Below are 57,671 nucleotides of genomic sequence, written 5' to 3' on the forward strand. Positions count from 1 at the left end.
GCCATGCGCACCGACCGGCGGGTGGACGCGGGCATCGACATGGACGGCACCATGCAGTACGCGGAGAACGACTTCGTACGGGTCGCGGAGACCGGGCTCGACCGCCCGTTCATGCTGATGGGGGCCGCCACTGGCGGCTCCCCGCAGACGCACCTGACGACCCCGTCCTGGACGTCGTTCTGGAACCGCTCGACCGGGTGGAAGCGCGACCTGAACGTTCCCGCCGCGAGCCACTACTCCTACACCGACGTCCAGGCGATCCTCCCGGCGCTGGACGGGGAGCTCGACATCCCCGCCCGGGACCGCGCCGACCTCGTCGGGACGGTCGACCCCGAACGGATGACGGCGTCGGTGCGGGCCTACGTCACCGCGTTCTTCGACCGGGCGCTGCTCGGACGGCACCGCCCGGTCCTCGACCGCCCGTCGCCCCGCCACCCCGACGTGCGGTTCATCCGCTGACCAGGCCGTGCACGCCCTCGCCGTCGGGCAGGATGAGCTGGCGGCGGGGGTAGGGCATCTCGATGCCCTCCTTGGCGAAGCGGCGGTGCAGCCGCTTGACGAACTCGTGCTTCAGGCGGAACTGGTCGCCGAACTCGTCGGTCCGCAGGATCACGGTGAAGCCGATCGAGGAGTCGCCGAAGGTGTGGAAGCGCACCAGCGTCTCGCTGTCCTTCACCCCGCCCTGCACCTCGTTCATGACCTCCTGGCCGACCTCGACGACCACGCTCTCGACGTGCTCCAGGTCGCTCTCGTAGGCCACGCGCGCCTGGATCAGCAGCGACATGTCCTCGGCGGGGCGGTGGTAGTTGGTGAGGATCGTGTCGGAGAACCGCTGGTTCGGGATGACCTCGATGTTGTCCGACAGCGTCCGGATGGAGGTGTTGCGCCAGTTGATGTCGACGACGTACCCCTCCTGGCCGCTGCTCAGCTTGATGTAGTCGCCGGGCTCGATCGTCTTGGACGCCAGGACGTGCACGCCCGCGAAGAGGTTGGCCAGCGTGTCCTGGAGGGCGAGGGCGACCGCGAGACCGCCGACGCCGAGGGCGCCGAGCAGCGGCGAGATCGAGATCCCGAGGCTCTGCAGCATCACCAGGACGCCGACGCCGATCACGAGGACCCGGGTGATGTTCGCGAAGATCGTCACATTGCCGGCGACGCCCTGCCGGACCATCGCGATCGAGGTGACCGATCCCGCGATCAGGCGGGCCATGGCCAGCGAGACGATGAGGATGGCGGCGGCCGTGAGCGCCTTGGCGATCACGGCGAGCGTGCCGTCCGGCAGCTGCAGCGCCCGGGCCGCGCCCCACAGGCCGAGCAGCACCGAGACGGGCACCGCCAGGTCCTTGATCAGGCGGGCGGCCAGGTCGTCCCACGCCCAGCGCGTGTCGCCCGCCCGCCGGAACAGCCGGCCGGTGAGCAGCCGCAGGACCACCGCGATCCCGACCGCGGCCACCAGCACGGCGACGGCTCCCACCACCCGATGCCAGCTCAGATCGCCAAGGTCAGCCATGACGCTGAAGATTCCTCCTCTGTCCGGGAAGGCACGGCGCCGCCCGTTGAAATATCCCTTTTGCGTGTTACGAGCCCTGATCGTAGTGAAGACCGGAGGCACTGCGAGGCACATCACGGCACATCTGGCTCCGGGGCCCGGGGACCTGCCGGTTACGATCGATCGAGTGGTGAGCGTGGGAATGATGCGCCGGCTCGGGGTCACGGCGCTGGGATTGCGGAACGGCCCCCACCGGGTGACGGTCGAGCGCGACCTGGAGGTTCCGGCCGCCGACGGCGTGACACTGCTGGCCGACCGGTACTCGCCCGCCGGCGTCGAGAAGGCGCCGACGGTGCTGGTCCGCTCGCCCTACGGGCGGCGCGGGCCGTTCGGCCTCATGTGCGGGCAGGGCTTCGCCTCGCACGGGTTCCAGGCCGTGGTGCAGAGCGTGCGCGGCGGCTTCGGGTCCGGCGGCGTCTTCGAGGCGCTGGACGAGCGGGAGGACGGCCTCGCCACCATCGAGTGGCTGACCTCGCAGCCGTGGTTCGGCGGCACGTTCGCCATGCACGGCCCGAGCTACCTCGGCTACGTCCAGTGGGCCGTCGCCGCCGAGGCCGGGCCCGAGCTGAAGGCGCTGTCGATGCAGGTCACGGCGTCCACCTTCCGGGACGCCGTCAACGTCGGCGGCACCTTCGCCCTGGAGTCGGCGCTCATCTGGGTCGACCTGACCGCGCGGATGAAGAACTCCCTGTCGGGCATCACGACCGGCATCATGTCGCCGCGCCGCGCCCGCCGCGCCACCCTGTCGGGACGCCCGCTGGCCGAACTCGACCGGCTCGCGACCGGCGAGCAGCAGCGCTTCTTCCAGGACCTGCTCGTCAACGGCCCCGACACGCCGTTCTGGGACAAGCGCGACTTCAGCACCACCGTGTCACAGGTCACCGCGCCGGTGAACATGACGGGCGGGTGGTACGACATCTTCCTGCCCTGGCAGATGAAGGACTACGCGGCGCTGCGCGCCGCCGGCCGGCGCCCCTACCTGACGATCGGGCCCTGGTTCCACGCCGACCAGCGCATGATGCGCGGCTCGGTCGCCGACGCGATCGCGTGGTTCCGCGCCCACCTGCTGGACGACCCGTCCGGCCTGCGCTCGCAGCCCGTCCGGATCTTCGTCACCGGCGCGGAGGAGTGGCGCGAGTTCCCCGACTGGCCCGTCCCCGGCATGTGCGAGGAGCGCTGGCACCTGCACCCGGCGGGCGCCCTGTCCCCCGACGAGCCGCCGGACTCCGATCCCGACCGCTACCGCTACGACCCGAACCACCCGACGCCGTTCCTCGGCGGCCCGACCCTGCTCGGCGAGACGCACCCCTCCACCGACCAGAAGCGCCTGGAGCGCCGCCGGGACGTGCTGACCTTCACCTCGGGCGTCCTGGACGAGGACATGGAGGTCATCGGCCCGGTGACCGCCGACCTGCACGTCCGCTCGAACCGCGAGCACACCGACTTCGTCGTGCGGCTCTGCGACGTCACCCCCGAGGGCGAGTCCCTCAACCTGTGCGAGGGCATGCGCCGCCTCGTCCCCGGCGCCCCCGAGCCCGGGCCCGACGGGGTCCGCCGCGTCGCCGTCGAGCTCTGGCCGGTCGGCCACCGCTTCCGCCGCGGGCACCGCGTCCGCGTACAGGTGGCCAGCGGCGCCTACCCCCGCGTCGCCCGCAACCCCGGCACCGGCGCCCCGATCGGCACCGCCACCGAGATGCTCACCGCCGACCAGGAGATCTTCCACGCCCCCGGGCACCCGTCCTCGATCACCCTGCCGATCGTCCGCTGACCGGCGGGGCGGCGGGGCGGCGGGGTCAGCCGCGGCGGGCCCGGAGGGCCTCCAGGGCCCTGTCGGCGTGGACGTTCATGCGGACCTCGCTCTTGACGACCGCGAGGACGCGGCGGTCGGTGTCGATGACGAAGGTCTGGCGCCGGGTCGGCATGAGGGCCACGGAGCGCTTGACACCGAAGCGCGCCCGGACCTCGCCGGACGGGTCGGACAGCAGCGGGTAGCCGAGCGAGTGCTTGTCGGCGAACTCCTTCTGCTTGCCGACCGGGTCCGCGCTGACGCCCACCGGGCGGGCTCCCGCCTCCGCGAGCTCGGCGACCACGTCGCGGAAGTGGCAGGCCTCGGCGGTGCAGCCGGGGGTCATGGCCGCCGGGTAGAAGAACAGGACCACCGGGCCCTCGGCCAGCAGGCCGCTCAGGGTGCGCGGTTCGCCCGTCTCGTCCGGGAGTTCGAAGTCGTCGACGACGTCACCGGGTCTCATGGGGCGAACCTAGCCGAGGCCAGGACCGGGGCCCCGCGCGGTGCGTCATCCGTATCCGTCGCAGAAGTTTCGCCGCAGGTGAGCGCCGTGCGGCCGGCCCCGGGGGCAGGTATTCCGATTCGTCAGGTTTGACGGGGAGGGGGGAGGGATAGGAAACTGACCGAGCAGGTGTCTACGACGCAGATACCTCCGAGCTTCCCCTGTGTAGTCCCGGAGGATCCGTCATGCATCGCCCGCTTCACATCGCTCTGGTGTCCGCCTCCGACCTTGACGGCGAGCACCTGCAGTCAGTCCACGTCCGGGATCTCGCCCGCTCCCTCACCCGACCGCTGGTCGCCGACGGTGAGCCGAACCAGGTGACGGTCTACACGCGCCGCCAGGACCGCTCCGCCCGCAGCCGGGTCCGGCTCGCGCCGGGCGCCGCCGTGGTGAACCTGGACGCCGGGCCCGCCCGTCCGCTGTCGGACGACGAGCTGCTCCAGCACCTGCGCGACTTCGCCGACGGCCTGCGCCGCCGCTGGTCCGGATCGGCGCGCCCCGACATCGTGCACGCGCACGGCTGGATCGGCGGCCTGGCCGCCTGCGCCGTCGCCCGCGAGCTCGGCATCCCCTTCGTGCAGAGCTACCACGGCGTGGCCGCCGTCGAGCGGCAGGCCGGACGCCAGGTCCACCCGCACCGCGACCGCCTGGAGAAGGCCATCGGGCGCGACGCCGACCTGGTGCTGGCCGGGCACGCCGAGGAGGCCACCGCGGTCGTGCGGACGGGCGTCCCGCGGCCCTCGGTCGCGGTCGTCCCCTACGGCGTGGACTCCGAGCACTTCTCCCAGGTCGGCCCGGCGATGCCGCACGGCGACCGGGCCCGCCTGGTGATCGTCAGCGAGGACCTCGGCACCGACGTCGAGACCGCGCTGCGCGCCCTGGTGCACGTCCCCGACGCCGAGCTGGCCGTCGCCGGCGGCCCGGAGCGCGAGGAGCTGGAGCACGACTCGGCCGTCCACCGGCTGCGGCTGCTGGCCAAGGAGCTGCACGTCGCCGACCGGGTCATCTTCCTCGGGCGGCTGCCCCGCAAGTCCCTGCCGAAGCTGCTGCGGACCGCCAGCCTCGCGCTCTGCCTGGCCCCGCACCAGCCGTCCCCGACGGCGCCGCTGGAGGCCATGGCCTGCGGCGTCCCCGTGGTGGCGACCCCGGTCGGCGGCAACGCCGACGAGGTCCTGGACCACATCACCGGCATCCACGTCCCGGCGGGGCGGCCGGTCGTGATCGGGCGGGCGATCCGGCAGCTGCTGTCGGAGGACACCACGCTGCACGGCTACTCGATCGCCGCCGGCGACCGCGCCCGCTCCCGCTACTCCCTGGAGCGGATCGGCGCCGAGACGCTGCGCGCGTACCTGAAGGTGCTGCCCGTCCCCGAGCCCGAGCCGGCCGCGGAGGACGAGGCCGAGCAGGAGACCGGCAAGGCCCCCGCCCTCGTCGGCTGACGCGCACCCGGCCCGCGGGCCCCGGACCGTCCCGGTCCGGGGCCCGCTCACGTCCCCCCGGATGGGATACTCGACCGGGATGACCGGAAAGGACTGTTCGTGCTGATCGGCAGGGCGGCGGAGCTGGCGGAGCTGACCGCCGCACTGGACCGCGCCGCCGCGGGCGGCGCGGGCGTCGTGCTGGTCAGCGGGGACGCGGGGGTCGGCAAGACGCACCTGGTGTCCGCGCTCACCGCCGCCGCCGTCGACCGCGGCTGCGCCGTCCTCGTGGGGCAGTGCGCCGAGCTCGGCGAGAGCATGCCCTACCTGCCGCTCACCGACGCCCTGTGGGCCGCCGCGCACGCCGGGACGCCGGAGGCGGACGAGGTCCGCGCCGCGCTCGACGCCCGGCCCGCGCTCGCGCGCCTGCTGCCCGACGGCGAGGGCGGTCCCGCCGCGGGGTCCGAGCTCGGCCAGCAGCAGCTGTTCGGCGCCGTGCTCGGCCTGCTCGGGGAACTGGGCGACGAGCGGCCCGTCCTGCTCGTCCTGGAGGACCTGCACTGGGCCGACCGGTCGACGCGGCACCTGCTGACGTTCCTGAGCCGCGTCCTGCAGCGCGAGCGGGTCTGCCTCGTCGGGACGTACCGGTCCGACGACCTGCACCGGCGGCACCCGCTGCGGCCCGTGGTCGCCGAGCTGCTGCGGCTGCCGAACGTGACGGGCGTCGAGGTCCGCCCGTTCGGGCGCGGCGAGACCGCCCAGTACCTCGCCGAGCTGGCGCGCGGGTCCGCCCCGGTCACGGCGCGGACCGTCGAGCGGGTGCACCGCCGGTCGGAGGGCAACCCCTTCTACGCCGCCGAGCTGTACTCCTCCGGCCTGGACGTCGGGGACGACGGGGCGGCCGGGCTGCCGTCCGCGCTCGCCGACCTGCTGCTGTCGCGGATCGAGCGGCTGTCGGACGCGGGCCAGCGGGTGGTGCGGGTCGCGGCCGTGGCGGGGCGCCGCGTCGACGACGAGCTGGTGCGCGTCGTGGCGGGGCTGGACGAGGCGACGGTCGGCGAGGCGCTGCGCGAGGTGGTGTCGCACCAGCTGCTCGTCCCGTCCGGCGCCGGGTACACGTTCCGGCACGCGCTGCTGCGCGAGGCCGTCTACGCCGACCTGCTGCCCGGCGAGCGGACCCGGCTGCACGCCGACTTCGCCCGGCTCCTGTCGGGCCTCCCGGCCGGCACGCGCGGGTCGGCCGCCGAGCTGGCGCACCACAGCCTCGCCGCGCACGACCTCCCCGCCGCGTTCGCCGCGTCCGTCCGGGCGGGCCGGGAGGCCGACCGCCTCGCCGCGCCCGCCGAGGCCTACGAGCACTACGACCGGGCGCTGGAGCTGTGGGACGCCGTCCCCGATCCGGAGGCCGCCGCCGGAACGGACCGGATGCGCCTGTCGCTGGCGGCCGCCCAGGCGTCCGCGCGGGCCGGCGAGCTGCGCCGGGCGGTGCACCGCCTGCGCCGGGTGCTGGCCGCGGCCGACCCCGCCGACGTGCGGCTCGGCTGCCTGCTGCGCGAGCACCTGGCCGGCTACCTCGGCGACATCGACGAGGACGCCGAGTCGCAGACGGTGGCGCGGGAGGCGGTCGCGATGCTGCCCGCCGACCCGCCGACCGTCGAGCGCGCCGACGCGCTCGCCACCTACGCGCGGACGCTGATGTACCGGGACGCGGCCGGGGAGATGCCCGGGTACGCCGAGCGCGCGATCGAGACGGCGCGCGAGGCGGGCGCCACCGGCGCCGAGGCCAGCCTGCTGGTCACGCTCGGCCTGTACCGCGAGTCGCGGGAGGCCGACACGGGCGTGGCGGAGGTGTTCGCCCGCGCCCACGAGCTGGCCGCGGCGGCCGGCGACAGCTCCATGATCGCGATGCGGGCGGCGTTCCACCACGCCCGGACGAAGTTCGACCGCGGCGACCTCGCGGGCGCGGTGCGCGCCGCCGACGCGGGCGTGAAGTACGCCGTCGACAACGGGATCGTGTGGAGCACGTTCGGCACCGTGCTGCGCTCCCTGCGCTACCTCGTCCACTACACGTCGGGGAACTGGGCGGAGGCGGGCCGGCTGGCCGACCAGTTCGCCGTGCAGGTCGTCCGCACGCCCGAGGCGCAGGTGTCGGCGTACGCCCTGTTCCTGGAGGTCGCGCAGGGCGCCCCGACGGTCGAGGAGCGGCTGCGCTGGATCGCTCCACTGTGGGGGCAGGACGCGTTCGTCAACTACCTCGCCCGCGGGCTCGCCGCCGAGCACGCGCTGTGGCGCGGCGACCCGGACACGGCCGCCGAGCACATCGGCGACGTCGTCGACACCGTCTACGTCCAGACGGTCGGGGCCATCCGCATCGCGGCGACCGGGCTGTGGGCGGAGGCCGAGCGGGCGGCCCGCGCCCGCGCCGCCGGCGACGACGAGGCGCTGCGGGCGGCGCGGGAGACCGGCGACATGCTCCTGCGGATCGCGCGCAGCGTCGTCGCGGTCAACGTCGACGGGCAGCCGCGCGGCTGGCTCGGCTGGGAGGGGCAGGGCTGGCTGGCCCGCGCGGAGGCCGAGCGCCGCCGCCTCGACGGCGTCCACGACGTGGAGCTGTGGCGCAGGGCGGCCGAGCTGTTCACCTACGGCGACGCCGACGGCGGGTTCGTCTACGAGGTGGCGCGGTCGCGGTGGCGGCTGGCGGAGGCGCTGGCCGAGAACGGCGAGCGGGACGAGGCCGCCGTGCAGTGGCGGGCGGCCGTGCGGGCCGCCGAGCGGCTCGGCGCCGCGCCGCTGCTGGCCGCGCTGCGCGACCTCGGCGCCCGCGCCCGGCTCGGGACCGGCCGCGCGGGCGCGGAGCCGCGGACCGGGCCGTCCGGTCCGCTCGCCACCCTCACCGGGCGCGAGCGGGAAGTGCTGAAGCTCGTCGCCGAGGGCCGCAACAACCGGGAGATCGCGGCGGCGCTGTTCATCTCCCCCAAGACGGCGAGCGTGCACGTGTCGAACATCCTCGGCAAGCTGAACGTCTCCAGCCGCACCCAGGCCGCCGCCGTCGCCCACCGCGAGGGAATCTGATCTTGCGATGGCGGACCGGGCGCCGGTAATGTGCATTTCGTGACTGCCGGGTCGGCCATGGGCCACGAGCGAGTGAGGTTCCCGGCCTCCGAGTGAGGCCGGAGCGGGCCCGAGGCCCGCCTCTTCCACTCCCCCTTCCTCTTCACCTTCCGCGCGCGCAGCGCATCGTCCTTCATGCGCGCAGCGCGACGTCATCAGGCATGCCCGCGCTTCCGGCATGCCCTTTCATCACCTTTCCCAAGCCGCGGCCGCGCGTTCTTTCCGCGGCTTATTCGCCATGCCCGAAAACAGGAGACGAATGGATTTCAACAAGCAGGTCATCGAGGAGTTCCGCGCGAACGGCGGGCGGGTCGGCGGCCCGTTCGAGGGCGGGCGGCTGCTCCTGCTGACCACCACCGGAGCGCGCTCCGGCGCCCCGCACACGACGCCGCTCGGCTACCTGCCCGACGGTGTCGGGCGCGTCCTGGTCATCGCCTCGGCCGGGGGCTCGCCGAGGAACCCCGCCTGGTTCCACAACCTGGTGGCGAACCCGCGCGTCACGGTCGAGAGCGGCGTCTTCGCCTACGAGGCCGACGCGGTCGTCCTGGAGGGGGACGAGCGCGACCGCGCCTTCGCGCGGGCCGCCGAGGCCGATCCCGGCTGGGCCGCGTACGAGGAGAAGTCGGGGCGGACGCTGCCCGTCGTCGCGCTGGTCCAGGTCGCCGCCGGACCGCCCGCCGGACCGGAGTCGCCCAGCGCCATGCTGGTCGCGGTGCACGACGCGTTCCGCGGGGAGCTGGAGCTGATCCGGAAGGAGGTCGCCGCGTCCGGGGCCGCCGTGGGCGCCCAGCTGCGGGTCAACTGCCTGACGATGTGCCAGGGGCTCGGCCACCACCACATGGGCGAGGACCAGCGGTTGTTCCCCGTGCTGGAGCGGCGCCACCCCGAGCTCGGGCCGGTGCTGGCGGAGCTGAGGGACGAGCACGAGACGATCAGCGCGCTGGTGGAGGAGCTGCGCCGCGTCCTGGACGCCGGCGACTCCGCGTCGCTGCTCGCCGAGGTCGACCGGCTCACCGCCGCGCTGGAGGCGCACCTCGACCGCGAGGAGGAGCGGCTCGTCCCGCTCCTGGACGCCCTGGAGTTCTAGGGGGCGCGCCTAGAGGAGGCCGCGGCCGGGGATCAGCGGCAGGTCCAGGGCGGTGAGCAGGCCGGGGGGCGCCTCGACGACGGCGGGGACGGCGTTGACCAGGCGCATCGCGGTGGCCTTCAGGCCCGCGGTGTTGTGGTCGCCGTCGGTGCCGAGGAGCCTCAGGTCCACCGTGTAGTTCGGCTCGCCGCGGACCTCGACGCGGTAGCAGCCCGCGCCGGCGGGCTGGGGCCAGTCGGGGGCGAGGTCGTCGCGCAGCCGGGTGACGTGCTCCAGGACGACGACGGCCTCGCCGCCGCGCATGCCCCGCACCTCGAACCGCAGGGCGGCGGCCGTGCCCTTCTCGATGGTCCCGGCGGAGACGGCGAAGGTCTCGGGCGCGGGCAGGCGGGTGTGCCACTCGGCGATCCCGTCCAGCTCCACGCCGAGGCCGGCGGCGATCTGCCGGACGACGCTCCCCCACGCCATGGTGAGGACGCCGGGCTGCAGCAGCATCGGCACGTCGTCCATCGACCGGCCGAAGCCCATGATGCCGAAGAGGACCGTGGCCTGGTCGTAGGTGTTGTAGTTGAGGATCTCCATGCAGCGCACCTGCTCGATGCGCTCGCTGATGCCGGTGACGGCGAGTGGAAGCACGTCGTTGGCGAAGCCGGGGTCGATGCCGTTGACGAACAGGGACGCGCCGCCGGCCGCCGCCGCCTCGCGCACCGGGTCGGACATCCCGGGCGGGACGACGCCGTCCGGGAACTGCAGGAAGACGGGGCTGCTGGAGACGACGTTCACCCCGGCGCGCAGGATGCGACACAGGTCGTCGATCGCCTCCGTCAGCCGGACGTCGGCCATCGAGGTGTAGACGACGCAGTCGGGCCGCAGGGCCAGCAGCGCCTCGGCGTCGCCGGTGGCGGTGACGCCGAGGTCGCGGCCGAGGCCCGCGAGGTCGCCGGCGTCGCGGCCGACCTTGGCCGGGTTGGAGACCCACACCCCGGCGAGTTCGAGGTCGGGCCGGGCGTCGATGCCGGCGATCGCGTGCCGCCCGACGTTGCCGGTGCTCCACTGGACGACGCGGTAGGTCACAGGTCCTCCAGACCGAGGTCGAGGTTGGGGGCCTCGATGCCGCCGTCCACGCGCAGCACGCTGCCGGTGACGTAGGCGGAGGCGGGCGAGGCGAGGTAGAGGACGGCGGCGGCCACGTCCTCGGGCTCGCCGACGCGGCGCAGCGGCGTCCTGCGCTCCATCTCGGTGCGCAGCTCGTCGCTGGTCATGACGACGTCGAGCGCGGACGTCGCGACGGAGCCGACCGCGACGGCGTTGACGCGCACGCGCGGGGCCAGGTCGAACGCCGCGAGCCGGGTGTAGTGGGCGAGGGCCGCCTTGGCGCTGCCGTAGGCCAGGTAGCCGCGGCCCGCGATCCGTCCCATGGCCGAGGAGATGTTGACGACGCTGCCGCCGTCGGCCTTCAGCAGGTGCGGGACGGCCGCGCGGGTCAGCGCGTGCGCGGTGCCGACGTTGAACCGGAACGCCTTCTCCATGTGCCGGGGCGAGGTGTCCAGGAAGGCGGCGGGCATGGCGCCGCCCATGTTGTTCACCACGACGTCCAGGCGCCCGAACTCGCCCGCGGCGAGGTCGGCCAGCTCGGCGGCGGACTCGGGTTCCGCGAGGTCGGAGGGGACGACCAGGGCCCGCCGCCCGGCCGCCTCGATCCCGGCCGCGACCTCGTCGAGCTGCTCGCGCGTCCGCGAGGAGATCACCACGTCGGCGCCCGCCTGGGCGAGCGCGACCGCGGTGGCCGCCCCGATCCCCCGGCCCGCGCCGGTCACCACCGCCACCCTGCCGTCGATTCGGAACCGCTCCGAGATCACCGGCGTCACCTCCGGTCCGTCGCCTCACCGCCCGCACAGCCTACGCAGGAACTAGAACCTGTTTCAATACCGGCGCGGCGGGCGGCGGGTGACGGGCGCACAGCGGCGGACGGTACATCTTCACGGGTCATTCGTGATGTCCGCTACTGGTCCATTTCCGACATGACTGCAATTCTTTTCCCCGTGCGTTCCGGCAAACGGAGCACGAGGAAGGGGAGACCGGCGTGGACAAGGGGTACGAGCTTTACTGCCTCGCAGACGAGCTCTTCTACGATGCTCCGCCGGTGACCCGCAGCACCGACTTCGAGATCACGCGCCGGGAACTCCCCGAGGGGTGGGAAAAGGTCTTCGGCGACGAATGGGTCGTCTATGTGCCGCCGGTTCAGCGCGCTCCCGAACAGGGCTGGAAAGTGCATGTCTCCGGGTGTCCGGAAAGCGCCGGGGAGGCGCTCGCCGGAGCGTGGGAGTACTGCGTGGCCCGGGGAATCGAGTTCAAGCATCTGCGCGGCCCGGGAACGCTCCGCAGGCGCAACGCCAAGTACGCGCCGCGCGGGGCGAGCGGGAAGCTCGTCACGGTCTACCCCGCGGACGAGGACGAGCTGGCGGAGGTGCTCGCCGGGCTCGGCGCGCGGCTGGACGGCCTGCCCGGCCCGTACATCCTCAGCGACCTGCGCATCGGCGAGGGCCCGCTGCACGTCCGGTACGGCGGCTTCGCGGAGCGCCGGTGCCTGGACGAGCAGGGCCGGCTCGTGCCCGCGCTGCGCGACGGCTCCGGGGAGCTGGTGCCGGACCGGCGCGATCCCGTCTTCTCCGTCCCCGACTGGGTGAGCCTTCCCGCCTGCCTGGAATCGCATCTCAAGGCACGCGGCGCCACGACGACGACCGATCTGCCCTACCGGATCGACAAGGCCCTCCACTTCTCCAACGGGGGCGGCGTCTACGCGGCGACCGACACCCGCAGCGGCGCGAAAGTGGTGCTGAAGGAAGGCCGGCCCTACGCGGGTCTGGCCGCCGACGGCGCGGACGCGGTGACCCGGCTCCGGCGCGAGCGGGATGTGCTGGAAAAGCTCGACGGAATCGACGGCGTGCCCGCCGTTCTCGACTGGTTCACGCTCGGCGAGCACCATTTCCTGGTCCAGGAGTTCATCGAGGGGCGTACGCTCAACACGTTCTTCGCCGAACGGCACCCGATGCTCGATCCCGAGCCCGATCCCGCGAGGACCGCCGAGTACACGAAGTGGGCGCTGCGCGTCCACGAAGGGGTGGAACGCGTCATCGCCGCCATCCACGACCGCGGCGTGGTCTTCAACGACCTGCACATGTTCAACGTGATGGTGCGCCCGGACGACTCGGTCGCGCTGATCGACTTCGAGACGGCCGCGCCCGCGGCCGACGGCGGCCGGCAGACCCTCGCCAACCCCGCGTTCCTCGCCCCGCCCGACCGGCGCGGCGCCGACGTCGACCGCTACAGCCTCGCCTGCCTGCGGCTCGCCCTGTTCGTCCCGCTGACCACGCTGTTCGTGATCGACCGGGGCAAGGCCCGGCAGCTCGCCGACCTGATCGCCGAGAACTTCCCCGTCCCCCGGGCGTTCCTCGACGAGGCGGTCGCGCAGATCGCCCGGGACGCCGCGCCCGCCCCCGCGCCGGCGTTCACTCCGGACGCCGGCGGCTGGGAGCGCGCCAGGGACGCCCTCTCGCGGGCGATCCTCGCGAGCGCCACCCCCGAGCGGGCCGACCGGCTCTTCCCCGGCGACGTGGAGCAGTTCTCCGGGGCGTCGCTCGGCCTCGCGCACGGCGCCGCGGGCGTCCTGTACGCGCTGGACGTGACGGGCGCCGGCCGGTTCCCGGCCCACGAGGAGTGGCTGGCGGAGCGGGCGTCGAACCCGCGGCGCGGGACCGGGATCGGCCTGTACGACGGCCTGATGGGCGCCGCGTACGTGCTGTCTCGCCTCGGCCGCCAGGACGCCGCGCTCGCCGCCGTCCGGCACTGCCTGGGCGAACGGTGGGAGCGGCTCGGCGACGACCTCTACGGCGGCCTGCCGGGATTCGCGCTCGGCCTGGACCACCTCGCCCGCGCGACCGGCGACGTGTTCCTGCGCGAGGCGGCCCGCCGCTGCGTGGAGATCGTGGCCGAGCGGTCCGGCGGAGGGGGCGGCGGGCGTCCCGGCCTCATGTACGGCGGGGCCGGCGCGGCGCTGATGTTCGTCCGCGCCTACGAGCGCGACGGGAGCCCCGAGCTGCTCGACCTGGCCGCCTCGGCGCTGCGCCGCGACCTCGCCGCCTGCGTCACCGACCGCAACGGCGCCCTGCACGTCGACCAGGGCAGCCGGGTGCTGCCCTACCTCGGCCGCGGCAGCGTCGGCATCGGCCTCGTCCTGGACGAGTACCTGGCCCACCGCTCCGACGAGCGGTTCGAGGCGGCGCGCGACGCCGTCCGCGTGGCCGCGGCGTCCCAGTACTACGCGCAGCCGAGCCTGTTCAGCGGCCGTGCCGGGATGCTGCTCTACCTGGCCCGGCACGCCCGGTCGGGCCCCGGCGCGCGGGACGGGGCGCGCGTGGCGGGGCACGTCCGCGACCTCGCCTGGCACGCCCTGCCGTACGCGGGCGGGCTGGCGATGCCGGGCGAGCACATGTACCGGCTGTCGATGGACCTCGCGACCGGCACCGCGGGGGTACTGCTCGCGCTCGGCGCGGCCCTCCACGACCCGGCTCCAGGACTGCCGTTCCTCGGGACGGCGCACAGACCCTCCGTGGGGACCCCCACGGCGGCCACCTCTATCCAGCCCGAAAGGAGGTGACGAACATGGCGCTTCTCGACCTTCAGGGGATGGTGAGCGAGAACGGCGGCGGCGGCGGCAACAGCAGCCTCAGCCTGCTCTGCCACAGCTCCCACAGCATCACGATCTGCCTGTGATGACGCTGGCGGCCATGGCCCCCGTGCCGGGGCCATGGCCGTCACCGTGTTTGGAGACCCCATGACCTCCCCTCCCCCGGCGGTCGGCGCGGACCGGCTGCTGCTGCGCGCCGCCGGGCGCGCCCGCGGCTGGACGGCGCTCGTCGCGGCCGCGGCGCTGGCGGACGCGGCGGCGGCCGTCCTGCTCCCGTTCGCGTTGGCCCGCGCGATCGACGCGGTCCCGCCGGGCGGAGCCCCGGCCGCCGCCGCGCTGTGGCCCTGCGTCGCACTGGTCGCGGTGTCCGCCGCGGCGGAGGTGCTGTCGGAACCGGCGACCGGCTGCGCGGCCGCGCGGGCGACGGCGTGGCTGCGGCACACCCTCGTCCGGCACCTGCTGGCGGCGGGCCCCGCGCCGCGCGTCCCGCCGGGCGACGTGGCCGGGCGCATGGTGGGCGGCGCGGCCGAGGCCGGCACGGCGCCCGCCGCCGCGACCGAGGCCGCGGCCGGGCTGCTGCCGGCCGCCGGGGCGCTCGCGGCCCTCTGGCTCATCGACTGGCGGACCGCGGCGGCGGTCGCGGTCGCGCTGCCGGCGGTGGCGCTGCTGATGCGCGCGTTCGTCCGCGACGTCACCGCGTCCGCGCACCGCTACCTCACCGTCCAGGGCACGATCGCGGGACGCCTCGCCGAGGCCCTCGCCGGGACCCGGACGATCGCCGCCGCCGGCACGGCCGCGCGCGAGGCGGCGCGCATCCTGCGCCCCCTGCCCGGCCTGCGCGCGGAGGGCGAGGCGATGTGGCGGGTGCAGGGCGGCATCGCGGCGCGCGGCCTGCTCGCCCTGCTGCTGCTGCAGGTGGCGGCCGTCGGCGTCGCCGGCGCCGAGCTCGCGGCGGGCCGCATCACGCCGGGCGAGCTGGTCGCGGCCGTCCAGTACGCGGGGCTCGCCGCCGGGTTCGGGCCCGTCCTCACCCAGCTGCTCCGCCTCGGCCGCGCCCGCGCCGGCGCCCGCCGCGCCGCGGAGATCCTCGCGTGGCCCGCTCTGCGCCACGGCACCGGCGAGGCCCCGCCGGGCCCCGGCGGCCTGGAGTTCCGGGGGGTCACCGTCCGCGGCGCGCTGGACGGCCTGGACCTCACCGTCCCCGGCGGGCGCGCCGTCGCCGTCGTGGGGCGCTCCGGGTCCGGCGCCTCCGCGCTCGCCGCGCTCGCCGGGCGGCTCGCCGACCCCGACCGCGGCACGGTGCTGCTGGACGGCACGCCCCTCCCCCGCCTTCACCGGACGGCGCTGCGCCGCGAGATCGGCTACGCCTTCGCCCGGCCCGCGCTGTTCGGGACGACCGTCCGCGACGCCATCGCCTTCGGCCCCTCCCGCCCGCCGGAGTCCTGGCTGCGCGAGGCGGCGCGGGCCGCCCGCGCCGACGGCTTCATCCGCCGCCTCCCGCAGGGCTACGGCACTCCGCTCGCGGAGGCGCCGCTGTCCGGCGGGGAGCTGCAGCGGCTGGGCCTGGCCCGCGCGTTCGCCCACGCCGGGCGCGTCCTCGTCCTGGACGACGCGACCTCCAGCCTGGACACCGTCACCGAGCTGCAGATCACCGACGCGCTGCTCGACCGGTTCGCCGACCGGACCCGCCTGATCGTGGCGCACCGCGCCTCCACCGCCGCCCGCGCCGACCTGGTCGTCTGGCTCGACGAGGGCCGCGTCCGCCGGGTCGCCCCCCACCGGGCCCTCTGGGCCGATCCCGACTACCGCGCCGTGTTCGGGGGCGCGGCGTGATCGGGCGGCGGGAGGCGGCGCGGGTCCTGTGGCGCGGCGCCGGGGACGCCGTCCGGGCGCGGCCGCGGGCGGTGGCGCGGGCCGCCGGATGGTCGGCGGTGGAGGCCGTTCCCACGGCGGTGTTCGGGCGGGCCGTCGGGGAGGCCGTCGACGCGTTCCGGACGGGGCGCACGTCCGGCGCCGCCGCCTGGCTCGGCGTGCTCGCCGTGTCGGCGCTGGTGGGGGCGGCCGGGAGCCGGCGGCTGTATCCGGCGCTGGCCGCGATCGTGGAGCCGTTCCGGGACGAGCTGGTGAGGCGGGTCGCGACGGGGGCGCTGCACCGGTCGCTGCGGGGGCGGCCCGACACGGGGGCCGTCGCGCGCCTCACCCACCAGGTGGAGATCGTCCGGGACACCCTCGGCGGGCTGCTCGTCGTCGCGCGCGGGTTCGCGTTCGCGGCCGGGGCGGCGCTGCTGGGGCTGGCCTCGATGGCGCCGGAGGTGGCCGCGCTGGTGCTGCCTCCGCTGGTGCTCGGGCTGGCGCTGTTCGGGGCGGTGTTCGGGAGGGCGGCCGCCCGGCAGCGCGAGCTCGTCGTCGGCGAGGAGGAGATCGCCGAGCGGACCGCCGCCCTGGCCGCCGGGCTGCGGGACGCCGTCGGGTGCGGCGGCGAGGAGCTGCTGCGGGAGGAGCTGGGCGCCGCCGTGGAGGCGCAGGCGGCGGCCGGGCGCGCGGTCGCGCGGCTCGCGGCGGTGCGCGCCGTCGCGCTGGCGGTGGGCGGCTGGCTGCCGCTGCTGCTGGTCCTCGCGGCGGCGCCGTGGCTGATGCGGCGCGGCGCCACGGCCGGGACGGTGATCGGCGCGCTGACCTACGTCCTGCACGGGCTGCAGCCGGCGCTGCGCACGCTCGTGCACGGGATGGGCGGCAGCGGCCTGCGGCTGGCGGTGACGCTCGGCCGGATCCTGGAGACGGGCGCGCCGGACGCGCCCGCCCCGCCCGAGCCCGCCGCGCCCGTGCCGGGGGCCCCGGCGGTGGAGCTGCGCGGCGTGACCTTCGCCTACGGGGCCGGGGCGCGGCCGGTGATCGAGAACCTGGACCTGGTCGTCCCGCACGGCGACCACCTGGCCGTGGTGGGGCCGAGCGGGATCGGCAAGTCGACGCTCGCGGCGCTGATCGCGGGGCTGGCCGCGCCCGGCGCGGGCGAGGTGCTGGTGGACGGGCGGCCGGCGGGCGATCCGGGCCGCCGGGTGCTCGTCCCGCAGGAGGCGTACGTGTTCGGCGGCACCTTGCTCGACAACCTCGTCTACTACGCGCCGGACGCCGGTCCGGAGGAGGCGGGCCGCGCCGTGGACGCGCTGGGGCTGGCGCCGCTCGTCCGCGACCTCGGCGGGTACGGCGCGCGGCTGGAGCCCGGCGCGCTGACCGAGGCGCAGCGGCAGTGCGTGGCGCTGTGCCGGGCCTACCTCGCGCCGCAGCGCCTGGTCATCCTGGACGAGGCCGCGTACCGGCTCGACCCGGCCGCCGAGGCGCGGGTGGAGGAGGCGTTCGCGCGCCGGCCCGGCACGCTCGTCGTCATCGCGCACCGGATCAGCTCGGCGATGCGCGCCCGCCGCGTCCTGGTGCTGGACGGGACCCGCGCCCACCTCGGGCGGCACGCGGACCTGCCCGCGGTGTGCCCGCTGTACCGGGACCTGACCGGGCGCTGGGAGGACGGCTCACAGCCACCCGGCGTCCTCGGCGATCCGGATGGCCTGGACCCGGTTCTCCGCGCCGATCTTGCGGTTGATGCGGGAGAGGTGGTTGCGGACGGTGCCGATCGTCAGGACGAGGTCCTCGGCGATCTGCGCCGCGGACGCGCCCCGTGACGCCAGGGTGAGGACCTCCATCTCCCGTTCGGTGAGCGGGCTCTGGGCCGAGCCCAGTTCGGTGAAGGCCATGTCGGGGTCGATGACGCGCGCGCCCTCGGCCGCCCGCCTGATCGCGTCCACGAGCTCGCCCGGCGAGGTGTCCTTCAGCACGAGCCCGGAGGCCCGCGCGGCCACCGCGCGCCGCAGGTCGCCGGTCCGGCAGCGGCCCGCCATCAGAACGGTGCGGCACTCCGGGACGGCCTCGCGTAACGCCCGGGCGGCCGTGAAACCGTCCAGGCCCGGCAGCCCGACGTCGATCAGCGCGACGTCGGGCCGGCGTCTGCGCGCCGTGCGGAGGACCTGATCGCCCGAGCCCAGCGCCGCCACCACGTCGAGATCCGTCACCCGGTCGAACAGCGCGACCAGCCCGCCGCGCAGGAGCGGCGCCCCCTCGGCGAGCAGAATCCGAATCATTCTCGTCTCCAACACGGCCGCCCGCGGCCTCAGAAAGGACAAACACCGAACGCGTCTCAGAGGGAAGTCAGGGCGGCTGCCGAGAGGCATTGCCGGGGATTCGGTCAGCGCGAAATCGAACTTTCATTAGGTCACCTTCGACAGGCCGCACGACTACTGAACTCTTACCGGACGGAGCCAACACTATTCACCGCGTCAATGTAAAGACACCGTGGAAACCAGGAATCCAGCGATGGGTATTCCGCCAATTAGCGTTCGTACACCTGATGGGCCGGAACCGGTTCAGGCGAGGAAATCGAACTCCGCTCCGGCGCCCGCGTCGCGCGCCGCGGTGTAGGCCGTCCAGCTCAGCGCGAGGTCCTGCCAGGGCAGCCCGACGGGCGCGTACACCGTGACCTCGCCGTCCTTCACCCGCCCGGGCACCTGGCCGCGCATCAGGTCGCGCAGCGTCCCGGCGGCGTGCTCGACGTCCAGGCCCGCGCCGGCCAGCACGCCCATCTCGACGGCCAGGGGGACGTCGTCGACGACGACGCGGGCGCCCTCCAGCAGGTCGGCCCCCAGTTCGGCCTTGCCCGGCTGGTCCGCGCCGAGCGAGGTGAGGTGCGTCCCCGGGGCCACGTCGGCGGCGTGCAGCAGGGGGCGGCGCGCCCAGGTCGCCAGGACCACGATGCCGGCGTCCCGGACGGCGGCGCGCGGGTCCGGCGCCACGGTCGCGGGCGCGTCCAGCCGGGCGCCGTGCCGCGCGGCGAAGTCGGCGGCGCGGCCGGAGTCCAGGTCGAACACCGTGAGGTCGCGCACCTCCCGCAGCTCGCCCAGGCCCCGCATGACCAGTTCGGCCTGCGCGCCCGCCCCGATCACCGCGACCGAGCCGGCCGCGGGGCGCGCCAGCGCGTGGGTGCCGAGGGCGGCGGCCAGGCCGGTGCGCCAGGCGGTCACGGTCGCCGAGTCCAGGAGGGCCAGCAGCTCGCCCGTCCCGAGGTCGTGCAGGCAGACGACGCCGCGCAGCGCCGGGCGGCTGCCGGGAAACTTCGCGTTGGCCTTCACCGTGTACGCGGGGATCCCCTCGACCATGCCCGGCATCAGCGCCGTCGCGGTGCCCTGTCCGGGCAGCTCGACGATCACGCGGCGGGCGGCGGCGCCGCCGTCCCCGGCCGTGAAGCCGCGGCGCAGGGCGTCCAGGCAGGGGGCGGGGTCGAGCAGCGACTCAAGGATGGAACGGGCCAAGAGGAGCGTCACCGGGCCATCCTCCCGTCCCCCGGAGCCGGCGTCACCCCCTGGGGGGCACCGCGATTGGACCTCTCGTCCCGGTCCGAAACCCGCCAAACGGGCAGTCCTCCCCGAGATTCGGCCACGGAACCCGCACCCATTGTGACAATCCGTAGATGGTCAGTTGGTCACTTTCTCGCCTTACACGGGCGTTCACGGATCTTCGAGCATGACCCGTGACCTCCGGCGCGCCATTCGGGCGCGCCCAATCCCCCCTGGAGGCAGAGTGAAGATCCGTCCCTCCCGCGTCCGCGGAGCCGCCGCCGCCGTTGCGGCGGCCGGGCTCGCGGCGACCGCGCTGGCCGCCGCCCCCGCCGCGAACGCCACCCTCGACGCGCCCGGCGGGCGCGCCGCCGCACCACCCGACACCGGCCGGGTGGCGGCGAAGCTCGCGCAGCGGCTCGGCGACCGCAGTGCCGGGGCCTACGTGGACCGGGCGACGAGGAAGCTCGTCGTCACGGTCACCGACGCCGAGGCCGCGCGGACGGTCCGCGCGGCCGGTGCCGTGCCGAAGAGCGTCACGCGCAGCGGCGCGGACCTGAAGAAGGTCATGGCCGCGCTCAAGCGCGACGCGACCGTCCCGGGCACCGCCTGGGCCGTCGACCCGGCCGCCAACCAGGTCGTCCTCACCATGGACGGCACGGTCAGGGGAGCCGGGCTCAGGAAGGTGCGCAGGGCCGCGGCCGAGCAGGGCGCGGCCGTGCGCACCACGCGGGTCGCGGGAACGTTCCGCATGTTCACCGCGGGCGGCGACCCGATCTACACCGGCGGCGCCCGCTGCTCGCTCGGCTTCAACGTCAGGAAGGGAGGCGAGTACTACTTCCTGACGGCGGGGCACTGCACCGAGGCGGGCTCCACGTGGACCGACGGGTCGGGGGGCACGCTCGGCGGCAATGCCGGCAGCAGCTTCCCCGGCGACGACTACGGCCTCGTCAAGTACGCCTCCGCCCCGGAGGACGCGCGGGGCGGCGTCACGGTCGACGGCGGGTTCCAGGACATCACGGGCGCGGCCGACGCCACGGTCGGCGAGACCGTGACCCGCAGCGGCAGCACCACCGGCGTCCACGACGGGCAGGTCACCGCGCTCGACCAGACGGTGAACTACCAGGAGGGCAGCGTCGGCGGCCTCATCCAGACGACGGTGTGCGCCGAGCCGGGCGACAGCGGCGGCCCCCTGTTCGCCGGGTCGAGCGCGGTCGGGCTGACCTCGGGCGGCAGCGGCGACTGCTCGTCCGGCGGCGTCACGTTCTTCCAGCCCGTGTCCGAGCCGCTGTCGGCGTTCGGGGTCGAGATCTACTAGCCGGCCCTCGGCGGCCCGCCGGAGCTCCCAGGCGGCGGGAGGCCACGCGGGTTTCGGCCCTGGTCCTTTGGCCGTTTCGGCGAAAGGACCAGGGCCGAACCTCGTTCTCGCCCGGCGAGCGGCGGTCGGGCATTGCCGGACTGACCACGCACGCCGCTCCGAGAGTGCCAACGCGAACGTGCCGAATTGGTCACCTTCTGCGTCTTACGCCCGCCTTGACCGTTCTTACACCATGTCGATGACCTCCGGCGCACCACTCGGGTGCGCCCTATCCCCCGTGGAGGCACAAGTGAAGATCCGTCACAGGCGCGTCCGCGCCGCGGCCGTCACCACGGCCGCGGCCGGCCTGGTGGCCACCACCCTGGCCGCCGCTCCCACCGCGTCCGCGTCCCCCGCCGCCCCCGCCGCTCCCGGTGACCTCGCGACGTCCCTGGCGCACCAGCTCGGAACCCGCAGCGCGGGCTCCTACCTCAAGGACGGCAAGCTGGTCGTCACGGTCACCGACGCTCAGGCCGCCCAGACCGTGCGCGCCGCGGGCGCGGTGCCGCGCACCGTCGCGCGCAGCGGCGCGGACCTGAAGAAGGTCGAGGCCGCGCTCAAGCGCGACGCGACCGTCCCGGGCACCGCCTGGGCCGTGGACCCGGCGAGCAACCAGGTCGTCCTCAGCGTGGACAGCACGGTCAAGGGCGCCCGGCTCAAGAAGGTCCGCGCGGCCGCGAGCAGGCAGGGCGCGGCGGTCCGCACCGAGAGCGTCGCCGGCAGGTTCCAGACGCTCACCCGGGGCGGCGAGGCCATCTACACCGGCGGCGCCCGCTGCTCGCTGGGCTTCAACGTCAGGAGGGGAAGCGGCTACGCCTTCATCACGGCCGGGCACTGCACCAACATCGGTTCGACCTGGACCGACAGCTCGGGCCGGACGCTGGGCCGCACCGCCGGCAGCAGCTTCCCCGGCAACGACTACGGCATCGTCACCTACTCCTCGACGCCCACCGACACGCAGGGCTCGGTCAGCCTCTACAGCGGCACCCGCGACATCACCAGCGCGGGCAACGCCTCCGTCGGCCAGACCGTGTACCGCAGCGGCAGCACCACCGGCCTGCACAGCGGTCAGGTCACCGCCCTCAACCAGACGGTGAACTACCAGGAGGGCAGCGTCAGCGGCCTCATCCGCACCACGGTGTGCGCCGAGCCGGGCGACAGCGGCGGCTCCCTGTTCGCCGGGAGCACCGCGCTCGGCCTGACCTCGGGCGGCAGCGGCAACTGCTCCTCGGGCGGGACGACGTTCTTCCAGCCCATCACCGAGCCGCTGTCGGTGTACGGGGCGTCCGTCTACTAGACGACCCCTCAGGAGGCTCCCCCTCAGCGACGGGCCGCTCCCGCCACGGACTCCCGTGGGGGCGGCCCGTCCGCCACGTCAGAGGGCGGGGACCTCCAGGGTCCGCAGCACCTCGGCGATCACGGCGGACCGCTGCTCGGCCAGGTAGAAGTGCCCGCCGGGAAGCACCCGGAGCGCGAACCGGCCGCGGGTGGCGCGCTCCCAGCCGCGGGCCCGCTCCCGGTCCACGTGCGGGTCGGCGTCCCCGATGATCGCGGTCACCGGGACGGTCAGCGGCGGCTCGGGCCGGTGCGCGTACCGCTCGATCAGCGTGAAGTCGTTGCGGACGTACGGCAGGACGAGCTCGCGCAGCTCCGGCTCCGCCAGCAGTTCCGCGTCGGTTCCCCCGAGACCCACCAGCTCGGCGACGAGGCCGTCGTCGTCCTTGTCGCCGACGCGCTCGTCGCCCCGGTCGTCGGGCGGGCGGGCCCCCGAGGCGAACACGTGCACGGGAGCGGCGCCCCGCTCCTCCAGCAGCCGGGCCACCTCGTAGGCGAGGACGGCGCCCATGCTGTGGCCGAACAGCGCGGCGGGGCGGTCCGTCAGCGGCGCCATCGCGCCGGCGATGAGGCGGGCGAGCTGCCGGGCGTCGGTGACGAACGCGTCCGCCATCCGGTCGGCGCGCCCCGGGTACTGGACGGCCTGCACCTCGACGGCCGGGCCGGCCTCCTTGGCCCACGACCGGTAGAACACCGCCGACCCGCCCGCGTGCGGCAGGCAGAACAGCCGCATCGACGCCCAGGGGCGCGGCTCGGGGCAGCGGAACCAGGTCACGTGATCAACTCCTCCTCCTCGTGCCTGCGGGACTCCGCGCGGGGGTCGCCCGGCAGCGGCCACGGCGCGACCCGCGGGTCCGGCACGAGCTTCGGCGCGGTGCTCTCCGCCGCCACCTTAAAGCCCCGCCTCCGGTAGTTGGCGATGGCGTTCGGGTGGTCGAGGCTGCTGGTGCGCAGCCACACGCGCGTCGCGGGCCCGCCGGCGAGCGCCCACAGCTCGCCGCGCTGCCAGGCGCGGCGGGTGCACTGCTCGACGAGGTAGCCGCCGTAGCCGCGCCCGACGAACGCGGGGGTGAGCCCCACCAGGTGGATCTCGGTGTCGCCGCGGGGCTGCGCCTCGATCTCGAAGAAGCCCGCGATCGTGCCCTCGGCCATGGCGATCCAGGTGGACAGCTCCGGGCGCTCCACCCAGGCCCGCCACTGCTCGTACGTCCACGGGAAGCGGTCGGTCCAGCAGACGCGGGCGCCGACGGTCGCGTAGAGGGCGCGGCTGACGTCCGGGGACGGCAGCCCGGCGAGGGTGAACGTCATCTCGACGCCCGGCAGCGGTGCGGGCCGCAGGTCGGCGGCGTCCAGCATCTCCATCTCCCACTCGGTGACCGAGGGGATCCGCAGACGCCCGGTCTCCGGCGGCCTCCAGCCCGCCTCACTCACCCATGGCCTCGACGAGGCTCTTCGGCCGCATGTCCGTCCAGTTCTCGTCGACGTAGTCGAGGCACGCCTGGCGGGTGTCCTCGTCCTTGGCCACCGTCCAGCCGGCGGGGACCTCGGCGAAGGACGGCCACAGGGAGTGCTGGCCCTCGTCGTTGACGAGCACGAGGTAGGTGCCGTCCGGGTCCTCGAAGGGGTTCGACATGGTGTTCCTTTCCGTGCCTGCTTCAGCGATCCCGCGTTCCGCTGTGGAGTTTGTCGAGCTTTGCGGCCAGGACGGCGCCCATCTCTGCGGCCGGGCCCGGGTCCATGAGCAGGTGGTGCTCGGTGTCGACCGGGTAGTCCTCGATCTCGCCGTCCACGAGCGGCCCCCAGTTGGACGGCCCGGTGGGCGACTGCGCGGTGCGGCCCCGCTGGGCGGTGAAGAACACCACGTCGCCGCGGAACCGTCCCGGCCGGTACTCCCCGGCCTGCCGGAGCCCGTTCTCGTAGTTGCGGTAGACGTTGACCAGGTCGTCCTCGCCGAGGGTGGCGAGGGCGTCGTCGCGGTCGGCGAGGATCCCCATGATCTGCTCCATGTCGGGGTTTCCGTCCGGGGCGATCGCCCTGGCGTCGACGCCGATGCCCTGCAGCAGCTCGGGCAGGATCTCCCGCTCGTCCCCCGCGAGGTCCTGGCCGTGGTAGGAGTCGATGAGCGCGAGGAGCCCGACGGTCTCGCCCTCGGCCTGGAGCCGGACGGCCATCTCGTAGGCGACGAGGCCGCCGAGGGACCAGCCCGCGAGGTGGTAGGGCCCGGACGGCCGCACCGACCTGATCTGCTCCAGGTAGTCCCCGGCCATCTCCGCCACCGACTCCGGCAGCTCGGACCGCGTGAACGCGCGGGCCTGCAGCCCGTAGACGGGCTGGTCCGGCCCGAGGTGCCGCTGGAACTGCAGGTAGGGCCAGGCGAGGCCGCCGGCCGGGTGGACGAAGAACACCGGCGGGCGGGACCCGCGCGTCCGGATCGGGAGCAGCACCTCGAAGCCGATCCGGTCGCCCGGGTCCCCGGCCCTGGCGAGCGCCTCGACGGTCTGGTGGGTGAACACGTCGCGGGGCGTCAGCTCGACCCCGGCCTGCCGGGCCCGGGTGGAGAGCTTCAGCGCGGCGATGCTGTCGCCGCCGAGGTCGAAGAAGCTGACGTCGGCGGCGACCCGGTCGAGGCCGAGGACGTCCGCGACCAGCCCGCACAGCCGCTCCTCCTCGGGGGTGCGCGGGTCGCGGCCGCCGGCCGCGGCGTAGTCGGGGGCGGGCAGGGCGCGCCGGTCGAGCTTGCCGGTCGGGCCGACGGGGAACGTGTCCAGCCGGACGAACGCGGCGGGCACCATGTACTCCGGCAGCCGTGCCCGGACGAACTCGCGCAGGCCGTCCGTCGGCCGCCTCTCCCCGGCGCTCTCCGGGGTCCCGTCCTCCGGGGAGGCCAGAGCGGGCGCGATGACGTAGGCGACGAGCGCCTTGGCGCCGGACGCCTCCTCGCGGGCGACGACGGCCACGTTGGCGACGCCGGGGTGCGCGGCGATCGCCGCCTCGACCTCGCCCAGCTCGATCCGGAAGCCGCGGATCTTGACCTGGAGGTCGGCGCGGTCGACGTACTCCAGGTTCCCGTCGGGCCGCCACCGCATGAGATCGCCGGTCCGGTACATGCGGTCGCCGGGCGCGCCGAACGGGTCGGCGACGAACCGTTCGGCGGTGAGCGCGGGCCGCCGCAGGTAGCCGCGGGCGACGCCGGCGCCCGCGAGGTAGGCCTCGCCGACGACGCCGGGCGGGACGGGGCGCAGCCCCTGGTCCAGCACGTAGACGCGCATGTCGTCGTAGGGGCGGCCGAGCACCGGCGTGCGCTCCGCCGGGTCGGCGAGGGGCCCGCGCAGCGGCGCGGCGGTCGCGTACGTGGTGGCCTCGGTGGGCCCGTACACGTGGACGAGCTCGGTGTCCGGGCAGGCGGCGAGGACCTTGCGCATCGCGGCGGGCGACCCGGCCTCCCCGCCGGTCAGCACCTCGCGGAGCCGGGCGAAGGCGTGCGGGCGCTCCTCGCCGACGAGGTTGAACAGGGTGGTGGTGAGGAAGGCGGCGGTGACGTCCTCGGTCTCGATGACCTCCTGCAGCGCGGCGGCGTCCAGGTGGCCGGGGGGCGCGATGACGGCCGTGCCGCCGTTCAGCAGCGGCGTCCACAGCTCGTAGGTCGACGCGTCGAACGCGTGCGAGGAGTGGACGAGGACCCGGTCGTGGGCGCCGCCCCGCAGCCGTCCGTCGGTGGCGAGGGCGACGGCGTCGCGGTGCGTCACCATGACGCCCTTCGGCAGGCCGGTGGAACCCGAGGTGAAGAACACGAAGGCGAGCTGGTCCGGGTGGCACGGCACCCCCGGGTCGGTGTCCGGCGCGCCGGCGAGGTCCGGGTCGTCCACGGCGACGATCCGCGCGGCGGCGCCGAGGGCGGCGGCCCGGTCGCGCATGGCGCCGTCGACGACCAGGACGGGCGCGCCGGCCTCGCGGACCGCCCACGCGATCCGCTCCGGCGGCTGGCCGGGGTGGACGGGCGCGTAGGCGCCGCCCGCCTTGAGGACCGCCAGGGACGCGACGGCGACGTCGGCGGACCGTTCGAGCAGGAGGGCGACGCACGTCTCCGGGCCGACGCCCAGTTCGATCAGCCGGTGCGCCAGCCGGTTCGCGCGGGCGTCCAGCTCCGCGTAGGCGATCGGCTCCCCGGCCGCGCGGAGGGCGGTCGCGTCCGGGTTCTTCGCGCACTGCGCGGCGAACCGGCCGGTGAGGGTGCCGGGGGCGCGGTCCGTCCGGGCCCCCTGCCAGTTCCGCAGGACGTCGGCGCGTTCCTCGTCGTCCAGGACCGGGATGCGGCCGAGCGGCAGGTGCGGCCGGTGCGCGACCGCGTCCAGGATGCGCAGGAGGCGCCGCATCAGCCGCTCGGCGTCGTCCCGGCCGAACAGGTCGGGGCGGTGGTCGATGCGCAGGGACAGGCGGCGGCCGGGGACGGCGGCGAACGTCAGCGGGTAGTGGGTGGCGTCGTACCCGTCCACGTCGCGGAGGGTCAGCCCGCCGAGGTCGGCGCCGGCGGCGTCCGGGTCGAACGGGTAGTTCTCCAGGACGGTCATGGTGTCGAACAGCGTCCCGGTGCCCGTGAGGCGCTGGATGTCGGCCAGCCCGAGGTGGTGGTGCGGCATCAGCGCGGCCTGCTCGTCCTGGAGGCGGGCGAGCGCCTCGGCGACGGTGTCGGCGGGGCGGACCCGGACGCGGATCGGCAGCGTGTTGATGAACAGGCCGATCATCTGCTCGACGCCGGGGAGCTCCGGCGGGCGGCCGGAGACGGCCGCCCCGAACACGACGTCGTCCGCGCCGGTGAGGCCGCTGAGCAGCGCCGCCCAGGCGAGCTGCACGACCGTGTTCAGCGTGACGCCCTGGGCGCGGGCGCGCGCGTTGAGCGCGGAGGTGAGCTCCTCGGTGAGGCGGGTGCGGACGCGTCCCGGCGTGCCGTCGCCGGAGTCCGGCTCGGGCGCGCCGGGCGCGACGAGCGTGGGCTCGTGGACGCCGTCGAGGGCGCGGCGCCAGGCGTCCTCGGCGGCGGCGCGGTCCTGCGCGGCGAGCCAGGCCAGGTAGTTCTTGTAGGGGGCGACGCGCGGCATGCCGGTGTCGTCGCCCCCGGCGAGGTAGAGCGCGAACAGCTCGGTCTGCAGGACGGGCGTGGACCAGCCGTCCAGCAGGATGTGGTGGTTGGTGAAGACCATGCGGTGCAGGCCGTCCGCGAGCCTGATGAGCATGAAGCGCAGCAGCGGCGGCCTCGCCATGTCGAACGGGCGGGCGCGTTCGGCGGCGGCCAGTTCGCGGGCCCTGGCCTCGCGTTCGGGTCCGGGCAGGGCCGACAGGTCCTCGTCCTGCCACGGCAGCCGCACCGTGCGCTGGACGACCTGGACCGGTGAGCCCTCCTTGCGCTGCCGGAACCCGGCCCGCAGGTTCGCGTGCCGGCGCAGCAGCGCCGCCGCGGCGGCCTTCAGCGCGTCCGCGTCCAGCGGGCCGTGCAGGTCGAACACGATCTGCGCGGTGTAGACGTCGTGGCCGGAGCCGTAGAGGGCGTGGAAGAACAGCCCCTCCTGCAGCGGGGAGAGCGGGAGGATGTCCTCAAGCTGCGACCTGCTCACTCCAGCTCCCATTCGCCGTCGAGCTCGGCGGCGAGCTCGTCGATCTCGTCCTGGCTGACGTCCACCAGGGAAAGGTCCGACGGGGTGAACCCGCCGACGGGGCCCTCGGCGGCGCCGGCGACGTGCGCGACGAGGCCGCGCAGCGCCGCGTACCAGCGGCCGGCGAGGTCCTCGATCGCGTCGCCGTCGAACAGGTCGCCGGCCCACGTCCACGTCGCGGACAGCTCGGGGCCGCCGGGCAGCTCGCGGGTATGCGCGTTGACCTCGATCGCGTGGACGAGGCCGAGCGCGGCGTCCTGGCCGGCGCCGAGGGCGTCGCCGTCGGCCTGGCCGGCCGGCCCCCAGTCGGTGGCCTCGGGCGCGGCGGAGCGGCCGAGGTAGTTGAACGCGATCTGCGGGCGGCCGCGCAGCCGCTCGCCGGCCGCCGGGTTGAGGTGGCGGAGCAGCCCGTACCCGATGCCGTTGTCGGGGATCTCGCGGAGCTGCTCCTTGACCCGCTTGAGGGCGGTGCCCACGGCCTGGCCGCCCTCGCGGACGTCGGCTGGCTCGACCAGGCCCGCGTCCAGGCGCACCGGGTAGATGGAGGTGAACCAGCCGGCGGTGCGGGACAGGTCGACGCCGGGGACGATCTCCTCGCGGCCGTGCCCCTCGAGGTCGATGAGGACCGCCGTGTCCTCGGACGCGCCCCGCTCGCGCCGCCATTCGGCGACGGCGAGGGCGAGGCCGGTGAGCAGCACGTCGTTGGCGCGCCCGTGGAACGCGGCGGGCACGTCGGTGAGCAGCGGCCCGGTCACGTCGGCGGGCAGGTCGAGGGTGAGGTGCCGGGCCGTCCCGAAGGTGTCGGCGGCCGGGTCCAGCGGCCGGGCGCCGAGAACGGGGTCGGGGGTGGCGAGGACGTCCTCCCAGAGCGGCAGCTCCGCCGTGCGGGCGGGGTCGGACGCCTCGGCGGCGAGGCGCTGCGCCCAGCGGCGGAACGAGGTCGGGACGGGGTCGAGACCGCCCCCGGCCCAGGCCGTGACCAGGTCGGGCAGGAGGATCCGCCACGAGACGCCGTCCACGGCCAGGTGGTGGACGGTGAGCAGGAGCCGCCCGGACGCGGCGGGCCCCGCGTCGAACCAGACGAGCCGCGCCATGGTCCCGGCGGCCGGGTCGAGGGCGCGGCGGGCGACCTCGGCCTCGGCGGCGAGCACGGCGCGCAGGTCCGCGGCGGCGAGCCCGGCGACGTCCACGCGGCGGACGAGGGGCGCGGCGTCGACGGCGCCGGGCTCGGCGACCTCGAACTCGGCGCCGTTCACGCGCAGGCGGAGCATGTCGTGGTGGTCCAGGAGCGTCTGGAGCGCGGCGGTCAGCCGCTCCGTGCCGAGGTCCGGCGGGACCTGGAGCAGCATGCGCTGGCTGTAGCCGTCGACGGGGCCGTGCAGCTCCTGGAACCAGCGCATGATCGGGGTGGCGGGGACGCGGCCGATGCCCGCGCCCGGCGCCTCCGCCTCGGTCTGCTCACCCTCGCCGACCGGCTTGGCGGTGGCGGCGAGTTCTTCGACGGTCTGGTGCTGGAAGACCTCGCGGGGCGTGATGACCAGGCCGGACTGGCGGGCGCGGGAGACGAGCTGGATCGCGATGATGGAGTCGCCGCCCAGGTCGAAGAACCCGTCGTCGATCCCGACCCGCTCCAACCCCAGGACTTCGGCGAACAGGCGCGCGAATGTCTCCTCCTGCTCGGTGCGCGGCGCCCGCGACGACACCTTCGCCCCGAAATCGGGGGCAGGGAGCGCCTTGCGGTCCAGCTTGCCGTTCGAGGTCAGCGGCAGAGCGTCCAGCTCCACGACGGCCGCCGGAACCATGTGGTCGGGCAGGGCCTTCGCGGCGAAGCGGCGCAGCTCGGCGGTGTCGGCTCCGGGCGCGACGACGTAGGCGATGAGGCGGTCGTCGCGGACCACGACGGCGGCGTCGCGGACGTCCTCGTGCCTGGTCAGGACGGCCTGGATCTCGCCCGGTTCGATCCGGAAGCCGCGCAGCTGCACCTGCTGGTCGCCGCGCCCGAGGTAGTCGAGGGTCCCGTCGGTGCGCCAGCGGCCGAGGTCGCCCGTGCGGTACATGCGGGTGCCGGGCTTCCCGTGCGGGTCGGCGACGAACCGCTCGGCGGACAGGCCAGGACGGTTCAGATACCCGCGCGCCAGGCCCGGCCCCGCGACGTACAACTCGCCGACGACGCCGGGCGGGACCGGCTGGAGACGGCCGTCCAGGACGTAGACGCGCAGGTCCGGAATGCCGACGCCGATGAGGCTCCCCGCCGCCGTGGCCGCGTGGACGGGGTCGAGGGCGAGGTAGGAGACGTGCACGGTGGTCTCGGTGATCCCGTACATGTTGACCAGGACGGGGGCGTCCTCCGGGTGCCGGGAGTACCAGTCCTCCAGGCGTCCCAGGTCGAGTGCCTCACCGCCGAAGACGATGTAGCGCAGAGCGAGGTCCCTGCCCGGGTTCTGCTTGTCGGCCGCCATCAACTGGTAGAAGGCCGACGGGGTCTGGTTGAGGACGGTGACCTTCTCGGCCGCGAGCAAGTCCAGGAAGTCGTCCGGCGAACGGGACGTCAGGTAGGGGACGACGACGAGCCTGCCGCCGTACAGCAGGGAACCCCACAGCTCCCACACTGAGAAGTCGAACGCATACGAATGGAACAGCGTCCAGACGTCCTGCGGACCGAAGTCGAACCACTCCTCGGTCGAACGCAGCAACCGCACCACGTTCTGATGCGGAACCACCACACCCTTCGGACGCCCCGTCGAACCCGACGTGTAGATCACGTAAGCCGGATGGTCGGGGTCGATGGCGAGACCGAGGTCGGTAGCGGGAAGACCCGGGTCGTCCAGCCCCTCCAAGTCCTCCGGACGCAAGGTCGCGGCAGGACGAGCGTCTTCGAGCATGGAGGCGATGCGGTCCTGCGGGTAGTCCGGATCGATCGGAACGTAAGCCGCCCCCGCCTTGAGCACTCCGAGGATCGCCACCACCAGCTCCGCCGAACGCGGCAGAGCCAAGGCCACGAACTGCTCAGGCCCCACCCCCTGCTCCACCAGCCGCCGAGCCAGACGATTCGCCCTCGCGTTCACCTCCCCATACGTCCACGACACACCCTCGAACGACACCGCCACCGCACCCGGACGAACCGCCGCCTGCGCCTCGAACAGCGCGGGAATCGTCGTGCGCGGGACGTCGCCGCCCCTGCCGCCCGCCCAGCGGCGCAGCAGCGTGCGCCGTTCGCCGCGGTCGAGGATCTCGGCGGTGGTGACGGGCGCGTCGGGGTCGGCGACCAGTTCGCGGACGAGGCGCTCGAACCGCCGGGCGATCGCCTCGGCGGTGGCGGGGTCGAAGAGGTCGAGGGCGTATTCGAGGCCGGCCTCGATGCCGCCGGGCGCGCCGTCGGCGCCGTGGCGCTCCTCCAGGTAGAGGGACAGGTCGTACTTGGCGGTGCCCGCCGCGAGGGGCTCGGCGCCGCCGGTCAGGCCGTCCAGTTCGAGCCGCGCCTCGGGGTTGTTCTGGAAGGACAGGACGACCTGGAACAGCGGGTGCCGCGCCATCGACCGCGCCGGGTTGAGCACCTCGACGAGCCGCTCGAACGGCAGGTCCTGGTGGGCGTAGGCGGCGAGGTCGGTCTCCTTCACCCGGGCGACCAGCTCCCGGAACGACGGGTCCCCGGAGGTGTCGGTGCGCAGGACGAGCATGTTGACGAACATGCCGACCAGGTCGTCCAGCGCCTCGTCGGTCCGGCCCGCGATCGGCGACCCGACCGGCACGTCCGTCCCCGCTCCCAGCCGCGTCAGCAGCGCCGCGAACGCCGCCTGCATGACCATGAAGAGTGTCGCGCCGCTCTGCCGGGCGAGGGCCAGGAGTTCGGCGTGGAGTTCGGCGTCCAGCTCGAACGCGTACGTTCCGCCCCGGTAGGACGCCTGCGCCGGGCGCGGCCGGTCGGCCGGCAGCGACAACTCCTCCGGCAACCCCGCCAACGCCTCACGCCAGTAACCGATCTGCTGCGAGATCAAGCTGCCCGGATCATCCTCCGAACCGAACAACTCCCGCTGCCAGAGCGTGTAGTCCGCATACTGCACGGGCAACGGCGACCACTGCGGCTCCCGACCCTCCGCACGCGCCGCGTAAGCGAGGATCACGTCCCGGGCCAGCGGCGCCATCGACCAGCCGTCCGCCGCGATGTGGTGTAGGACGAGCATGAGGACGTGCGCGCCGCCGCCGAGGGCGAACAGGCGGGCGCGCAGCGGCGGCTCCACCGACAGGTCGAAGCCCTGCCCGACCGTCGCGGCCAGCGCCGCGGGCAGCGCGCTCTCCTCCACCTCCGCGACGTCGAGGCGGGGGCGGGCGTCGGCGGGGTCGAGGACGAGCTGCCGGGCGGTCCCCGACCGGTCGGGGAAGATCGTGCGGAGGGGCTCGTGGCGCGCCGCGACGTCGGCCAGCGCGGCGCGCAGCGCGGCGAGGTCGAGCGCGCCGTCCAGGCGCAGCGCGATCGGCATGTTGAACGCCGCGGGGGCGCCCTCGAACCGGTTGAGGAACCAGAGCCGCTGCTGCGCGTACGACAGCGGGACGACGTCCGGACGCTCGGCGCGCACCAGCGGCGGGCGGACGTCCCCGTCCGCCTCGGCGAGCCGTCCGGCGAGGCCCGCCGCGGTGGGCGCCTCGAACAGCGCCCGGACGGGCAGCTCGGCGCCGAGCGCGGAGCGGATCCGGCTGACGAGGCGGGTCGCGGTGAGGGAGTCGCCGCCGAGGTCGAAGAAGCCGTCGTCCACGCCGACCCTCGGCACCCCGAGGACCTCGGCGAACAGGCCGCAGAGGATCTCCTCCCGGGGCGAGCGCGGCGCGCGGCCGGCGGCGGCGCCGGCGTCGGGCGCGGGCAGCGCGGCCCGGTCGAGCTTGCCGTTCACGGTGAGCGGCAGCGCGTCCAGGACGGTGAACGAGGGGACCATGTAGTCGGGGAGCCGCTCGGCCGCGTACCGCCGGACGGCGGCGGCGTCGGCGTCGGGCCCGACGAGGTAGGCGGCGAGGCGCCGGTCGCCCGGGCGGTCCTCGCGGACGACGACGGCGGCCCGCGCGACGCCGGGGCATCCGGCGAGGACGTTCTCGATCTCCCCCGGCTCCACCCGGAAGCCGCGGATCTTCACCTGGTCGTCGGCGCGGCCGAGGTACTCGACCGTCCCGTCCGGCCGCCACCGGGCGAGGTCCCCGGTGCGGTACATGCGGTCGCCGGGCGCGCCGAACGGGTCGGCGACGAAGCGCTCGGCGGACAGGCCGGGCCGGTCGTGGTAGCCGCGCGCGAGCTGCGCGCCCGCGAGGTACAGCTCGCCGGGGACGCCGGCCGGGACGGGCTGGAGCGCGCGGTCGAGCACGTAGGCCCGGGTGCCCCGCTGGGGCGCGCCGACGGTCGGGCGGTCGCTGTCGGCGACCGCCGCGTTCATGGTGTCGACGGTCGACTCGGTGGGCCCGTAGAAGTTGCGGGCGGTGAGGCCGGGGACGGCCCGCAGCTCCGTCCACAGGCTCTCGCTGATCGCCTCGCCGCCGAGGAGGAGCTGCGAGGGCCGGTGCCGGCCGTCGGCGTCCAGCAGCCCCGCCTCGCGGAGCGAGATGAAGTGCGACGGGGTGGTGTTCACCAGGTCGATCCGCGCCCGAGCCACGTACGCGGTGTAGGCCTCCACGTCGCGGCGGGTCTCGTCGTCGATGAGGTGCAGCTCGTGGCCGTACATCATCCACAGCAGGCCCATCCAGGACGTGTCGAACGAGAACGACGCCAGGTGGGCGAACCGCATCCGGCGGCCGCCGGCGGACTCGACGAGCGGGTCGAAGAACGCGTCCCGGTGGGCCTCGAAGTAGTTGAGCACGCCCGAGTGCGGGACGGTCACGCCCTTGGGGCGTCCGGTGGATCCCGACGTGTAGATGACGTAGGCGGCGTTGTCCGCCCGGAGGCTCCGGACCCGCTCCCCGTCGGCGGGGTCGTGGGAGGGCCGGCCCGCGGCGTCCGGGAAGTCGCCGGCGGTGATGGTCAGCACCGGGCGGCAGTCGTCCAGCGTGGAGGCGACGCGATCGGCCGGGTACTCGGGGTCGACGGGCACGTACGCGGCGCCCGCCTTCAGGACCCCGAGGATCGCGACGACGATCTCGGGGGTGCGCAGCAGGACGAGCGCGACGCGGTCCTCGGGGCCGACGCCCCGCGCGATCAGCTCGTGCGCGAGGCGGTTGGCGCGCGCGTTCAGCTCGGCGTAGGTCAGCCGGGCGTCGCCGCAGACGAGGGCGGTCTCGTCCGGGGTGCGGGCGGCCTGGGCCTCGAACAGGGCCGCGAGGGTGCCCGACGGAGCGTCGGCGGCGGTGTCGTTCCAGGCGGTGTCGTTCCAGGCGGCGAGGTTCGCTCGTTCGGCGCCGTCCGCGAGGTCCACTGCGCCGATCAACTGGTCCGCGTCCTCGGCGAACGCCTCCAGGAAGCGGCGGACGCGCGCGAGCAGCGCCTCCACGGCGGGCGCCTCGAAGACGTCGGGCCGGTAGTGCAGGCGGAGCGAGAGGCTCTCGCCCGGGACGGCGACGAAGGACAGGGGGAAGTGGGTGGCGTCGTAGGAGTCGGCCCCGGCGATGCGGACGCCGTTGAGGGAGCCGTCCATCGAGGACGGGTCGAACGGGTAGTTCTCCAGCACCGTCATCGTGTCGAACAGCGCGCCGCCGTGGCCCGCCGCCCGCTGGATGTCGGTGAGGCCGAGATGGTGGTGGGCGAGCAGCTCGGTCTGCTCGTCCTGGAGCCGCTCCATCAGCGCGCCGAGCGGCTCGTCCAGCCGGTACCGGACGCGGACCGGCAGCGTGTTGATGAAGAGGCCGATCATCTGCTCGATGCCCGGCAGCTCGGGGGGACGGCCGGAGACGGTCGCGCCGAACACCACGTCCCCCCTGCCGAGGAGCCGTCCGAGGACGAGTCCCCAGGCGCCCTGCAGGACGGTGCTCAGCGTGACGCCGTGGCGGCGGGCGGCGCGGGTGAGGCGGCGGGTGGCGCGCTCGTCCAGCGCGGTGGTCGTGCGCTCGGGCGGTTCGGGCGCGCGGGCGGCGGCCGCGGGAGCGACGAGTCCGGGCTCCTCCACGCCGTCCAGCGCGCGGCGCCAGGCGTCCTCGGCGGCCGCGCGGTCCTGGCGGGAGAGCCAGGCCAGGTAGTTCTTGTAGGGGGTGACGCGGGGCATCCCGGCGTCGTGGCCGCCCTGCATGTACAGCAGGAACAGCTCGGTCACCATGATCGGCGTGGACCAGCCGTCCAGCAGGATGTGGTGGTTGGTGAAGATCAGCCGATACCGCTCGGGGCCCATGCGGACGAGGACGAACCGCAGCAGCGGCGGCGCGGTCATGTCGAAGCCGCGCGCCCGTTCCCGCAGCACGACGGCGTCGGCCCCGGCGCCGTCGGCGGCGATCTCCTCCCACGGCAGCGCGACGGTGCGCGGCACGACCTGCACGGGCCGCGACAGGTCCTCGTGCCAGAACGCGGCGCGCAGGTTGGGATGGCGGCGCAGCAGCGTCTCGGCTGCGGTCCGCAGCGCGGCGACGTCGAGGGGGCCCTCCAGGTCCAGGACGAGCTGGGCCGTGTAGACGTCGCCGTCGCCGGCGTCGAAGAGGGCGTGGAAGAAGAAGCCCTGCTGCAGCGGCGACAGCGGCAGGATGTCCTCGAGGTCGCCCCGGTTCACTTCTTCTGCCTCCACGCGGTCTGCAGCTTGTCGATCTCGCCCTGGTCCAGCTCCACCAGCAGGTCGGACGGGGTGAACCCGCCGGCCGCGCCGCCGGCGACGTCCGCGACGAGGCCGCGCAGCGCCGCGAACCAGCCCTCGGCCAGCTCCCGGACGTCGGCGGAGTCCAGCAGCCCGCCGGGCCATGTCCAGGTCGCCGACAGCACCGGGCCCGCGGGCAGGTCCCGGGTGAGGGCGTTGACCTCCAGGGCGTGCGCCATCGGCATGAGGGGGTCCTCCCCGGCGGGCAGCTCCTCGGGCGCGAGCGTCCAGTCCCCGCCGTCGCCGCCGTCCGCGATCCGGCCGAGGTAGTTGAACGCGATCTGCGCCCGCGGGACCTCGGCGAGCTCCTCGTCGCCGTCCACGTGGCGCAGCAGGCCGTAGCCGAGGACGTCCGGGACGGCGCGCAGCTGCTCCTTGACCTTCTTGACGGCCGCGCCGCCGGTCGCGCCCCCCGCGTCCAGCCGGACGGGGTGGATCGAGGTGAACCAGCCGGCCGTGCGCGAAACGTCCACGCCCGGCACGGAGTCCTCGCGGCCGTGGCCTTCGAGGTCGACCAGCACGCCGGTGCCGCGCCCGCCGCGGCGCCTGCGCCACTGGGCGACGGCGACGGCGAGGCCGGTGAGCAGCACGTCGTTGGCGCGCCCGTGGAACGCGGCCGGGACCTCGGTGAGCAGGGGCCCGGTCACGTCGGCGGGCAGGTCGAGGGTGAGGGAGCGGGCGCGGGCCGCGATGTCCGCGCGCGGGTCGAGCGGGCGGTCCGCGAGCTTCTGCGGCGGGCCGTCGACGATGTCGAGCCAGTCCTCCAGGTCCTGTGCGCTCCGCTCGGCGGCGGTGAGCTTCTGCGCCCAGCGGCGGAAGGACGTCCCGACCGGCTGGAGTTCTCCCCCGGCCCAGGCGGTGACGAGGTCGGGCAGGAGGATGCGCCAGGTCACGCCGTCCACGACCAGGTGGTGCAGGACGACGAGGAGGCGTCCCTGCTCGCGGTCGGCGTCGAACCAGACGAGCTGCGCGACCGTCCCGGCGGCCGGGTCGAGGCGGTCGCGGGCGGCGGCGGCCTGCTCGGCGACGACCGCCTGGACCTTGTCGCCGTCCAGTCCCGCGACGTCGACGCGGGTGACGAGGGCGGCGGCGTCGACCGAGCCCGGCGGGCGGACGACCGGCCGCCACCGGCCGCCGCCGGTGTCGAGGCGCAGGCGCAGGACGTCGTGGTGGTCGAGCAGGACCGCCAGCGCGGCGGCCAGCCGCTCCGCGCCGAGGCCGGGCGGGGTGCGCAGCAGCATCGCCTGGTGGAATCCGCTGATCAGCGACGCGTCGCCGCCCACCCGGTCGCGCAGCCAGGCGATGATCGGTGTGAGGGGGACGGGCCCGACCCCGGCGCCCGGCGCCTCCGCCTCGATCTCCTTGCCCTCGCCGACCGGTTCGGCGGTGGCGGCGAGTTCTTCGACGGTCTGGTGCTGGAAGACCTCGCGGGGCGTGATGACCAGGCCGGACTGGCGGGCGCGGGAGACGAGCTGGATCGCGATGATGGAGTCGCCGCCCAGGTCGAAGAACCCGTCGTCGATCCCGACCCGCTCCAACCCGAGAACTTCGGCGAACAGGCGCGCGAGTGTCTCCTCCTGCTCGGTGCGCGGCGCCCGCGACGACACCTTCGCCCCGAAGTCCGGCGCAGGGAGCGCTTTGCGGTCCAGCTTGCCGTTCGAGGTCAGCGGCAGAGCGTCCAGCTCCACGACGGCCCCCGGAACCATGTGGTCGGGCAGGGCCTTCGCGACGAACCGGCGCAGCTCGGCGGCATCGGCTCCGGGCGCGACGACGTAGGCGACGAGCCGGTCGTCCCGGACGATCACAGCGGCGTCCGTGACCGCCTCGTGGCGGACCAGCGCCGACTCGATCTCGCCCGGCTCGATCCGGAAGCCGCGCAGCTGCACCTGCCGGTCGCCGCGCCCGAGGTATTCGAGACGGCCTCCGGCCAGCCACCGGCCCACGTCGCCCGTCCGGTACATGCGGGTGCCTGGCTCGCCGTGCGGGTCGGCGACGAACCGCTCGGCGGACAGGCCAGGACGGTTCAGATACCCGCGCGCCAGGCCCGGCCCCGCGACGTACAACTCGCCGACGACGCCGGGCGGGACCGGCTGGAGACGACCGTCCAGGACGTAGACGCGCAGGTCCGGAATGCCGACACCGATGACGCTGCCAGGCGCGGTCGCCGCATAGGCGCGGTCCAGCGCCACGTACGAGACGTGCACGGTCGTCTCGGTGATCCCGTACATGTTGACCAGGACCGGCGCGTTCTCGTCATGGCGGGAGTACCAGTCCTCCAGGCGCCCCAGGTCGAGCGCCTCACCGCCGAAGACGATGTAGCGCAGAGCGAGGTCCCTGCCCGGGTTCTGCTTGTCGGCCGCCATCAACTGGTAGAAGGCCGACGGGGTCTGGTTGAGGACCGTCACCCGCTCCCTCTCCAGGAGAGCGAGGAAGTCGTCCGGCGAACGCGAGGTCAGGTAGGGGACGACGACGAGCCTGCCGCCGTACAGCAGGGAACCCCACAGCTCCCACACCGAGAAGTCGAATGCGTAGGAGTGGAAGAGGGTCCACACGTCCTGGGGACCGAAGTCGAACCACTCCTCGGTCGAACGCAGCAACCGCACCACGTTCTGATGCGGAACCACCACACCCTTCGGACGCCCCGTCGAACCCGACGTGTAGATCACGTACGCGGGGTGGTCCGGGGAGATCGCGATGCCGAGGTCGCCGTCGTCGTACCCGGACGCGTCCAGATCGGCGAGGTCCTCGGGGCGCAAGGTCAGGACCGGGTGGGCGTCTTCGAGCATGGAGGCGATGCGGTCCTGCGGGTAGTCCGGATCGATCGGGACGTAAGCCGCCCCCGCCTTGAGCACTCCGAGGATCGCCACCACCAGCTCCGCCGAACGCGGCAGAGCCAAAGCCACGAACTGCTCAGGCCCCACCCCCTGCTCCACCAGCCGCCGAGCCAGACGATTCGCCCTCGCGTTCACCTCCCCATACGTCCACGACACACCCTCGAACGACACAGCCACCGCACCCGGACGAACCGCCGCCTGCGCCTCGAACAGCGCGGGAATCGTGGCCCGGCCGGCAGGGCGCGCCGATCCGCCCGCCCAGTCGCCGAGGACCAGCGAGCGCTCCTGCGGCGACAGGACGTCGGGGGCGCCGATGGGGGCGTCGGGGTCGGCGAGCAGCGACTGCAGGTACCGCTCGAACCGCTCGACGAGGCCGCGCGCGGTGGCCGGGTCGTAGAGGTCGAGCGCGTACTCCAGCTCGCCGTCGAGCCCGTCCTCCCGCTCGGTGAGGATCATCAGGAGGTCGAAGCGGGACACCCCGGCGGTGAGTGGTTCCACCTCGGCGGCGAAGCCGGGCATCTCCAGCCGCGCCGCCGGGTTGTTCTGGAACGTCAGCCCGACCTGGAACAGCGGGTGGCGGGCGAGGTGACGGGGCGGGTTCAGCACCTCGACGAGCCGCTCGAACGGGACGTCCTGGTGGGCGTAGGCGGCGAGGTCGGTCTCCTTCACCCGGGCGACCAGCTCCCGGAACGACGGGTCCCCGGAGGTGTCGGTGCGGAAGACGAGCATGTTGACGAACATGCCGACCAGGTCGTCCAGCGCCTCGTCGGTCCGGCCCGCGATCGGCGACCCGACCGGCACGTCCGTCCCCGCTCCCAGCCGCGTCAGCAGCGCCGCGAACGCCGCCTGCGCGACCATGAACGGGCTGGCGCCGGTCTCCTGCGCGATCTTCTGCAGGCCCGCGCGGATTCCGGCGCCGAGCCGGAACCTGGCGGTCCCGCCCCGGTAGGACGCCTGCGCCGGGCGCGGCCGGTCGGCCGGCAGCGACAACTCCTCCGGCAACCCCGCCAACGCCTCACGCCAGTAACCGATCTGCTGCGAGATCAAGCTGCCCGGATCATCCTCCGAACCGAACAACTCCCGCTGCCAGAGCGTGTAGTCCGCATACTGCACGGGCAACGGCGACCACTGCGGCTCCCGACCCTCCGCACGCGCCGCGTAAGCGAGGATCACATCCCGGGCCAGCGGCGCCATCGACCAGCCGTCCGCCGCGATGTGGTGCATCAGCAGCAGCACGACGTGGTCCCGCGGCCCGACCCGGAACAGGTGGGCGCGCAGCGGCGGTTCGGCGGAGATGTCGAACGCGTACCCGGCGGCCATGGCGAGCCGCACCGGCAGCTCCGCCTCGGTGGTGTCGGTGATCACCAGCTCGGGCCGCGCCGCGGCCGCGTCCAGGATGAGCTGGCGCGGCACTCCCCCGCTGTCGGGCAGGACGGTGCGGAGCGACTCGTGCCGCTCTACGAGGTCGCCGACGGCGGCGCGGAGCGCCTCCACGTCCAGCGGGCCGCGGATGCGCAGCGCGGTCGGCATGTTGTAGGTGGCCGACGGTCCCTCGAACCGGTTGAGGAACCAGAGCCGCTGCTGCGCGTAGGACGTGGGGATCACGTCCGGGCGTTCGCGCCGCTCCAGCGCGGGGCGCGCGGGCGCGGCGCCGCGCCCGAGGAGGGCGGCGAGCGCGGCGACGGTCGGCGCCTCGAACAGCGCCCGGACGGGCAGCTCCGCGTCGAGGGCGCGGCGGACCCGGCTGACCACCCGCATCGCGATGAGGGAGTTGCCGCCGAGCGCGAAGAAGTCGTCGTCGGCGCCGACCCGGTCCACGCCGAGCAGGTCGGCGAAGACGGCGGCGACGGCCTCCTCCGCCTCACCCGACGGGGCGCGGTACGCGGTCGCCGGGGTGATCGCCAGCTCCGGCTTCGGCAGCGCCCCGGTGTCGACCTTGCCGTTCGGGGTGAGCGGCATCTCGTCCAGGACGACGACGGCGGCGGGGACCATCGACTCCGGCAGGCTCTCGCGGATGTGGGCGCGCAACTCCTCGGGGTCGAGGGTCTGGCCGGGCGCGGCGACGACGTAGGCGACGAGGCGCTTCTCGCCCGGCCCCGCCGTCGCCTCCGGGAGCCGCGGGAGGTCGCGCGGGGCGCCGGGCAGGTCGAGCGCGCCGACGGTGACGGCGCCGCCGGAGGCGACGGCCGCCTCCAGGGTCCGCCGGTACCAGCCGGCGAGCCGCTCGGCCGTCGCGCGGTCGAACAGGTCGAGGGCGTACTCGAGGGTCCCCGCGTACCCGCCCGCGCCGTCGCGGGCGTCCTCCAGAAGGAACTCCAGGTCGAACTTCGCGACCCCGGGGTCCACCGGCTCGACGGCGACGTTCAGGCCCGGCAGCTCGACCGACGCCTCGGGGTTGTTCTGCAGGGTCAGCATGACCTGGAACAGCGGGTGCCGCGCCAGCGACCGCGCCGGGTTGAGCACCTCGACGAGCCGCTCGAAGGGGACGTCCTGGTGGGCGTAGGCGGCGAGGTCGGTCTCCCGGACGCGGGCGAGCAGCTCGGCCATCGACGGGTCGCCGGAGGTGTCGGTCCGCAGCACCAGGGTGTTGACGAAGACGCCGACGAGGTCGTCCAGCGCCTCGTCCGTGCGGCCCGCGACGGGCGAGCCGATCGGCACGTCCGTCCCGGCGCCGAGCCGGGTGAGCAGCGCGGCGAGCGCGGCCTGCAGCACCATGAACACGCTGACCTGGTGGTCGCGGGCGAGGGCGCGCAGCCCGTCCGCCAGCTCCGCCGGGACCTCGAAGGCGACCTGCCCGCCCCGGTAGGAGGCGCGGTCCGGGCGGGGCCGGTCGTGCGGCAGCCTGATCTGGTCGGGCAGCCCGGCGAGGGCCTCCTTCCAGTAGGCGATCTGGCGGGCGGCGAGGCTCGCCGGGTCCCCCTCGTCGCCGAGCAGCGCGCGCTGCCAGAGCGCGTAGTCGGCGTACTGGACGGGCAGCGGCGCCCACCCGGGGGCGCCGCCGTCGCGGCGGGCCAGGTAGGCGGTGATGACGTCGCGGGCGAGCGGCGCCAGCGACCAGCCGTCGCCGGCGATGTGGTGCAGGACGATGAGGAGCAGGTGCTCGTCCTCGCCGAGCCGGTACAGGTGGGCGCGCAGCGGCGGCTCGCTCGCCAGGTCGAAGCCGCGGGTGGCGTCGGCGAACAGGGCGGCGCGCAGGTCCGCCGGCTCGGTGACCGTCAGGCGCGGATCGGCCTCCTCCGGCGCGAGGACCACCTGGTGCGGCTCGCCTTCGGGGTCGGCGAACAGCGTCCGCAGCGGCTCGTGGCGGGCGACGACGTCGCGCAGCGCCTCCCGCATCGCCGCGGGATCGACCGCGCCGGTGAGGCGCAGCGGGATCGGCAGGTTGTAGGTGGCGGTGGGCCCTTCGAGCCGGTTCAGGAACCAGAGGCGCTCCTGCGCGTAGGACACCGGCAGCGGGACGGGACGCTCCTCCACCGCCCGCAGCGCGGGGCGCTCGGCGCTCCCGGCGGAGGCGATGTACTCGGCGAGCCCCGCCACCGTCGGGGTCTCGAACAGGGCCCGCACGGGCAGTTCCACGTCCAGTGCGGCGCGGGCGCGGGCCACGACGCGGGTCGCCTTGAGGGAGTCGCCGCCGTGGTCGAAGAACCCGTCGTCGACGCCGACGCGCTCCAGGCCGAGGACGCCGGCGAAGATCCCGCAGAGGATCTCCTCGCGGGCGTCGCGGGGGCCGCGGGAGGTGAGGGACGCGGCGAAGTCCGGTTCGGGGAGCGCCGCGCGGTCGAGCTTGCCGTTCGGGGTGAGCGGCATCTCCTCCAGCACGACGACGGCGGACGGCACCATGTAGTCCGGCAGCGTCCTGGCGACGAACGCCCGCAGCTCGGCCGGGCTCGCGGAGCCGACGACGTACCCGGCGAGGACGGTGTCGCCGACCGCGTCGCGGCGCGCGACCACGACGCTCTGCGTCACCGCCGGATGCGCGGACAGCGCCGCCTCGATCTCGCCCGGCTCGATACGGAACCCGCGGACCTTCACCTGGTGGTCGAGGCGGCCGAGGTACTCGATGTGGCCGGCGTCGTTCCAGCGGACGAGATCGCCCGTCCGGTACATCCGCTCCCCCGGCCCGCCGAACGGGCACGCGACGAACCGGTCCGCGGTCAGGCCGGGGCGGCGCAGGTATCCGCGCGCCAGCCCCTCGCCCGCCAGGTACAGCTCGCCGGGAACGCCGACCGGGACCGGGCCGAGCCGGTCGTCCAGCACGTAGGCGCGGGTGTTGGCCATCGGGCCGCCGATCGGCGCCACCGCGTCGGGGTTGCCGTCGTCGACCCACCACGTGGAGAAGACCGTCGCCTCGGTGGGGCCGTAGATGTTGGAGATGCGGGCCTTCGGCAGCAGGGCCCGGACGTCCCGCAGGAGCTGCGGCGGGAGCGCCTCGCCGCCGAGCGCCACGTCCCCCGCCTCCAGCCGCAGGCCGCCGCGTGCCAGCAGCGCCGACACGGCCGACGGCACGCCGCTGACCAGCGTCCCGGACCAGCCGCCGCGCTCGGCGACCTCCAGCAGGTCCCGCATGACCTCGATCTCGCCGCCGACGGTGAGCGGCAGCAGCCACTCGAACACCGACACGTCGAAGTTCAGCGACGTGGAGAACAGCACGCGCGCCACCGTCGAGGCGGGCCCGTAGCTCGCCATCGACTTGACGCACAGGTCCACGACGTTGGCGTGGGAGATGACGACGCCTTTCGGGCGCCCCGTCGACCCGGATGTGTAGATGACGTACGCCGGGTTCCCGGGCCGCAGCGGCCGGACGCGGTCGGCGTCGGCGACGTCGTCGCCGCGGAGCCCGTCCAGCTCGAGCGCGTCGAGCTCGACGCGGGCGGCGCCGGGCGGCAGGTCCGCGTCCCGCGTGGTGATGACGCAGGCGGGGGCGGCGTCCTCCAGCATGTAGGCGACGCGGTCGGCGGGGTAGGCCAGGTCGACCGGCTGGTAGGCGGCGCCCGCCTTCAGCACGGCCAGCGCCGCGACGACCAGGTTCTCGTCGCGCGGCAGCGCCAGGGCGACGAAGTCCTCCGCGCCGACCCCGCGCGCGATCAGGTGGCGGGCGAGGCGGTTGGCGCGCTCGTTCAGCTCCCGGTAGGTGAGGGTCGTGCCGCCGCGGGTGACGGCCGGGGCGTCCGGAGTGCGCGCGGCCTGCGCCTCGAACAGCTCGGGGACGACGGCGGGCGGGGCGGGGACCGCCGTGTCGTTCCACTCCTCCAGCACGAGGGCCCGCTCCGCGTCGTCGAGCAGGCCGATCTCGCGCAGCGGCGTGGCCGGGTCGACGTCGGCGAGCGCGCCCAGGAACCGGATGTACCGGTCCAGGTGCCGGGCGACCTGGTCCTCGGTGTACAGGTCCGGGTGCGCCTCGAAGTCGACGCGCAGGCCCGCCCCGTCGAAGTTGTCGTAGATGTTGATCGACAGGTCGTCGACCGGCCCCGTGGTGATCGCGTGCATGCGCGCCGGGAGGCCCGCGAAGTCCAGCCGGTAGTCGAACGCCATGATGTTGATGACCGGCCCGTAGAGGCGGCGGCGCTCGCCGAGCAGCTTCAGGTCCCGCAGCAGGTCCTCGCGCCGGTAGTGCTGGTGGCGCAGCGCCCGGGCGCTCGCCCGCGTCGCCGAGCGGACCAGCTCCTCCACCGTCATGTCGGGCCGGACCGACACGCGGAGCGGCAGCACCGTCGCCAGCAGCGCCGGGGTTTCCAGCGCGATCTGCGTGGTGCGGCCGGTGACGGCGAGCCCGAGGACGACGTCCTCGGTGCCGGCCATCCGCGCCACGTACGCGGCCGTCGCCGCGATCGCCAGGCCCGGCGTCGCGGTGCGGAGCCGGCGCGCGCCGGCCGCCAGCTCGGCGGTCCGCTCCGGCGGGACGACGGAGATCAGGCTCAGGTAGTCGGCGGTCGGCTCGGCCATCTCCTCCGACAGCGACGCCGCGACGGGCCGGTCGGCGAACCGCTCGGTCCAGTAAGCGCGGTCCCGCTCGAACCTCTCCGACGCCCGGTAGGCCTCCTCCTCGACGAGGACCCTGCGGTAGTCGCCCGCCTCCGCGGGGACGTACTCGCCCCCCGCCGCCAGCGACGTGTAGATCTCCGCGGCGCGGTGGGCGATCAGCGGGCCGCAGTAGCCGTCCTGGATGATGTGGTGGGCGCGGATGAACCAGCGGTGCAGGCCGGGGGCCAGCCGCAGCAGGGCGGTGGAGTACAGGCGCTCGGCGTCCAGCGGCAGCGGCTCGGCCATCGCCTCCCGCATCCACGCCCGCGCGGCGGCGTCCGGGTCGGGCTCACCCGACAGGTCCACGAGCGGGATCGTGGCGGTCGCGTCCGGGTCGAGCACCTGGTGCGGCAGGCCGTCCCGCTCGGCGATCCGGATGTTCATCGCCAGCGCCTCGTGGGCCGCGATGCGCGCCACCCGGTCGAACAGCCCGTGGTCGATCGGGCCTTCGATCTCGATGTACTGCGCGATGTGGATCGGCGTCCGCGGCGCCAGCTGCTGCGCGTACCAGACGCTCCGCTGGGCGGCCGAAAGGGGAACGTACTCGGTGGACATCAAGTGGTGCTTTCCCGGTCGCAGGGGGTTTGCTTCACGCCCGGTTTCGGGTCCGGCAGGACGCCGGCGGGCAGAAATCCAAAGAGAATGACCACAGAAATGATCGGGTTTCCCCGTCCCCTTTCACCCCGAGTTCCCTCCGGGGACGCACATCGCCCGCGCGATCCCGGAGTCAACGCCCTGTGTTCCGGTCAATACGGAGCGCCGCCGCTTTCCGCCCTCGCCCGTCTTCCGCCCTCGTCCCACGATCTACTCAGGAGTAGCGGGGTCACAGTCAACCAGCCGGTCACATGCCTCGCAATCCCCTCAAAAGCAGAAGTTGCCTCGCCCCATTGCTAACAGGAGTGACAAAATCATCGGCCGACGGGTCCGTTCCGGACCGGCCGGACGCTCGCCGGGTGACAAAGGTTGACAACCGAATCCGGCCAGCCCGGTCACGCTCGGTGAACGGCGGGCCCGCTACCTGCCCGGGTACTCGTGCACCACCACCGCGGCGGCCCGCACCCCCGGGTGGCGCTGCAGCACCGCCTCGATCTCGCCCAGCTCCATCCGCACCCCGGCGATCTTGACCTGGCGGTCGACGCGCCCCAGGTACTGCAGGGTGGGGCGGTCCTCCCCGCCCGCGCCGGGCGGCAGCAGCCGCACCGCGTCGCCCGTCCGGTAGAGGCGCCCGGTCGGGGACGCGCCGAAGGGGTCCCGGTAGAACGCCTCGCGCGTGCGATCGGCGTCGCCGAGATAGCCGCGGCCGACCACCACGCCGCCGACGAACAGCTCCCCGGTCTCGCCGACGTCACACGCCGACCAGGCGCCGTCGTCCTCCGGCCGCAGCACGTACAGGCGCGCGTTGATGACCGGCGTGCCGATGGGGAGGCGGAGAAGGCCCAGGTCACCGGCCGTCACGGTGTGGTGGGTGACGTCGTCGGAGCACTCGGTCGGGCCGTAGGCGTTCAGCAGCCGGGCGTGCGGCACCGCCTCCAGCCACCGGCGGGCCAGCTCGGCGGGCAGCTCCTCGCCGGTGGCGATCATCCAGCGCAGGCCCGCCAGCGGGCGGGCCCCGCCGCCCCCGGCCGCGGAGGCGTCCGGCGGCAGGTCGTCCAGCAGGTGCCTGACCATGGTCGGGACGAGCTCGACGACCGTGACGCCCTGCGCGTCCACCGCGCGGGCGAACGCGACCGGGTCGTGCCCCACCTCGTCGCCGACCACGTCCACCCGGCCGCCCAGCAGCAGCGGGCAGAGCATCTGCCAGATCGAGATGTCGAACCCCAGCGGGGCGGTGAACGCGACCACGTCGTCGCCGGTCAGCTCCAGGTCGACGATCTTCGCCCAGAGGTGGTTGAGCATGCCCTGGTGCTCGACGACCGCGCCCTTGGGACGGCCCGTCGAACCCGAGGTGAACAGCACGTACCGGGGCTGGTCGGGCGCGCTCAGGCGCGGCTCCCCCGTCCACGGGGCCAGGCCGTCCGCCCGGGAGGCGGCGACGACCCGGCACCCCGCCTCCGCCGCCCCCTCCAGCAGCGCCGGCGCCACCCGGTCCCCCGGGTCGACCGTGATCAGCACCGCCGCGCCCGCCTGGTCGAGGACGTCGCGGACGCGGGCGGCGGGCCAGGTCTCGTCGGCCGGGACGTACAGGGCGCCGACCAGCTCGATCGCGAGGAACGCGGCGATGACGCCCGCGCAGCGGCCGCCGCCCACGCCGACGACCTCGCCGGGGCGGACCCCCTCGTCCTCCAGCAGCGCGGCGAGCCGGCGCGCCTCGGCGACCAGCTCGGCGTAGGAGAGCGTCCGGTGCTCGTCGGCGACGGCGGGGCGGTCGCGCTCGGCGGCGATCCGCTCCACCCGCGCGATGACCGGGGCGGAGAGGTCGCCGTCCCACTCGCGGCTCATCCCGAGCCGCGCGGCCAGCTCGCGGGCGCGCTCGGCCTGCCCCGCGGACACGTCCAGCGCGGGCAGCCCGGCCAGGGGGAGCAGCCGGTCCACGGCGGGTCCGCGAGCACTCATCTTTACTCTCCGTGTTGTAGAACTTCTCCGCTGTAACAGAAAAACAAGCGGCCGCCATAGCCTAAGTCCGGCCCGGCAGAAGTACCACGCATTCTGCCCTACCAGCGAGTAATCAGGGGGGTTGCGGCAGCAAGATGCCCGAAGGTACCGTGATGCCTCGCCATGGCTCTGGCGTGAAGCCCGCGGCGAACTTCGGGGGAAGACGAGGGAATTGCTTCTTCATTTCAGGATGGCAGCGTGCCGATAATAACCTCGCCGCAGGAATTCAACGTCGACGACCTTTACGTCAATCTTCGGCATGTCATCGAACGCCCGCTCTACCTCAAATGCGAGGGCTTCAATTTCGCCGGTTCGGTGAAACTGAAGGCGGCCGCGGCGATGGTCGAGGCGGCCGAGCGCGACGGCGCGCTCACCCCCGACTCGATCATCGTGGAGTCGTCGTCGGGCAACCTCGGGATCGCGCTCAGCCTGATCGCCGCGAGCCGCGGCCTGCGGTTCGTGTGCGTCACCGACCCGCGCTGCAACCCGGCCTCGATGCGGGTCATGCGGGCCCTCGGCGCGGAGGTGCGCGTGGTGTCCGACCGGGACGCCAACGGCGGCTACCTCGGCGGGCGCATCGACTACGTCCGGAACCTGTGCGCGTCCGGGGACGGCTACGTGTGGCTGAACCAGTACGCCAACCGCAACAACTGGCTGGCGCACTACCGCGGGACCGCCCCGGCGATCGACCGCGAGTTCCCCGACCTGGAGGTCCTGTTCGTCGGCGCCGGGACGACCGGCACGCTGATGGGCTGCGCCCGCTACTTCCGCGAGCACCGCCGACCGGTCACCGTCGTGGCGGTGGACGCGGTCGGCTCCGTCACCTTCGGCGGCATCCCCGAGCGCCGGATGGTGCCGGGCCTCGGCACCAGCAGCAGGCCGGACCTCGTGGACGAGTCGTTCGTCGACGACGTCGTGCACGTCCCCGAGACCGACACGATCCGGACCGTCCACGCGCTGGCCGCGCGGGGGTTCCTGTTCGGCGGCTCCACCGGCACCGTCGTGTCGGGCGCCTCCCGCTGGCTGGAGGCCAAGTACCCAGGCGAGGACCCCGTGGCCGTGGCCATCGCCCCCGACCTCGGCGAACGCTACCTCGATTCCATCTACGAGGAGAACTGGCTGCGCGAACACTTCGGCGACCCGGCCGCTATCCTCGCCGACTGATCATCTACAGGAATACGGAGTTCCCCACATGACGCAGGCCCCAACGTTCGCCGTGGTCTCCGGCGCCCAGGTTCACGAGGCGGTCGCCGGGCGCGAGGCGGAGGTCACCCGGATGGTCGAGGCGGCCTACCGGCTGCACGGCGAGGGCCTGACGGTCAACCCGGACTCCTACTTCCTGCGCTTCCCCGACCGCCCGTCCGACCGGATCATCGCCCTGCCCGCCTCGGTCAAGGGCGAGGTCGGCGTGCACGGCATCAAGTGGATCTCCAGCTTCCCCGGCAACGTCGCGAACGGCATCCCCCGCGCGTCGGCGGTGCTGATCCTCAACGACGCCGAGACGGGCTACCCGTTCGCGTGCCTGGAGAGCTCCATCATCTCCGCCGCCCGCACCGCCGCGTCCGCCGCGCTGGCCGCCGCGGCCCTCGCCGACCGCCGCGGCCCGCGCCCCCGCCGGGTCGGCTTCGTCGGCGCCGGCCTCATCGCCCGCTACATCCACACCTATCTGGCGGGCAACGGCTTCGCCTTCGACGAGCTCGGCGTCCACGACCTGTCGCGCGAGCACGCCGAGGGGTTCCAGGGGTACCTGGAGCGCACCGAGAAGGGCGAGATCACGATCCACGACTCGGCCGAGTCGCTGATCCGCTCGTCCGACCTGGTCGTCTTCGCGACCGTCGCGGGCGAGCCGCACGTCACCGAACCGGGCTGGTTCGCGCACCACCCCCTCGTCCTGCACGTGTCGCTGCGCGACCTCTCCCCCGAGATCATCCTGTCGTCGTACAACGTCGTGGACGACGTCGAGCACTGCATGAAGGCGAACACGTCCCCGCACCTGGCCGAGCAGCGGGTCGGCCACCGCGACTTCGTCGCCGGGACCCTGTACGACGTCCTCACGGGCGCGACGACCCCGCCCGCCGACAAGCCGGTGGTGTTCTCACCGTTCGGCCTCGGCGTCCTGGACCTGGCCGTGGCGAAGTACGTCTACGACCAGGTCGCGTCGTCGGGCGGGCTGAACACCGTCCCCGGCTTCTTCCACGAGATGAAGCGCTACGGCTGACGACCCCTTCAGGCGTGCACCGCGGGCCTGAGGACCTCCTCGCACCACTGCCGGAAGGTGGTCGGGGTGTCGATCGCGTGCCGTGGCGTGCGGACGACCGCGTCGTCCAGGCCGTCCTCCTTGGCCGCCAGCATGTCCAGCATGCTCCGCACCATGGCGCCGGACATGCCTCGGGTGGTGAGCCGGTCCGCGAGGGTCTGGGGGGAGACCTGCCTGTACTGGACGGAGGTCCCGAGAACCTCGGAGATGACGGCGGCCATGGCGTTGTACGACAGGTTCTCAGGGCCCAGCAAGGGGATCTCTTCCTGGCCGGTCCAGGAGGTGTCGAGCAGCAGGCGGGCGGCGACGGCCGCGATGTCCCGCGTGGCGACGACGCGCAGCTCGCGGTCGGGAGAGACCACGTCGAAGAACAGGCCCTGCTCCCTGATCGTCTCGACCTGCCGGAGCACGTTGTCCATGAACCCGGACGCGGCCAGCGCGCGGAAGGCGACCCCGGTGCCGGCGATCAGGTCGTCCATGGCCAGCGACGCGGTCACGTGCCCGGCCCTGGCCGCCTGGGGGGTCCCGCGGCCGAGGGCGCTGACGTCCACGACGCGCTTGACCCCGAGGTCGCGCATCGCGTCCGCCGCCGGCCTCGTGAAGCCCAGGAACGACTCCTTCACGTCGGCGGCGCGGGGATCCGAGGGCAGCAGCCAGAAGACGGCGTCGGCCCCCTCGAAGGCTCGGGCGACGACCCGCGCGTCGCCGTGCGACCCTTGGACGACATCGACACGTTCCCGCACGCCGGCCGGCAGCTTGGCCGGATCGCGCGCGATGACGCGGAGCGGCTCGCCGGCCGCGAGGACGTGGTCGACGATCTGGTGCCCGATGTTCCCGGTGGGAGCGGTAATGACGATCATGGCTTCCCTCCAACGGCTCGCCATGGAAATAAGTAAACTCAACCGTACCGTTTATTTTTGAGGACGCAACCCGATGAGTGCAGCAGGCGCATCCGCGCCGCGGGGCCGGCAGCGGCGCGGTGAGGAGCTGCGGCGCCACATCCTGCTGGTGGCCAAGGACGTGTTCCTGGAGACCGGCTACGAACGGGCGTCGATGGACACCGTCGCGACGCGCGCCGGGACGTCGAAGCGGTCGCTGTACGCGCATTTCGAGAGCAAGGACAAGCTGTTCCTCGCCGTCATGGACTGGGTCCGCGAGCTCTACCTGGGCAGGCTGAAGACCCCGGACGCCTACGCCGAGGACCCCGCCGAGGCGGTGGCGCTGTTCTGCGGGCGCTTCCTGCAGCTGATGGTCTGGGAACCCCAGGTGCGGACCTGCCGGCTCTCCATCGCCGAAGCCGAGCGCCTGCCCGGCAGCTCCAGCGCCTACTTCGACGCCATCTTCGCCAGCACCGAGGAGCGGCTCACCGGCTACCTGGCCGAGCACGACGTCCAGGACGCCGCGGCCCTCGCCCGGGACCTGCTCGCCCGGACGGTGCTGCCGCGCCTGTTCCGCACGCTCCTCAACGTCGACGACCCGAGCCGGGACGACCCCGGCGAGCAGGTCCTGCCCGAAGCCGTGGATCTTCCCGCGATCCGCCGCCTGGTGTCGGCGGCCCTGCGGGGAGGTCAGGCGACGGCTTCGTCCACGGGATGAAGCCGTCGCCTGCGCCCGGTCGCGGCGAGCGGGGTACGGGGTCAGGAGCGGGCAGGTTCCGTCTCGACGCGAGTGGCGCCGTGGTCGGAGGCCACGGCGGACCCGCGGGTCACCGGGGCAGAGGCCGCAGTGGTGCGGGCTTGGCTCAGTTCGAGCCGGTGTGACACGACGGCCAGCACCAGAGCGGAGGCGGCCAGGACGGCCCCGACGGCGTTCGGAGCCGTGTAGCCGAGGCCCGCGGAGATCACCAGGCCGCCGAGCCAGGCGGACAGGGCGTTGCCCAGGTTGAAGGCGCCGATGTTCACCGCGGAGGCGAGCGTCGGCGCGCCGTGGGCGTGGTCCAGGACGCGCTTCTGCAGCGGCGGGACGGTGGCGAAGCCCAGAAGGCCGATGAGGAAGACGGCCACGACGGACGCGGCCTTGCCGGAGGCCAGGAAGGTGAACAGCAGCAGGACCAGCGCGAGGCCGCCGAGAGCGGTGAAGAGCATCGGCATGAGCCTGCGGTCCGCGAAACGGCCGCCGATGAGGTTCCCGGCCACCATGCCCAGGCCGAAGACCACCAGCAGCCAGGTGACGGAGGACTCCGCGAAGCCGCCGACCTCGGTCATCATCGGCGCGATGTAGGTGATCGCGGCGAACACCCCTCCGAAGCCGAGGACCGTCATGGCCATGGCCAGGACGACCTGGGTGCTCCTGAAGGCGGCCACCTCGTGCCGCAGCCGCACCCCTTCCGGCCTGGGCACGTCCGGTACCAGCCTGGCGACGCCGGCCAGGCCGAGCACGCCGAGGGCGGCGACGATCAGGAAGGTCACGCGCCAGCCGGCGGTCTGGCCCACGAACGTGCCGAGGGGCACGCCGACGACGTTGGCCACGGTCAGGCCGGTGAACATCATGGAGATGGCGCCGGCCTTCTTCTCCGGCGCGACGAGTTCGGCGGCCACGACGGAGCCGATGCCGAAGAAGGCGCCGTGGGCCAGCGACGCCACCACCCGGCCGGCCAGCATGACGGCGAAGACCGGGGCGACGGCGGAGATGAGGTTGCCGACGATGAACAGGCCCATGAGCAGCATGAGCATCGTCTTACGAGAGATCTTGGTGCCGAGGACGGTCATGACCGGTGCGCCGATCATGACGCCGAGGGCGTAGCCGGTGACCAGGAACCCGGCCGTCGGCACGGACACGCCGAGGTCCGCGCCGACCTGGGGCAGCAGCCCCATGATCACGAACTCCGTGGTGCCGATTCCGAAGGCCCCGATGGCCAGGGCCAGCAGTGCGAGCGGCATGGTGGGCGGTCCTCTCGACGTTCCAGGCAAGGTTGCACAGGCGTTCTATGAGAGTCGACAATAATTGCAGACGCGGGCTAATTGCAAGCGCGGGTATAGTGAGGTCCGTGACACGGCGGCCGGTCTGCCGGCGCGTCCGCTCGCACGACCCGACCGAGGGAGCTGCCCATGACCGCCACCGACCCGGCGATGACCGCACTGGCGCACGGCTGGTCGGCGCTCTCGCTGCTGCACGGGCGCATCGAGAGCAGAGTCGAGCGCGCCCTCCAGGCCGAACACCGGTTGAGCGCACGCGAGTACTCGCTGCTGGACGTCCTGAGCCGCCAGCACGACGGCGAGGGCGGACACCTGCAGATGCGGCAGGTCGCCGACTCGGTCGTCCTCAGCCAGAGCGCCACCACGCGGCTGGTGACCCGGCTGGAGGACCGCGGGCTGCTCTCCCGCTACCTGTGCCCCACCGACCGCCGCGGCATCTACACCGACGTCACCGACGCCGGCCTTCGCCTCCTGGAGGAGGCCCGCCCCACCCACAACACGGCGCTGCGCGAGGCCCTCGACCAGGCGGCCACCGAGCCGGCGCTCGCGCCCCTGGTCCAGGCGGTGCTGCAATTGCAGGACGACGTCCAGCCGGCATGATCTGCCGCACGCGGCGCCGCCGCGAAAGGCGCGACGGGCGCTCGACCCCGTGGCGGCCTGCTAGGGCTTCCTCGCGACGGCGGCGTACATGTTCGTGGCGGTGTCGGGGAGGACCGGCGCGCCGGGCGCGGGGCGCCAGCGCGGCATCGGGACGACGCCGGGGTCGAGGAGCTCCAGCCCGGTGAAGAGGCGCTCCACCTCGGCGTGGTCCCGCAGGTACATGGGGATGCCGCTGCTGGTGTAGTCATCGGCGAGCCGCCGCGACTCGGGCGCGAGGTCGCCGGTGGGGATGGTGACGGCGACGTGGCTGCCGGGAACGAGCGGAGCGACGAGCGCCTCCATCAGGCCCTGGGCGTCCTCGACGAACTGGAGCATCGCGATCACGGTCAGCGCGACCGGCCGGGACAGGTCGAGGACGTCGCGCAGCACGGGATCGGCGTGGAGCTTCTCGGGGGACCGCATGTCGGCCTCGATGTAGGCGGTGCGGCCCTCCGGCGTGCTGGCCAGCAGCGCACGCGCGTGGGCGAGGACGATCGGGTCGTTGTCGACGTAGACGACCCGCGCGTCCGGCGCCACCTCCTGGACCACCTCGTGCAGGTTCGGCGAGGACGGGATGCCGGTCCCGACGTCGACGAACTGCCGCACGCCCAGCTCGGCGAGATGGCGGCCCATCCGCTGCATGCAGGCCCGGTTGGCGATCATCGAGGTGCGCAGCCCCGGCCAGTTCGCCAGCACCGCGGCCGCGGTGTCCCGGTCGGCGGCGTAGTTGTCCTTGCCGCCGATGATGTAGTCGTAGACCCGTGCCGAGTGCGGTCGGTCGGTCTGCAGGTCCACCTCACCGGGCCGGCCCTGCGGAACGTCGGACATCTCCGGTACCGCCTTCGCTCGCGCCTCCAGATCCGGTGATCACTCTAGTTCCGGACCACCCGCCCGACCCCCCATTCCCCAACCCCGACCGGTTTCGGCGCCAGGGTGGACGCGCGGTGACCGCGGCCAGACGGTCCCGGTCACCACACCCGCCTCAGCCGAACTCGGAGGTGTCCAGCTCGATCGCGAACGGCTCCGGCAGCGGCAGCGGCTTGCCGAACGGCACCTGGTCCATGTGCCCGTAGTCCTCGCCGTCCGGCCCGCTGAACAGGCTCACCCTGTCCTCGTCACGGTCTACCAACAGGTAGAACGGAACTCCCGCCCGGGCGTACCCGGTCCGCTTCGCCTCTCGATCCCGTTTCGGCCTGCTGGACGTCACCTCGACCACCATGACGATCGCGTCATCACCCTCCACGGGCATCCACGAGGCAGCCCCCTGGAAGGGGTCCTTCTCTACGGATATAAACGTGATGTCCGGGATCACCCGGTTATCGGGCTTGCCCTCAACGCCAGGAACCACGAGGCCCTTGTTGCCGGAACACTCGAACTCGATGGCGCTGTAGCGGATGACCTGGCGGATGATCTTGCCGATGCATCGCTCGTGGTCGCCAAGGGGGGGTGGGGTCACGACGATCTCTCCGTCGATCAGCTCGGCTCGGAAGCCCTCCGGGGTGTCGAGGGCGAGGAAACCTTCCAGGACGACGTCCGCGTCATCGTGCGACAGAGGCTCTTGAACCATCACAGTCATGCCCTGCTCCTTTCCTCGCGAGCGAGTCTATGAGCAGAGCGCCACCTTTCGCATACAGATCGTAGTTGCCGAGCTTGACGGTCCCAGCGTACGGCGCTGCGCATCGCGCGGGACTTAGAACGAGCGCGAGTGGGCACGGTCTGTCTATGGATGAGCGAGATGTTCCGCGTGGGGACGTGCAGGAGCTGTCGGACTTCGAGCTGGTCGTGTACGAGACGGTGGCGGAGATCGACAAGGAGCGCGGGGCGGCGGACTTCGAGACGATCGGGGCGCTCGTGGACGCGCCCGAGGAGGATCTGTGGGCCGCGCTCGGCCACCTCGTGTCGATCAACCACCTGCACTCGACGAGCAAGGGGTACGTGCTCGGGCCGCACGACTGGGCGCCCTGACCGTCCCGGTGGATGGGAAGGGGCCGGAGGCGGGCGGCGGGCGCGCGGCACGATGACCCGGTAGGCCTGGGACACGTGTGGGAGGACGCCCGATGAAGCTCGTCGTCACCGAGGAACAGCGGGAGCTGCGGGACGCGCTGCGGCGCTTCTTCGCCGACCGGTCCCCCGCCGCCGAGGTGCGGCGGCTGATGGAGACGGCCGAGGGCCACGACCCGAAGGTGTGGCGGCAGATGGCCGAGCAGCTCGGGCTGCAGGGCCTCGCGATCGCCGAGGAGCACGGCGGCGCCGGGTTCGGCGTGCGGGAGCTGGCCGTGGTGTTCGAGGAGATGGGGCGGGCCGTCGTGTGCTCCCCCTTCCTCGCGACGATCACGGCCGCGGCGGCGCTGGGGGCCGGGGAGGGCGGGCACGACCTGCTCGCCGGCCTCGCGGACGGGTCGGTGATCGGGACGCTCGCGGTGGCCGAGGACGGCGGGTCCTGGGACCCCGCCTCGGTGCGGGCGACGTTCGAGGACGGAGTGCTGCGGGGGACGAAGAACTTCGTCCTGGACGGGCACATCGCCGACCTGGTCCTCGTGGCGGCCAGAGGCGGGGACGGGGTCGGGGTCTACGCCGTCGAGGACGCGGCGGGGCTCGTCCGGCACGCCCTCCCGACGCTCGACCAGACGCGGAGGCTGGCGCGGATCGAGCTGGACGGGGTCGCGGCGCGCAGGGTCGGGGGGCCGGACGCGCTGGCGCGGGCCCTGGACGTCGCGGCCGTGGCGCTGGCCGCCGAGCAGCTCGGCGGCGCGCAGCGGACCCTGGACATGACGGTCGAGTACGCGAAGGTGCGGCACCAGTTCGGGCGGCCGATCGGGTCGTTCCAGGCGGTCAAGCACCGGTGCGCCGACATGTTCGTGCTGGTGGAGTCGGCGCGGTCGGCGGTGCTGAACGCGGCGGCCGCCGCCGACGAGAGCCCGGACGAGCTGCCGGCCGCCGCCGCGCTCGCCCAGGCGTACTGCTCGGAGGCCTTCTTCCACACGGCGGGCGAGGCGATCCAGCTGCACGGCGGCATCGGGTTCACCTGGGAGCACGACGCGCACCTGTACTTCAAGCGGGCGCAGTCGTCCCGGGAGCTGTTCGGGTCGCCGGACCGGCACCGCGAGCGCCTGGCCGCCCTCGCCGGGCTCACGGGTGCAGCCGCAACCCCTTGAGCACCTTGTCCACGCCGTTCCTCGGGCCGTGGACGGCGAACCCGACCAGCGGCATCTCCTCGGCCGTGACGGCGCGGACGGTCGCGCGGTTCGCCTCGTCGTGGCCCGTCTTGAACATGTCCTCGATGTAGACGGCGACGTCCATCCCGCGGGCGAGGGCGCGGGCGTGGGCGGTCGAGATCGCCTCGGGCCCGGCCTCGTAGACCAGGACGGGCTGGCGGAACATCGCCAGGTAGGTGTTGCCGGACGCGTCCTCGTACGGCTCTCCGATGACGCCGGGGACGCCGCCCGCGACGGCGCTCGCGAGGAATGCGGTGACGTTGAGCCGCTGCCAGGCGGCCAGGTCGTCGCGGACCACGATCCCGATCTTGGTGTCGAAACGCATGCGGTCCAGCCTGGCCCGGACCGGGGCGCGCCGTCTTGAACGCTCGTGCGCCAGACTGGGGCGCGTGGACTGGAGCAGGTACTGGCGGTCGCCCGACCGCCCCTTGGAGGCGATGCACGCCCACTTCGAGCGGCACGCCTACCACCGGCACAGCCACGAGACGTACTCGTTCGGCGTCACCGAGGACGGCTACCAGGCGTTCCGGTGCCGGGGCGGGGCCCACACGAGCGCGGCCGGGATGGTCATCGCGTTCAACCCCGACGACCCGCACGACGGCCACGCCGCCGACGAGCTCGGCTTCACCTACCGCATCGTCCACGTGGGCGCCGAGCTGATCTCGGACGTGCTCGCCGACATCGCGGCGCGCCCGGTCGGGCTGCCGCTGTTCGACGCGCCCGTCGTGCCGGACCCCGCGCTCGCCCGGGCCCTGCGCGGGCTGCACGCGGCGCTGCTCGGCGGCGCGCCGGCCCTGCGGCGCGACGAGCTGCTGACCGCGGCCGTCGGGACGCTGGTCGACCGGGCCGCCACACGGCGGCTGCGGGCGGCGCCCGCCGGCGGCTTCGTCGAGCGGGCGCGGCGGCGCCTTGAGGAGTGCTACACCGACGACATCGGCGCCGACGCGCTGGCGGAGGCGGCGGGGTGCAGCCGGTTCGCGCTGTACCGGGGGTTCCGGCGGGAGTACGGGATGGCGCCGAGCGACTACCAGCGCCAGCTCCGCCTGCGCGCCGCGCGCCGCCTGCTCGCCGGGGGCGACGCGATCGGGGACGTGGCGGCCCGCACCGGTTTCGCCGACCAGAGCCATCTGACGCGCTGGTTCGTCCGCTGCTACGGCATGACCCCCGGCGGCTACCGCGATGCTTGTACGGGTTAGGGGAGAATGCCGCCCATGAGAAGGGCGAGCGGGGCGATGTTCGGGCTGGCGTACGGGGACGCGCTGGGCGCGCCGACCGAGTTCCTCACGATGAAGCAGATCCACCGGCGGTTCGGCGAGCACGGCCCCGCGCGGCTCGACGGCGACCCGGCGCTCGTCACCGACGACACCCAGATGGCGATCGCGGTCGGGCTCGGGCTGCTGGACGCCCTGGCGAACCCTCCGTTCACCCCCGATCTGATCACGCCGATGTGGCGGCGGCGCTTCGTCGACTGGCTGAACAGCCCGGACAACAACCGCGCGCCCGGGAACACCTGTCTGCGCGCGTGCGAGAACCTGGCCGCCGGGAAGCCCTGGGCGGAGGCCACCGTGGCGGGTTCCAAGGGGTGCGGCGCC

Annotated in this window: 36 protein-coding genes and 1 pseudogene (2 of these 37 cut by a window edge); 19 read left to right on the plus strand and 18 right to left on the minus strand. The window is 74.1% G+C overall.

The features are described 5' to 3' along the window. On the plus strand, positions 1-459 hold the end of the coding sequence (locus AB0C87_RS26030; RefSeq protein ID WP_360579970.1) for a lipase. Its footprint begins 786 nt before the window's first position; 459 of the gene's 1,245 nt are visible here — the last part of the coding sequence; its start codon lies beyond the left edge, outside the window; the stop codon is at positions 457-459. Here AB0C87_RS26030 and AB0C87_RS26035 read toward each other — a convergent pair. After that, positions 449-1,510 carry a mechanosensitive ion channel family protein gene (locus tag AB0C87_RS26035; protein ID WP_360353625.1) on the minus strand — a complete coding sequence of 354 codons (1,062 nt, stop codon included), beginning with the start codon at positions 1,508-1,510 and terminating at the stop codon, positions 449-451. The two genes, AB0C87_RS26030 and AB0C87_RS26035, sit on opposite strands and share 11 nt — an antisense overlap. Positions 1,511-1,679: 169 nt before the next feature. On the opposite strand from AB0C87_RS26035, the gene AB0C87_RS26040 reads away from it, so the two are divergent. Beyond that, positions 1,680-3,317: a CocE/NonD family hydrolase gene (locus AB0C87_RS26040; RefSeq protein WP_345183660.1), complete on the plus strand. Its 1,638-nt coding sequence runs from the start codon at positions 1,680-1,682 to the stop codon at positions 3,315-3,317. Between the two features lie 25 nt (positions 3,318-3,342). On the opposite strand, the gene AB0C87_RS26045 is transcribed toward AB0C87_RS26040, so the two are convergent. Further along, positions 3,343-3,798: a redoxin domain-containing protein gene (locus tag AB0C87_RS26045; protein WP_353835432.1), complete on the minus strand. Its 456-nt coding sequence runs from the start codon at positions 3,796-3,798 to the stop codon at positions 3,343-3,345. Between the two features lie 224 nt (positions 3,799-4,022). Between AB0C87_RS26045 and AB0C87_RS26050 the strand changes: the two genes are divergently transcribed. The 3 genes from AB0C87_RS26050 to AB0C87_RS26060 all read left to right on the plus strand — a co-directional run bounded on the left by AB0C87_RS26050 (position 4,023) and on the right by AB0C87_RS26060 (position 9,453). Further along, a complete protein-coding gene (locus tag AB0C87_RS26050) occupies positions 4,023-5,276 on the plus strand; it encodes a glycosyltransferase (RefSeq protein ID WP_345183664.1) in 1,254 nt (417 codons plus the stop codon). Between the two features lie 99 nt (positions 5,277-5,375). After that, entirely contained in the window at positions 5,376-8,327 is a 2,952-nt protein-coding gene (locus tag AB0C87_RS26055; protein WP_360579973.1) for a BREX system ATP-binding domain-containing protein, read from the plus strand. Between the two features lie 298 nt (positions 8,328-8,625). Beyond that, entirely contained in the window at positions 8,626-9,453 is an 828-nt protein-coding gene (locus AB0C87_RS26060) for a nitroreductase/quinone reductase family protein (RefSeq protein WP_360579975.1), read from the plus strand. A 9-nt stretch (positions 9,454-9,462) separates the two neighbouring features. On the opposite strand, the gene AB0C87_RS26065 is transcribed toward AB0C87_RS26060, so the two are convergent. Together AB0C87_RS26065 and AB0C87_RS26070 are read right to left on the minus strand one after the other, a co-directional pair. Further along, the gene (locus AB0C87_RS26065) at positions 9,463-10,527 is read right to left on the minus strand and encodes a dihydrodipicolinate reductase (RefSeq protein WP_360579976.1); all 1,065 of its coding nucleotides are present in this window, start codon (positions 10,525-10,527) and stop codon (positions 9,463-9,465) included. Further along, positions 10,524-11,321 (minus strand): SDR family oxidoreductase, encoded by a 798-nt coding sequence (locus AB0C87_RS26070; RefSeq protein WP_353835807.1) that lies wholly within the window; start codon positions 11,319-11,321, stop codon positions 10,524-10,526. Before AB0C87_RS26070 ends, AB0C87_RS26065 begins: the two co-directional genes overlap by 4 nt. 215 nt (positions 11,322-11,536) lie before the next feature. On the opposite strand from AB0C87_RS26070, the gene lanKC reads away from it, so the two are divergent. The 4 genes and pseudogenes from lanKC to AB0C87_RS26090 all read left to right on the plus strand — a co-directional run. Next, positions 11,537-14,110, plus strand: coding sequence for a class III lanthionine synthetase LanKC (gene lanKC / locus AB0C87_RS26075; protein ID WP_360579979.1), 2,574 nt, complete (start codon positions 11,537-11,539; stop codon positions 14,108-14,110). A 5-nt stretch (positions 14,111-14,115) separates the two neighbouring features. Further along, positions 14,116-14,226: a SapB/AmfS family lanthipeptide gene (locus AB0C87_RS26080; RefSeq protein WP_089315262.1), complete on the plus strand. Its 111-nt coding sequence runs from the start codon at positions 14,116-14,118 to the stop codon at positions 14,224-14,226. Positions 14,227-14,287: 61 nt separating this feature from the next. Continuing rightward, the gene (locus AB0C87_RS26085) at positions 14,288-15,973 is read left to right on the plus strand and encodes an ABC transporter ATP-binding protein (protein ID WP_360579981.1); all 1,686 of its coding nucleotides are present in this window, start codon (positions 14,288-14,290) and stop codon (positions 15,971-15,973) included. 893 nt (positions 15,974-16,866) lie between these two features. Continuing rightward, positions 16,867-17,436 (plus strand): annotated as a pseudogene (locus tag AB0C87_RS26090) (ATP-binding cassette domain-containing protein); the annotation flags it as partial. A gap of 228 nt (positions 17,437-17,664) precedes the next feature. Here the strand turns inward: AB0C87_RS26090 and AB0C87_RS26095 are convergent. Both AB0C87_RS26095 and AB0C87_RS26100 read right to left on the minus strand, forming a co-directional pair. Next, a complete protein-coding gene (locus AB0C87_RS26095) occupies positions 17,665-18,270 on the minus strand; it encodes a response regulator transcription factor (protein WP_345187567.1) in 606 nt (201 codons plus the stop codon). A gap of 282 nt (positions 18,271-18,552) precedes the next feature. Next, the gene (locus tag AB0C87_RS26100; RefSeq protein ID WP_360579983.1) at positions 18,553-19,506 is read right to left on the minus strand and encodes an ornithine cyclodeaminase family protein; all 954 of its coding nucleotides are present in this window, start codon (positions 19,504-19,506) and stop codon (positions 18,553-18,555) included. Positions 19,507-19,762: 256 nt separating this feature from the next. Here AB0C87_RS26100 and AB0C87_RS26105 point away from each other — a divergent pair, with 256 nt between their 5' ends. Both AB0C87_RS26105 and AB0C87_RS26110 read left to right on the plus strand, forming a co-directional pair. Then, positions 19,763-20,836, plus strand: a complete 1,074-nt coding sequence (locus tag AB0C87_RS26105) for a S1 family peptidase (protein ID WP_360579985.1) — start codon at positions 19,763-19,765, stop codon at positions 20,834-20,836. A 289-nt stretch (positions 20,837-21,125) separates the two neighbouring features. Beyond that, positions 21,126-22,172, plus strand: a complete 1,047-nt coding sequence (locus tag AB0C87_RS26110; RefSeq protein ID WP_345187574.1) for a S1 family peptidase — start codon at positions 21,126-21,128, stop codon at positions 22,170-22,172. Positions 22,173-22,250: 78 nt separating this feature from the next. Here AB0C87_RS26110 and AB0C87_RS26115 read toward each other — a convergent pair whose 3' ends face one another. The 7 genes from AB0C87_RS26115 to AB0C87_RS26145 all read right to left on the minus strand — a co-directional run bounded on the left by AB0C87_RS26115 (position 22,251) and on the right by AB0C87_RS26145 (position 47,014). Then, entirely contained in the window at positions 22,251-22,985 is a 735-nt protein-coding gene (locus tag AB0C87_RS26115) for an alpha/beta fold hydrolase (RefSeq protein ID WP_345187576.1), read from the minus strand. After that, positions 22,982-23,641: a GNAT family N-acetyltransferase gene (locus AB0C87_RS26120; RefSeq protein WP_353835084.1), complete on the minus strand. Its 660-nt coding sequence runs from the start codon at positions 23,639-23,641 to the stop codon at positions 22,982-22,984. The genes AB0C87_RS26115 and AB0C87_RS26120 overlap by 4 nt, the downstream gene beginning before the upstream one ends. Continuing rightward, positions 23,634-23,843, minus strand: coding sequence for an MbtH family protein (locus AB0C87_RS26125; protein WP_345187580.1), 210 nt, complete (start codon positions 23,841-23,843; stop codon positions 23,634-23,636). The genes AB0C87_RS26120 and AB0C87_RS26125 overlap by 8 nt, the downstream gene beginning before the upstream one ends. Before the next feature lie 22 nt (positions 23,844-23,865). Further along, a complete protein-coding gene (locus AB0C87_RS26130; RefSeq protein ID WP_360579987.1) occupies positions 23,866-27,819 on the minus strand; it encodes an amino acid adenylation domain-containing protein in 3,954 nt (1,317 codons plus the stop codon). After that, positions 27,816-35,540 (minus strand): amino acid adenylation domain-containing protein, encoded by a 7,725-nt coding sequence (locus tag AB0C87_RS26135; protein ID WP_360579989.1) that lies wholly within the window; start codon positions 35,538-35,540, stop codon positions 27,816-27,818. The genes AB0C87_RS26130 and AB0C87_RS26135 overlap by 4 nt, the downstream gene beginning before the upstream one ends. Beyond that, entirely contained in the window at positions 35,522-45,016 is a 9,495-nt protein-coding gene (locus AB0C87_RS26140; RefSeq protein WP_360579991.1) for an amino acid adenylation domain-containing protein, read from the minus strand. The genes AB0C87_RS26135 and AB0C87_RS26140 overlap by 19 nt, the downstream gene beginning before the upstream one ends. A gap of 459 nt (positions 45,017-45,475) precedes the next feature. Next, positions 45,476-47,014, minus strand: a complete 1,539-nt coding sequence (locus AB0C87_RS26145; RefSeq protein ID WP_360579993.1) for an amino acid adenylation domain-containing protein — start codon at positions 47,012-47,014, stop codon at positions 45,476-45,478. 237 nt (positions 47,015-47,251) lie between these two features. Here AB0C87_RS26145 and sbnA point away from each other — a divergent pair, with 237 nt between their 5' ends. Continuing rightward, entirely contained in the window at positions 47,252-48,217 is a 966-nt protein-coding gene (gene sbnA, locus AB0C87_RS26150; RefSeq protein ID WP_360579995.1) for a 2,3-diaminopropionate biosynthesis protein SbnA, read from the plus strand. Between the two features lie 28 nt (positions 48,218-48,245). Further along, positions 48,246-49,271 (plus strand): 2,3-diaminopropionate biosynthesis protein SbnB, encoded by a 1,026-nt coding sequence (gene sbnB / locus AB0C87_RS26155; protein WP_353835239.1) that lies wholly within the window; start codon positions 48,246-48,248, stop codon positions 49,269-49,271. 8 nt (positions 49,272-49,279) lie between these two features. On the opposite strand, the gene AB0C87_RS26160 is transcribed toward sbnB, so the two are convergent. Next, positions 49,280-50,170 carry an NAD(P)H-binding protein gene (locus tag AB0C87_RS26160; protein ID WP_360579997.1) on the minus strand — a complete coding sequence of 297 codons (891 nt, stop codon included), beginning with the start codon at positions 50,168-50,170 and terminating at the stop codon, positions 49,280-49,282. A gap of 73 nt (positions 50,171-50,243) precedes the next feature. On the opposite strand from AB0C87_RS26160, the gene AB0C87_RS26165 reads away from it, so the two are divergent. Next, positions 50,244-50,906 (plus strand): TetR family transcriptional regulator, encoded by a 663-nt coding sequence (locus AB0C87_RS26165; RefSeq protein ID WP_353835237.1) that lies wholly within the window; start codon positions 50,244-50,246, stop codon positions 50,904-50,906. A gap of 41 nt (positions 50,907-50,947) precedes the next feature. On the opposite strand, the gene AB0C87_RS26170 is transcribed toward AB0C87_RS26165, so the two are convergent. Continuing rightward, positions 50,948-52,189, minus strand: coding sequence for an MFS transporter (locus AB0C87_RS26170; RefSeq protein ID WP_360580000.1), 1,242 nt, complete (start codon positions 52,187-52,189; stop codon positions 50,948-50,950). A 168-nt stretch (positions 52,190-52,357) separates the two neighbouring features. Here AB0C87_RS26170 and AB0C87_RS26175 point away from each other — a divergent pair, with 168 nt between their 5' ends. Then, positions 52,358-52,825 (plus strand): MarR family transcriptional regulator, encoded by a 468-nt coding sequence (locus AB0C87_RS26175; RefSeq protein ID WP_345187464.1) that lies wholly within the window; start codon positions 52,358-52,360, stop codon positions 52,823-52,825. Between the two features lie 60 nt (positions 52,826-52,885). Here AB0C87_RS26175 and AB0C87_RS26180 read toward each other — a convergent pair whose 3' ends face one another. Continuing rightward, on the minus strand, positions 52,886-53,692 hold the full coding sequence (locus AB0C87_RS26180; RefSeq protein ID WP_353835235.1) for an SAM-dependent methyltransferase: 807 nt from the start codon (positions 53,690-53,692) through the stop codon (positions 52,886-52,888). Positions 53,693-53,846: 154 nt separating this feature from the next. Beyond that, positions 53,847-54,440 carry a Uma2 family endonuclease gene (locus AB0C87_RS26185; RefSeq protein WP_360355528.1) on the minus strand — a complete coding sequence of 198 codons (594 nt, stop codon included), beginning with the start codon at positions 54,438-54,440 and terminating at the stop codon, positions 53,847-53,849. A 146-nt stretch (positions 54,441-54,586) separates the two neighbouring features. Here AB0C87_RS26185 and AB0C87_RS26190 point away from each other — a divergent pair, with 146 nt between their 5' ends. After that, entirely contained in the window at positions 54,587-54,829 is a 243-nt protein-coding gene (locus tag AB0C87_RS26190; protein ID WP_179836019.1) for a hypothetical protein, read from the plus strand. A gap of 92 nt (positions 54,830-54,921) precedes the next feature. Further along, a complete protein-coding gene (locus tag AB0C87_RS26195; RefSeq protein WP_345187473.1) occupies positions 54,922-56,019 on the plus strand; it encodes an acyl-CoA dehydrogenase family protein in 1,098 nt (365 codons plus the stop codon). Here the strand turns inward: AB0C87_RS26195 and AB0C87_RS26200 are convergent. Next, positions 55,994-56,404, minus strand: coding sequence for a DUF2000 domain-containing protein (locus AB0C87_RS26200; RefSeq protein ID WP_345187474.1), 411 nt, complete (start codon positions 56,402-56,404; stop codon positions 55,994-55,996). The two genes, AB0C87_RS26195 and AB0C87_RS26200, sit on opposite strands and share 26 nt — an antisense overlap. 64 nt (positions 56,405-56,468) lie before the next feature. Here AB0C87_RS26200 and AB0C87_RS26205 point away from each other — a divergent pair, with 64 nt between their 5' ends. Together AB0C87_RS26205 and AB0C87_RS26210 are read left to right on the plus strand one after the other, a co-directional pair. Further along, positions 56,469-57,275, plus strand: a complete 807-nt coding sequence (locus tag AB0C87_RS26205; RefSeq protein ID WP_360580002.1) for an AraC family transcriptional regulator — start codon at positions 56,469-56,471, stop codon at positions 57,273-57,275. A 15-nt stretch (positions 57,276-57,290) separates the two neighbouring features. Then, on the plus strand, positions 57,291-57,671 hold the 5' end (the start) of the coding sequence (locus AB0C87_RS26210; protein ID WP_360580004.1) for an ADP-ribosylglycohydrolase family protein. 618 nt of this gene lie beyond the right edge of the window; only the first 381 of its 999 coding nucleotides appear in the window; its start codon is at positions 57,291-57,293; its stop codon lies beyond the right edge, outside the window.

The organism is Actinomadura sp. NPDC048021 (genome assembly GCF_040653135.1).
GTDB lineage: Bacteria > Actinomycetota > Actinomycetes > Streptosporangiales > Streptosporangiaceae > Spirillospora > Spirillospora verrucosospora.

Bases quoted from the DNA above. Each gene is read 5' to 3' on its own strand.
- AB0C87_RS26035 (WP_360353625.1), bottom strand. From the start codon at position 1,510: ATGGCTGACCTTGGCGATCTGAGCTGGCATCGGGTGGTGGGAGCCGTC.
- AB0C87_RS26045 (WP_353835432.1), bottom strand. From the start codon at position 3,798: ATGAGACCCGGTGACGTCGTCGACGACTTCGAACTCCCGGACGAGACG.
- AB0C87_RS26050 (WP_345183664.1), top strand. From the start codon at position 4,023: ATGCATCGCCCGCTTCACATCGCTCTGGTGTCCGCCTCCGACCTTGAC.
- AB0C87_RS26060 (WP_360579975.1), top strand. From the start codon at position 8,626: ATGGATTTCAACAAGCAGGTCATCGAGGAGTTCCGCGCGAACGGCGGG.
- AB0C87_RS26080 (WP_089315262.1), top strand. From the start codon at position 14,116: ATGGCGCTTCTCGACCTTCAGGGGATGGTGAGCGAGAACGGCGGCGGC.
- AB0C87_RS26085 (WP_360579981.1), top strand. From the start codon at position 14,288: ATGACCTCCCCTCCCCCGGCGGTCGGCGCGGACCGGCTGCTGCTGCGC.
- AB0C87_RS26095 (WP_345187567.1), bottom strand. From the start codon at position 18,270: ATGATTCGGATTCTGCTCGCCGAGGGGGCGCCGCTCCTGCGCGGCGGG.
- AB0C87_RS26125 (WP_345187580.1), bottom strand. From the start codon at position 23,843: ATGTCGAACCCCTTCGAGGACCCGGACGGCACCTACCTCGTGCTCGTC.
- AB0C87_RS26140 (WP_360579991.1), bottom strand. From the start codon at position 45,016: ATGTCCACCGAGTACGTTCCCCTTTCGGCCGCCCAGCGGAGCGTCTGG.
- AB0C87_RS26145 (WP_360579993.1), bottom strand. From the start codon at position 47,014: ATGAGTGCTCGCGGACCCGCCGTGGACCGGCTGCTCCCCCTGGCCGGG.
- sbnB (WP_353835239.1), top strand. From the start codon at position 48,246: ATGACGCAGGCCCCAACGTTCGCCGTGGTCTCCGGCGCCCAGGTTCAC.
- AB0C87_RS26160 (WP_360579997.1), bottom strand. From the start codon at position 50,170: ATGATCGTCATTACCGCTCCCACCGGGAACATCGGGCACCAGATCGTC.
- AB0C87_RS26165 (WP_353835237.1), top strand. From the start codon at position 50,244: ATGAGTGCAGCAGGCGCATCCGCGCCGCGGGGCCGGCAGCGGCGCGGT.
- AB0C87_RS26170 (WP_360580000.1), bottom strand. From the start codon at position 52,189: ATGCCGCTCGCACTGCTGGCCCTGGCCATCGGGGCCTTCGGAATCGGC.
- AB0C87_RS26175 (WP_345187464.1), top strand. From the start codon at position 52,358: ATGACCGCCACCGACCCGGCGATGACCGCACTGGCGCACGGCTGGTCG.
- AB0C87_RS26180 (WP_353835235.1), bottom strand. From the start codon at position 53,692: ATGTCCGACGTTCCGCAGGGCCGGCCCGGTGAGGTGGACCTGCAGACC.
- AB0C87_RS26185 (WP_360355528.1), bottom strand. From the start codon at position 54,440: ATGACTGTGATGGTTCAAGAGCCTCTGTCGCACGATGACGCGGACGTC.
- AB0C87_RS26190 (WP_179836019.1), top strand. From the start codon at position 54,587: ATGGATGAGCGAGATGTTCCGCGTGGGGACGTGCAGGAGCTGTCGGAC.
- AB0C87_RS26195 (WP_345187473.1), top strand. From the start codon at position 54,922: ATGAAGCTCGTCGTCACCGAGGAACAGCGGGAGCTGCGGGACGCGCTG.
- AB0C87_RS26200 (WP_345187474.1), bottom strand. From the start codon at position 56,404: ATGCGTTTCGACACCAAGATCGGGATCGTGGTCCGCGACGACCTGGCC.